The following is a 54,468-nucleotide window of genomic DNA, read 5'->3' on the forward strand; positions in this document are numbered from 1 at the left end:
CCGTCGGGAACAGCGCCTGGCCGTCGCGGCGCTCAAGGGGTTGCCGGCCGGCGCGCACCAGCAGCACGGCGCCCGCACCGGCACGCAGCGCCGCCAGCGCGCGCCTGGCGTTATGCCTTACCGGCCAGCACGGGTGTGCTTGCCAGTGGAGCACCTGCATCTCGCCCGCAGCCGAGCCGGCGGCGGGGTGTCGGGTGAGGCCGCCCTGCGGCATGGTGGTGGTATCCACATCATTCCTCCTCGATCAAATCATCATGGCCGCGGCCTCGCCCAGCACCAGCAGGCTGGCCAGCATCGCCGCCATCCCGGCTGCCATGCCGCCGGCCACCATGCGCCGCCAGCGGGCGCTGCGTTGGAGCAGCCGCTTCGCGAACCGGCGCCTGCCCTTCCTTTCCATGCCGTGCCGCGCCTGCGCGGCCGCATCCGGGTTGTCCCCTTCCGCTCGATTCCACTTCATGTCCATTCCTCCAGCTTCGATTGATTCACGCGGCCAGTCGGCGGTCGCTGCCGTCGCCCTGCCGGTCCGGTCCGACCAGGAGGTCGCATGCGCCCTCGTCCATCAGCTTTTGCATCACGTTGGTGCTCGACAGCCGCGCGCCGGGATGGCAGGCGCCCCGTCCCAGCACCAGCAGGTCGGCCTGCTGGCGCCGCACGCAGTCGCGAATGACCTCGTACGCGCGGCCGGCGTGCACTTCGCGCCGCCCTGGGGGCACATCGTGCAGGAACAGCTCGACGAATTCGTCGAGCTTCCTGCGCGCGGCTTCCCAGCCCTGCTCCCGGTAGGAGCGGATGACGCGCGGCGGCAGCTCCAGCTCGCGCATCATGGCGGTTTCGGGCTGCTGGAAAGCGTGCACGAACACGAAACGGGCGCTCGGCGCCAGCAGCGCCGCCGTGCGCGCCGCCGCCAGCGAAGCGCGCGAAAAGTCGGTCGCCACCACCACGTTGCGGTAATCGTGGCGCGGCTCGCCGTGCACCAGCAGCACGGCGCCGCGGCACAGGCGCACGACGTCGGCGTCACGCGAGGGACGCGCCCACAGCGGCAGGCGCGGCCTCCCGCTGCCCGCCATCAGCGTCAGGTCGGCCTGGATGCTGTCGGCCGTGACCGCGATCACGTCGGCCGGATGGCCGCGCCGGACCATCCACACCTTGTCCAGCGCGTCCGGCGGCGGGAAGCTGCCGAGCGCCCTGGCTTCGCCATCGACCAGCGCCCTGAGCCTGCCGCCATCCACCTGGACGTGGCTGTAGGCGGTGGTGGGACGCAGGCCGTTGCCGGCGCGCTTGACGGCCAGCACGTCGAAGGCCTCGACGCCCAGCGCGGGCGCCAGCAGCGAGGCGCGCATTTCCACGCGGCCGGGATGGGCCTGGTGTATCGCGAGCAAGATCCGGTCGATTCTACGCACGGTGTACTCCATGAATGCTGTCCTCTGGCGTGCCATGTGCCGGCGCGCTGGCCGGCTGCTCATGCCCGTAGCGCTCGGCCTGTGCGAGTCCGGCGGCCGCGCGCCCGCGCGTGTGGGCCAGCTCGGCAAGCGCTTCATCCAGCCGCCGCTGCAAGGCCGCGATACGCTGGCCCGCGGCCGCGATGCGCTCTTCGATGCCGGGCTTGCGCCCCGGCGCTGGCTTGTGCTGGATATCGGTCATGGCTTCTCCTTCAAGCGTTGGTGAGAGAGGATGGATGGTCCGTCGCGCCGGGCGCGGGCCGGACTCAGACCGGCAGGGCCGCGGGCGGCTGGACCTCGACGATTTCCAGGCGCAGGGTGCGCCCGAGGGCCAGGTCGACGTCCACGGTGCAGCCCTCGGCGTGGCCGAGCAGGCCCAGCGCAAGCGGGGCCAGCACCGAAACACGCGGCGTCATGGCTTGCGCATCCTGCGGACAGGCGATGACGACGGTATCCAGGTCGGCGCCGCCCCGGGTGCGTTGGTGGATCGCGGTGCCGCAGGCGGCGACGCGGTAGCGCACGCTCGCGCCGAGCGAGACGCGGCGCGCGCCGTCGTCGCTATCGCCGCTGGGAAGCGTGCGCGATACCGCGGTCAGGTGCGCGAGGCGGCGCACGGCGGCCTCGACCCGGCAAGGGTCGGCCGATCGTGCCCGCACGAAGCGTGTCAGGACAGCCAGGTCGTGCTGGCTGAGGTAAGTAGTGGTGCACATGGCTTGCCTTTCCCAGCCCGTTCAGGCTGGCCAATAAGAACGAATGGCGTGCCGCGGCAAATGCATCCGCATATGCGCAGCGCTTCAGACGATGCTTTGGAGGGGGCTCGGGAGAATCGGGAAGCTGGGCTTCGCCGGCTCTCGCCGAGCTCAGGAGAGGCAGGCGAGATCGCGCGTCGACAATTGTGCGAGACGAGCGTGGAAGACGCTCAGTCCGAGCGACAGGGGAAGGTGGGAGAAAACCTGCGAGACGCCGGCAGCGCACACGGCAACAGCGCGCGGGGTCCGCACGCTGGAGGAACAACCAATGCCGTAGGAAGAAATGCAGCGCATGCCGAGGTCGGATTTCATCAATTGGATACCGGACCAGTATATACCACCTGTTTTTTTCGTCAACCGAGCTGGACCGGGCGCGAACGGCGCGCCCCGCCAGGTACGGGGCGGCTCAGGCAGGGAACTCTTCCTCGCGGTACTCCACGCCCTGCCCTTGCGCCTGCGCAGCCCCGGCGGCGCGCCCGGCTTCTTCCTTGCGCAGCTCGACGCGCCGGATCTTGCCCGAGATCGTCTTGGGCAGCTCGCGGAACTCGATGCGCCGGATGCGCTTGTACGGCGCCAGCCGCTCGCGCGCGAACGCGAACAGCGCAGCCGCCAGCTCGCGGGAAGGCAGGACGCCCTGGCGCAGGGTGACGAAGGCCTTCGGCACCGACAGCCGCAGCGGGTCCGGGCTCGGCACGATCGCCGCCTCCAGCACGGCTTCGTGCTCGATCAGGACGCTCTCGAGCTCGAAGGGGCTGATGCGGTAGTCCGAGGACTTGAACACGTCGTCGTTGCGCCCGACGTAGAAATAATAGCCGTCCCCGTCGACCGTGGCGGTGTCGCCCGTATGGTAGTGGCCGGCGCGCATGACGTGGGCGGTCTTTTCGTCGTCGCCCTCGTAGCACATCATCAGGCCCAGCGGCGCCGGGTCGAGCGACAGCGCGATCTCGCCTTCCTCGGCGGGCTGCTCGTCGATGTCGAGCAGCGCCACCCGGTAGCCCGGCAGCGGCCGGCCCATCGAACCGGGCTTGATCGGCTGGCCCGGCGGATTGCCGATCTGGCAGGTGCTTTCCGACTGGCCGAAGCCGTCGCGGATGCGGATGCCCCAGGCCTGCTCCACCTGCTCGATCACCTCCGGGTTGAGCGGCTCGCCGGCGCCCACCAGCTCGCGCAGCGGCGGGCGCCAGGCGCTCAGGTTTTCCTTGATCATCATGCGCCACACCGTCGGCGGCGCGCACAGCGAGGTCACGCCGCAGCGCTGGATCGTGTCGAGCGCGGCCTTGGCGGAGAAGCGCTCGTAGTTGTAGACGAAGATGGCGGCGCCCGCGTTCCAGGGAGCGAAGAAACAGCTCCAGGCGTGCTTGGCCCAGCCCGGCGAGGAGATGTTCCAGTGGACGTCGCCCGGCTGCAGGCCGATCCAGTACATGGTCGACAGGTGGCCGACCGGGTAGCTCTGGTGGCTGTGCAGCACCAGCTTGGGCTTGGCCGTGGTGCCGGAGGTGAAGTACAGCAGCAGCGGGTCGGTGGCGCGGGTCTCGCCTTTTGGGGTGAAAACGGACAGGACGTCGCGGCTGTCGGCGAAATCGCGCCAGCCCTCCGGCTTCTCGCCGGCTGCGGCGCCCACGGCGATGCGGGTGAAGCTGCCCGCCATGCCCTCGAACTTGTGCGCCTCGGACGCCTGGGCGATGACGTGCCTGACACGGCCGCGCTCGAGGCGGTCCTGCAGGTCGGCGCCCGAGACCAGCATGGTGGTCGGCACCAGCACGGCGCCGAGCTTGATCCCGGCCAGCATGATTTCCCACAGCTCGACCCGGTTGGGCAGCATCAGGAGCACGCGGTCGCCGCGCTTGACCCCGCATAACTGCAGGTACTCGGCCACCTGGCACGAACGCGAGGCCATGTCCGCGAACGAGATCTTCTGCTCGAGGCCGTCTTCTTCGACTACCCACAGCGCGGTAGCGTGGTTGTCCCTGGCCATCTGGTCGAAGTAGTCCAGGCCCCAGTTGAAGGCGTCGAGCCGGGGCTGCCGGTACTCGCGGTAGGCGGTGTCGTAGTCGAGGCGATGCTGTAGCAGGAAGTCGCGCGCTTGCAGAAAGCGCTGGGTCGGCGTCATGGTGTCTCCTGGTCGCTGGGTGGCATGGCCGCGTTGGCCATCCCTGGCCATTCTGCCATGTATTCAGGCGCTGTTGTAGGGGGGTGATCCAGTCCAGTGGACTGGATCACGGTCCAATGGACCAGATCACCCACAGCCGGTCACTCCACGAACATCAGTCTCGCCTGAGGGCGGTGACGCGCATCTCGTCACGCGGCTCCATCATGTCGATGACGCGGCAATCGCCGCACATGCGCAGGCGGTCGAGGTGGCCGCTGAAAGCGGGATGCGAGGCCAGGCGACCGAGCATGTTTTCGACCATCTGCAGGGTGCCGAAGGGCTGGTCGCAGCGGATGCAGTGGAAGGGCTGGGACTCGTTGAGCACCACGGCCTGGGCCCGCGTTTCCATGAAGGACAGGCGCGGTGCAAGCGTGATGGCGTTTTCCGGACAGGTAGCGGCGCACAGGCCGCACTGGACGCAGTTCTTCTCGATGAAGCGCAGCAGCGGTGCGCCCTGCCCGTCCTGCAGCGCCCCGGCCGGGCAGGCGCCGACGCAGGACATGCACAGGCTGCACGCCTTGCGGTCGACCTCGATCGCACCGAAAGGTGCGCCGGCCGGCAGCGCGACCTGCTCGGGCTGCAGCGGCGCATGGCGGTGCAGGTGCTCGAGGGCGTAGTCGAGCGTGTTGCGCTTGTCGTTCGCCAGGTGGAACACGGCCGGCTCGCCGGGTGTGCGGCCGCGCGGGGCGTGGCGCAGCGCCACCGCCAGTTCGTCCGGCGCATCGACGCGCAGCAGCTGGAAATGCGGGCCTTCGTAGCCGAGGCCGCCGAGTACCGCCTGGGCGATCTCCATCTGCTGGTCCAGCAGTGCGACGTACTGGGGCGCCTCGCGTCCCGTCAGCAGCACCGAGATGCCGGCCGCGCCATAGGCCACGGCGGCGAACCAGACGTCGATGCCGGTCGAGGCGGTATGTTGCAGCGCCAGCGGAATCACGCGCCCGGGCAGCGACTCGCCGAGCTGGGCCAGCAGCGCGGCGCCGTGTTCGGGGTCGTGCAGCACGAAGACCGGATCCTGCCCGCCGCCCTCGCGGTAGGAACGCAGCGCCGCCTGCATGCGCTTGCCGGTCAGCGCCGCCGGCGGGAAGGCATAGCTGATGGCGCCGGTCGGGCAGGCCGTGGAGCAGGCGCCACAGCCGGCGCACAGGTAGGGATTGACCTTGATCCGGTCGCCATCGTCCTGGATCGCCTGCGCCGAGCAGATCTCGATGCAGGCGCTGCAGCCCTTCTGGCCGTTGCGGCCATGGGCGCAAGTGCGTTCCTTGTACGCGAAATACTTGGGCTTCTCGAAGTCGCCGACCATCTCGAGCATGGTCTCGACGGCGTCCAGGCGGGCGGCCTCGTCGTAGCCGGGCGCGTAATAGCCGTGCGGGCGCTGGTGGCTGGGGATCAGGCGGCTCGGGCTGAGGTCGAGCACCAGGTCGAAACGGCCCTGCTGGACCGGCTGGCCGGGCGCCTGCCAGCGCGCCTCGAAAGCGCCCAGCCAGCCAGCCACCGCGACGGTGCGCGCCACCTGGACCGGATAGGGGCGCACCGGCATGGTTTGCTGGCTGTCGAGCAGCAGCACGGTGACCGGCAGCGCGCCGGCGAGCCGGTCGGCCCAGGGCAGGGCCTGCTCGGCCGAGCCGACCACCAGGGTGCGGCCGCTGGACTGGTAGCTGACGGTGATCGCCGGCTCGAACACGGGAATGGCGTCGGCGGCCAGGATGGCCGCGCCCCGGGCCTGCACATTGCGGCCTTCCTGGACCGGGTCGAGCGGCGGATTGTCGGTAAAGCGGATGTTCATGCGTTCCCTTGTCGTGTGGACGGCGGCGCCTGCTCGTGTTCCGTCACTGGCTGCTGTTCCTGTGCCTGCGCTGCCGCCGCCTCGGCCTGCTGCTGCCGGTCGTCGAACAGGCGCGTGACCAGGCCCTGCGCATGCTTGAGCGAGGCCAGCATGGCCGGGGTGAGCGGCGCCGCCTTGTTGTAGTCATTCATGTAGATATCGAGCCCGTCGATCGCGTTGAAATGTGGATCGGCGAACAGTTTTTTGAGCGCCAGGCGCCGCACCGATTGATCGACGCCCTTGGCCACGAAGGCGGAAAAGTCGGCGTCCGGGGTGAGCCGCGCCGCGTCTTCGAGGGTCGGCAAGGGTGCGCGCGGCGCCGCTTGCGCTTCCTGCATGGCGTCCGCAGGAGGCTCGCTCGCGGGTACAGGGGGCGCCGGGGCGCGCGGGCCTTCAGCCGGCGCGGCATCTCCGCCGGATGACTTCAGCCGCGCCCAGCGCCGGAAGAAACCTTCTTCGGACATCCTGGCCCCGCTCATCCGTGCTGGCGGCCGCGGCGCCCGCGCGGCTTGGGCTGGTAGTGCTCGCGCAGGTAGCCGGCCACCCAAGCATAGATCTCGGCCGACATGGCGACGCCGTCGGCCTGTTCGCCCGAGTCGAACATGCGCGTGCCCTCGACGTAGCTGACCGAGGCGCGCACCGGGATGGCCTTGCCCTCGTCCATGCGCCACAGCACGAACACCTTCGATTCCGGCGCCATGCAGTTCTCGTAATAGCCTTCGTTCTCGTCGGTGTACAGCTCGAGTTCGAGGCCGGAGACGAGGTAGTAGTCGCGCTCCGGACTCTCGCTCAGCACCTGCAGGCGCGGCAGATTGCCGCGGTCCGGCACCACGCCGACCGCCTCCCAGGCCTCGTCGGCCCAGCGGTGCTGCAGCGCGCGGCGCTGCATGATCACCGCGATTGGCATGCTTCCCATCTTCATTGCTTGTTCGCCGTCTTGGGACTGTGTTCCTTCTCCACGGCCGGGGCCGCGCCCTTGGGCACGGACCGGGTCTGCCTGGCCTTGACGTCCTCGCTCGGCGCCGCAGTGCCCAGCTTTTCGCTCTTGATCGGAACGTTGGCCGCGTTCAGGGCCTGGGGACTGTAGGGCGCCGCGCCGGTGGCGGGCGCGGCCGCGGCGGTGCCGGGCGCCGCATTCGCGGGCGCCGCCGCCGGCATGCCGGCGCTGGGCGGCGTGACGCCCGGCGGCACCATGCCTGCCGCAGCGGCGGCACGGGCCGCGCCGGGCGGGGCGGCGCCAGGCGGCACCGGATTGGCGACCTGGCCGGGCGCCATGGTGCCGGGTCCGGCCACGCCCGGGGCCAATCCCGGCGCGGTCCCCTGCCCCACCCCTGCGGGTGCGGCGGCAACCGTGGTCGGCGGCGTGATCTTCCAGCCCTTTGACGGTGCCTGCGTACGCCAGCGCGTGCTGACTGCGTCCATCGAGGCCGCCAGCAGCTCCTTGTCCTTGGCCGCCTTGGCGTCGGCGGCGGCCTTCTTGGCGGCGGCCTCCTGCTGCTGGGCCGGGGTCGGCGGCTTCAAGGCCGCCCAGCTGGAAGCGCTGCAGGCCAGCAGGCCGGCCAGCACCCAGCGCAGTCCGCGATGTGTATTCATGTTCATTGCTTGGCTCCCAGTGTTCCCGGCGCGGCGGGGCCTTGCGGGGCCGCATTGGTGGCGGCCGGCGCCTCCACCGTGCCCGGCGCCGGCGCCGCCGGTTTGCCGTGGTCGCCAGGCTGCGTTTGCGTTCCCTGCTGCGCACCGGATGACGGCGCTACACCGGAGGACGGCCCGCCGCCGGTTTCGGTCGTGGAGCCGCCGAGTTGCGCGCCGCCGGTATTGCCGCCTGAACCGCCGGCAGTGCCCGGTTGCCCGCCGGCATAGGTGGCGTCGGTGACCGGCTTGGCCGTGCTGGCGATGATGGCGCCCGCGGTGCGCCCGCCGGCCGTGACCTGGCCCGGGTACTTGGTCTGTTCGATGCCGCCCACGCTCGGGTTGCGGCCGCGGTCGCAGCCGCTGGCCAGCACCGCAAGCAGGGCCAGCGCGCCGTGGGTGATGATGGTGGATGCTTTCATGGTGGTCCTCCGTGCCTCAGGCGGCCGGGCCCGGACGGGGGCTCGGGCGGCCCGGTCTGGCCTCCGGATGCGGGCGGTGCGCCGGGTCGCTCGCCGTGCCGTTGCGGACCTGCTCCAGCCACAGCGAATGGTGGGCGGCGGCCCAGTTCTCGTCGACGTGTCCTTCGCGCATGGCCTGGTAGGCGCCCGGCGTTCCCCAGGTGCCGATGTAGATGTGGCCCATGGCGGCGGCGATGTACAGGGCCGAGCCGACGACGTGCAGGGTGTTGGCAACCTGCAGCACATAGCGGGTCTGGCCGAAGGTGACGAAGTCCAGGATCAGGCCGGTGATCGACATGAGGATGCCCAGCAGGGTCACGCCGAGCCAGAACCAGGCCTTCTCGCCAGCGTTGAAGAAGCCGGCCGGCGGATGCTTGTGCGATACCAGCCCGCCGCCCTGCTTCACCCACTGCCAGTCGTTCCGGTTGAAGAAGTTACGGCGCAGGAAGGTGATGAACATCAGCACCGAGCAGACAATGAACAGCGGCCCGACGAAGTTGTGCAGGTACTTGGAGATGATGGCGAACCAGGAGAACAGGTCGTGCCCCATCCACGGCAGCATGATCTTCTTGCCGTACATGATGATGATGCCCGTGACCGCCAGCGCGATGAAGCTGTAGGCCGTGGCCCAGTGCACCTGGCGCTCCCATTTGGTGAAGCGCTTGATCTGGCGCCCGGACGGCGGCACTTCCTTGGCGGCGCCGACCGCCTTGTAGAACACGAAGATCAGGAGCGGCACCGCCAGCAGGATGAAGCCGGCGATGCTGGCGAGCGGGCCGTTGCGCAGGTGGCGCCAGGTGTTGCCGCCGCGCTGGACGATGACGTTGGCCTCGGTGGCGCCGTACTGGCCCAGGAAGTGGCGGTCCATGTGGACCCGGCCCGAGGCCGCATTGGTCAGGCCCGGCTCCTTCACCACCGAATCGCCTTCGATCTGAAGCATGGTCTGCTCCTCGGCGTAGGCGGGCTTGGCGTCCTTGTTGGGTACGCCGGCCCAGGCGGCCGTCGACAGCAGCGCCAGCACCAGGCCAGTAATCAGCAACTGCGTCAGCAACAGCGACGCGCGCGAGGAAATGGCGTGCATGGTCGGCTCCTCAGGGGTTGGCCCGGTTGTATTCGTTCTGCTTCATGGCACGGTTCTGGACCGTCGCCGACCAGGCCAGCCGGTCATTGTGGAAGCGTTGCTGGAAATGGCGCTGGTCTTCCTTGCCGGCATATTCGCCGTGCAGCCAGCCGGGGAACTGCTCGACCTCGAGGCAGCCGGACAGCAGCAGCGGCAGCGCCAGGACACAGTAGCGGAATTTGTTCATGTTCATTGCACGATCCTCCCCGGGTCGTTCTGCACGTCGCCGACCTGCTGGTTCACCCGCGGCAGGTCGCCCTTGGCCTTGATCTCGCCGCCGCGCTTGGGCCGGCCGTAGGCGATCTTCCAGCCCCACAGCTCGGGGCCGTAACCGCGCGTCTCGACGCGCTGGCGGTAGATGTCGGCGATCTGGTTCGCTTCGCCGCCCAGCAGCGCCTTGGTGCCGCACTGCTCGGCGCAGGCCGGCAGCTTGCCTTCGGCGATGCGGTTGCGGCCGTACTTCTTGAACTCGGCTTCGGAGGTATCCGGTTCCGGGCCGCCGGCGCAGAAGGTGCACTTGTCCATCTTGCCGCGGTGGTTGAACATGCCGGTCTCCGGGAACTGCGGCGCGCCGAACGGACAGGCGTAGTAGCAGTAGCCGCAGCCGATGCACTGGTCCTTGCTGTGCAGGACGATGCCGTCCTCGGTGTGGTAGATGCAGTTGGTCGGGCACACCGCCAGGCAGGGTGCGTCGGTGCAGTGCATGCATGCCACCGACACCGAGCGCTCGCCCGGGATGCCGTCGTTGATGGTCACCACCCGGCGCCGGTTGATGCCCCAGGCCAGTTCGTGTTCGTTCTTGCATGCGGTCACGCAGCCGTTGCAGTCGATGCAGCGCTCTGTGTCGCAGATAAATTTCATTCTCGCGGCCATGCCGTTCTCCTCCGCTCTGCTCAGTTGAAAGCGCTGCGCCTCAGGCCTTGACGACCCGGCACTGCGATACCTTGGTTTCCTGCATCATCGTCACGGCGTCGTAGCCGTAGGTCCAGCCCGTGTTGCAGGCCTCGCCGCGCACCGTCGGCGCCCCGCCTTCCGGGTAATGGCGTTCGAGGTCCTCGCCCATCCACCAGCCGCCGAAGTGGAAGGGCATCCAGACCAGGCCGATCGGCACCCGCTCGGTGACCATCGCCATCATCTTCAGGCGTGCCCCGGTCGGGGTCTCGACCCAGACATAGTCGCCGACCTTGGCGGCGATCTGGGCCGCGTCGCGCGGGTTGATCTCGACGAACATGTTCTGCTGCAGCTCGGCCAGCCAGGGATTCGAGCGGGTTTCCTCGCCGCCGCCCTCGTACTCGACCAGGCGGCCGGAGGTCATGATCAGCGGGAAGTCCTTCGAGTAGTCGACCTCCTGCACCGACTTGAACAGCGTCGGCAGGCGCCAGAAGTTGGCCTTGTCGTCGTAGGTCGGGTACTTGGCGACCAGGTCGCGCCGCGGCGAAGCGAGCGGCTCGCGGTGGGTCGGCACCGGATCCGGGAAGTTCCACACGTTACAGCGCGCCCGGGCATTGCCGAAGGGCGCGCAGCCGTGGGCGATGACGACGCGGATGATGCCGCCCGAGTTGTCGGTCTTCCAGTTCTTGCCTTCGGCCATCGCCTGTTCCTGTGGGGTGAGTTCGGCCCACCAGCCGAGCTTCTTCAGGAACACGTGGTCGAATTCGGGGTAGCCGACGTCGAGCTGGCTGTCCTTGTTGGTCGAACCGTCGGCGGCCAGCAGCGACTCGCCGTTGTGCTCGACGCCCCAGTTGGCGCGGAATGGCAGGCCGCCCTCGGCCACCGACTTGTTCAGGTCGTACAGGATGGGCGTGCCGGGGTGCTTGAGTTCCGGCGTGCCCCAGCACGGCCACGGCAGGCCGTAGTAGTCGCCCTTGCAGGGACCGTCGTCGGCGCGCAGGGTGGTCGGGTTGAAGGTGTGCTTGTTCTCCATGTGGAGTTTCAGGCGCTCCGGCGAGCAGCCGGTGTAGCCGATGGTCCAGCAGGAGCGGTTGATCTCGCGCAGGATGTCCTCGACCACCGGCTCGTTGAGCACCACCTTGATGTTCTTGCACAGTTCGTTGTGGAAGCCGAACTTCTTGGCGAACAGGTACATGATCTCGTGGTCGCTCTTGCACTCGAACAGCGGCATGATGACGCGCTCGCGCCACTGGATGCTGCGGTTGGAAGCGGTGCACGAGCCCGAGGTCTCGAACTGCGAGGCGGCCGGCAGCAGGTAGACGCCGTCGGTGCGGCCGTGCATCGAGGCCGTCATGCTCGGGTAGGGATCGATCACGACCAGCATGTCGAGCTTCTGCATCGCCGCCTTCATGTCGGGCAGGCGGGTCTGGCTGTTCGGCGCGTGGCCCCAGTAGAACACCGCGCGCAGCTTGCTCGGCTGGTCGATGTACTGTTCTTCTTCGTTGACCGCGTCGAACCAGCGCGACACCGTGATGCCCGGCTTTTCCATCAGCTCCTTGGAGCCGAAGCGCGACTTGATCCATTCGTAGTCGACGCCCCAGACGTTGGCGAAGTGCTTCCAGGCGCCCTCGGCGATCCCATAGTAGCCCGGCAGCGAGTCGCCGTTGGGGCCGACGTCGGTGGCGCCCTGCACGTTGTCGTGGCCGCGGTAGATGTTGGCGCCGCCGCCCGGGACGCCGATGTTACCCAGCGCCAACTGCAAAATGGACAGTGCGCGCACGTTGGCGGTGCCGACCGTGTGCTGGGTGATGCCCATGCACCAGACCACCGACGAAGGCTTGTTCTTGGCCAGCATCTCGGCGGCCATCTTGACCGAGGCTTCCGGCACGCCGGTAATGTCCGAGACTTTATCCGGAGTCCATTTCGCCACTTCCTTGCGCACATCCTCCATGCCGTAGGTGCGGGCCGCGATGTATTCCTTGTCTTCCCAGCCGTTCTGGAAGATGTGCCACAGGATGCCCCACACCAGCGGAATGTCGGTGCCCGGACGCACCCGCACGTAGTGGTGGGCGAAGCGCGCCGTGCGGGTGAAGCGCGGGTCGATTACGATCATCTTCGCGCCCAGCTCCTTGGCGTGCAGGAAGTGCAGCATCGAGATCGGGTGGGCCTCGGCCGGGTTGGAGCCGATGAACATCACCGCCTTGCTGTGGTGCAAGTCGTTGAAGGAATTGGTCATCGCCCCGTAGCCGAAGGTCTGGGCCACGCCCGCGACCGTGGTCGAGTGGCAGATGCGCGCCTGGTGGTCGCAGTTGTTCGAACCCCAGAACGAGACCCACTTGCGCAGCAGGTAGGCCTGTTCGTTGTTGTGCTTGGAGCTGCCGATCACCATCAGCGCGTCCGGCCCGGATTTCTGGCGCAGCTCGATCAGCTTGTCGCCGATCTCGTTGATGGCCTGGTCCCAGGACATGCGCACGTATTTGCCGTTCACCAGCTTCATCGGGTAGCGCAGGCGGTGCTCGCCAAAGGCGTGCTCGCGCACCGAGGCGCCCTTGGCGCAGTGCGCCCCCATGTTGATGGGCGAATCGAAGGCGGCTTCCTGGCGCACCCAGACGCCGTTGGCCACCACCGCGTCCACCGAACAGCCCACCGAGCAGTGGCTGCAGATGGTGCGCTTGATCTCGGTGGGCACCGGGGCGTCGGGGGCCTGGTCGGCGTGCGCCGGTTCGATCACGTTCAGCGGCAGCTGTCGGGCCAGGGCGCCGGCTCCGGCGGCGACACCGGCGCCGACCAGGAAGCGGCGCCGTTTGAGTCCGCTGTCGCGGACGGACTTCACGAGGGACATGCTGGTTCTCCCGTTGTGCTCACCAGTAGGCGGCGGTCTCGTAGTAACGGCGGATGTGCTCGGTTTCGTGGTAGCCGCGCTTGACCTGCGGCTTCGCAGCAGGCTGGGGCACCGGTGTATCGGCGGCCTCGGCCGTGCCGGCCACGACGGCCAGCGCCCCCAGCGGCGCGGCCTTCAGGAAGCCGCGGCGGCTGGGGTCCGGCACATCGTGCCCGGCGCCTGCGGCCGGCTTGCCGTCCGGTCCGTGTTCAAGTAGCTGCGGATGCTGTTCCATGCTGTGCCTCGTCTCGGTTAAACGGGTGATTCGGTGAGCGCTTCCCCGACCACGAAGGCTTCCGCTTCGATGGCGAGGAAGGCGCCGGCCAGGCGCGCGACCAGCCGGTAGTAATTGGCCCCTTCGGCGGACGCGATGTCGGCCAGGCAGCGCTCGTACCAGGGCGCAATGTGGACCTCGAAGAAGGCCTGCTGCCGCGCGAGCGGCTGGCGCGCAATGCCGGGGGCGCCGGTGATCAGGACGCGCATCGTCTCGCACAGGGCGCCCAGATGGTCTTCGAATTCGCCGACGCCGCGCACCCGGCCGATGCCGAAGCGCGCCAGGTCGGCGCGCAGCTCGGCCAGCGGGGTGTCGTTCATGAAGCCGGCCAGGTAGCGCGAGCCGTAGGGATTGACGGGCGGCGTGCCGACGCTGATGAAGAGCGCGTCGAACTCCTCGGCCACCGCATCCGGGTCCATGACGCCCGAGGCCAGGCTCAGCGCTTCCCAGGCCTGCTCCAGGGCCGGATCGCCTCCTTCGGAAAGGATGGGGTCGGCATGTGCCAGCGCGTCCAGCAGCGCACCGTCCGGCGCCGCCAGCAGCAGGCGCGACAGCAGCGCGTACAGATCGGCGCGCGCCTGGTCCTCGCCCGACAGCGGTAGCGGTACGGCGACAGTGATGGCGGGGCCGGCGGGACGGTTGATCGACGGCGCGTCAGGGTGGGACACGTGCTGCTCTCCTGTTGGCAAAGGGTCACCAGCAGTGTAGTCCTCCAGCGCGGCAGGCCGCGCACGGTTGATGACACGGTGTTATCAAACCACCGTCAACGCATGCCCAGGGCATGCATGAGGGTGCGGATCACGTAGGCCACCGCCGACAAGGTAAACACGCCGCCGAGCCAGAGCGCCGCCAGCCAGGCCAGGCGCCGCAGCCATTCGCGCCGGGTCACCATCAGTGATACCCCGCGTCGGCCTTGACCTTGCCCCGGAACACCCAGTACGACCAGGCCGTGTACATCAGGATGATGGGCAGGATGAACAGGGTGCCGACCAGCGCGAAGCCCTGGCTGCTGGGCGGCGAGGCCGCTTCCCAGATCGAGATCGCGGGCGGCACGATATGGGGCCAGATGCTGATCGCCATGCCGCTGTAGCCGAGGAAGATCAGGGCCAGGGACGCCACGAAAGGCACACGGTGCGGGTCGCGCTTGAGCGAGCGCAGCAGCAGCACGATGAACACCGCCACCAGCACCGGCACCGGTGCCAGGAACACGATGTTCGGGAAGCTGAACCAGCGCGCCGCCACCGCCGGGTCGCGCCAGGGCGTCCAGATGCTGACGATGACGATGGCCGCGAGCAGCATCAGGGCCAGGGGACGCGCCACCTGGACCATGCGCGCCTGCAGCTCGCCCTCGGTCTTCATCACCAGCCAGGTGGCGCCCAGCAGGGTATAGGCGATCATCACCCCGAACCCGGCCAGCAGCGGGAACGGTGCGATCCAGTCGAGCGGCCCGCCGGCATAGCTGCGCCCCGACACCGCGATGCCGTCGAGAAACGCGCCCAGCGACACGCCCTGGAAGAAGCTGGCCACCACCGAGCCGCCGATGAAGGCCTTGTCCCACAGGTGGCGCTCGTGATCCTTGGCCTTGAAGCGGAATTCGAAGGCCACGCCGCGGAACACCAGGCCGACCAGCATGAAGATCAGCGGCAGGTACAGCCCCGACAGGATGATCGAATAGGCCACCGGGAAGGCCGCCAGCAGCCCCTCGCCGCCCAGCACCAACCAGGTTTCGTTGCCGTCCCAGACCGGCGCTACCGTGTTCATCATGGTGTCGCGGTCGCGCTTTTTCGGGCTGAAGGGAAACAGCAGGCCAATGCCCAGGTCGAAGCCGTCCAGCAGCACGTACATGAAGACGGCGAAGAAGATGATGATCGCCCAGATGACGGTGGTGTCAATGCCCATGACCGGGTTCCTCCTTGTCGCGGCCAAGGCGGTCCGGGCTGGCCTCGCCCTCGTCGTCGTCGTTCTGCACGTCGGCGGCCGACAGCGGCCGGCTGGGCGTGCGTTCCTCGCCCGGGCCGCCCCGGGCCGGGGTATGCAGCTCGAAGCGCTGCGGCCCCTTGCGCATCATGCGCAGCAGGTAGACGGTGCCGGTGCCGAACACGAAGATATAGGCCACCACGAACAGGGCCAGGGTCAGGCCGAGCTCGGCGGCGCCATGCTTCGATACCGCGTCGGCGGTGCGCAGCACCCCATACACGACCCAGGGCTGGCGCCCCACCTCGGTCGTGGTCCAGCCGGCCAGGATGGCGACCAGGCCCGCCGGCCCCATCCAGACGGCGAAGCGCAGGAAGGGGCGGTTGCGCCACAAGCGCGCCTCCCCTTCCCGCTTGCGCCGCAGCCACAGGCTCCAGGCGCCGAGCGCGATCATGAGCAGGCCCAGGCCCACCATCAGGCGGAAGCTCCAGAACACGATCAGCGAGTTGGGCCGGTCTTCGCGCGGGAAATCCTTGAGTCCGGGGAACTGGCCGTTCCAGGAATGGGTGAGGATCAGGCTGCCCAGGTGCGGAATGCCGACTGCGTACTTGGTGCGTTCCTCTTCCATGTCGGGCACGCCGAACAGCAGCAGCGGGATCGCCTTGTCGCCTTCGTTCTGCCAGTGCCCTTCCATGGCCGCCAGCTTGGCGGGCTGGTGCTTCAGGGTGTTCAGGCCGTGGAAGTCGCCCACCACCGCCTGGATCGGCGCCACCAGCAGGATCATCCACATCGCCATCGACAGCATCTTGCGCACCGCCGGGTTGTCGCGGCCCTTGAGCAGCTGCCAGGCTCCGGTGGCGCCGACGATCAGGGCCGTGGTGAGATAGGCGGCGATCACCATGTGCAGCAGCCGGTAAGGGAAGGACGGGTTGAAGACGATCGCCAGCCAATCGGCCGGGACCATGCGGCCGCCCTCGATGGCATAGCCCTGCGGGGTCTGCATCCAGCTGTTGGCGGCCAGGATCCAGGTGGCCGAGATCAGGGTGCCGACCGCGACCGCGCAGGTGGCCCCGAAGTGCAGGCCCGGGCCGACGCGGGTCCAGCCGAACAGCATCACGCCCAGGAAGCCGGCTTCGAGGAAGAAGGCGGTCAGCACCTCGTAGGACAGGATCGGCCCCATGATGCTGCCGGCGAACTCGGACAGGTAGCTCCAGTTGGTGCCGATCTGGTAGGCCATCACGATGCCCGACACCACCCCCATGCCGAAGCAGACGGCGAAGATCTTGAGCCAGTAGTGGTAGAGGTCGACGTAGACCTGGCGCTTCGTGCGCAGCCAGCACAGCTCGAGCACGGCAAGGTAGCTGGCCATGCCAATCGTGATCGCCGGGAACAGGATGTGGAAGGACATCGTGAACGCAAATTGCACGCGCGCCAGATCCAAAGCGGACAAACCGAACATGCGGGCCCCTTTTGCTCGTCATACTCCGTTGTGGTGTCCAGAATCTAGCATGCGGACAGGGTGCGCACGCTTGGCGATGTCGATTTGCTACGCCAGAACCTCGCTTCGGCGTCGAAACCTTTCCCTCCCACAGAAAACTCGGGGTCACTGATCCATATTAATGACCCGTCAGATCGATCCTGCCGACCCAATCCACTCGTCTATATTGGCTGACGATTCGAGCCCGGCGGCAGCCTGAATCCTGTGTATCCAGCATGCATGCGGACTCGCGATCCGGCGACCCGGCCTCCGCCCTCGCCACGCGGTGGAACGGGCCATCCATCGATCGTCGATGTGAAAGGAGATGGTCATGACTCAACATCAGAACCACGCGGCGGCAACGCGGATCGCGGCGCGCGCCGGGGAAGCGGAGGTGCTGGTCGCTTCCTCGGCCATGCCGGCCAGCTTCCGCGAACTGCGCCAGGAGGCCGATACGGCCGCGGTCCGGCAACTGTTCGGGACCGCGCCGGCCCGGGCCGGCCAGCCCGAGCCCGAACTGAGCGGCGCCGGTTTCACCTATCGTCACGACTGGGGCGCGCGGCGCGGCCAGTGGGTGCTGCGCCTGAACTGGGATGTCATCCAGCCCCCCTCCCGGGTCCTGGTGGCGATCGGCGAAGGCGTGCCGGGCGGCCCGTCCGCCGGCAAGTTCATCGGCGCGGCCCGCACCACCCTGCACAACGTCGCCTCACGCTGGAACGGCGTCGACATCTGGATCGACATCGCGTGGAGCAGCGACATCTCGCTCTACGTCGATTACCTGATCATCAACCCTTGAAGCGCACCAGGAGATTCCCATGGCACCAAACGATCGTCTCGACCAGGACGCAGCACTGCTCCTCGACCCCGGAACGCAGGAGCGCGCGGATTCCTCGGACACCAAAGGCCCCTGGGCCGTCGCCGAAGCGAGCGTCGGCACGGAAGGCGTACAGCCCGCGCTGCAGGGGACCGGCTTTACCTACCGCCACGACTGGGGCATGCGCCGCGGCGAATGGCTGCTGCGGCTCAACTGGGACCTGATCCAGCCCGGCTCGCAGGTCTTCGTGGCCATCGGCGAAGGCGTGCCGGGCGGACCGCCCGCCGGCAAGTTCATCGGCGCAGCCCGCTATACCCTGCACAACGTCGCCCCGCGCTTCAACGGCGTCGACATCTGGGTCAACATCGAGTGGAGCGCCGACATCTCGCTGTCTGTCGACTACCTGGTCGTCAACCCGCCCTCGGCGCCGCCGGGCCTGCGCACGGTCTCGGTCACGGTGCACCGCCACAGCAGCGTGGCCCTGAGCGAAGCCGAGGCCGACCGGATCCTGGCCGACATGGGCACGATCCTCCAGAACGACGACACCGGGCCGGACGTCGCGACCCCGGTCCGTTTCGTGCGCAACGGCGCGGTCCGGCTGCTGCCGGCGAACATCCCCGGCACCATCCAGACGTCAAACGACCTGAATGCCCTCCTGACCGCAGGCAGCGGGGTCAAGATCGTGCAGGCCATCCGCTGGTGCGGCGGCCCCGGCGACGGCATCATCGGCTGCGCCCCGGTCGGCAGCGCCTCGGTCAACGTGGCCGCGGTGCGCTTCACCGCCAACCAGGAAGGCCTGATCTGGGTGCACGAGTACGGCCACAACTGCGGCCTCAGCCACCGCACCGACGACCCGCGCGCGGTCATGTACCCGTCCGTCGGCGCCGACCACAACGTGGTCAACGCGGCCGAGTCCTCGGCCTTCCTTTCGGGCCCGCTCAGCATCAGCGGCAAGGTGATGGCCGCCGGCGGCTGCTCCTGCGGCGCAGGCGGCCTGGCGCTGCCTGCCGACGTGCGCGACTTCGTCTCCCAGCACTGGATCGAGGGCGTGCCATGGGAGCTGGCCTCGCAGTACGGCGAGAAGGACGCCCGCCTGCTGCTGGACTGGCTGGTGAACGAGCCGGAGCAGCATGAGGAGTTCCTGACCCAGATCGTGGCCACCCTCGGCTACATCGGCAGCGAGATCGCGGTCCAGCCGATGATCGACTTCGTCCAGCAGCCGCGCGCCGGCCGTGCCGTGTTCAATGCCAAGAATACGGCCCTGCTGCGCCTCGGCGACCTGGCCAACCGGTCCGGCAGCCGCGCGGCGCTCGATTTCCTGGCGCGGGTCGCCGGCGACATGGACCTGGCGCGCACGCTGGCAGCGCCCCAGGCCAGCGCCGAGCTGCAGGCGGCCAAGGCGGCGCAGGACGTGGTGGCGCCTGGCCTCGACACCCTGGCCGCCGAGCTGGCGGTGTCGGCCACCTTCGGGCTGGCGCTGGCGGGCACGGCGCAATCGCAGCAGGCCGTGGAAGCGCTCAAGGGGAACGCCGACGCCTTCGCGACCGTGAACCAGGCGGCGCAGGAAGCAGCCGAGATCGCCGCGACCGTGCGCGCCAAGGGCCGCCAGGAGTACTACAGGATGAAGGCGGAACACCGGCATCACCTGTAATCGAGCTTGTTATTTGGAAATGAAACCCGCGGACGCGGCCTTTGTCTATAATGGCCGCGTCAGCATTTTCGTTTCCATGCCATGAACCAACCCATCTCGCTCCCGGGCGAAGCGAAGGTCATCCAGGCCCTCAAGGCCAGCTGCAGCGCGTGCAGCATGCACCAGCTGTGCCTGCCGATGGGCCTCGAGGATGCCGACATCAATCGCCTCGACCAGATCATCGGCCGCCGCCGCCGCCTCGCGCGCGACGAGCGCCTGTACGCCATGGGCGAGCCCTTCCGCAACCTGTACGCGGTGCGCTTCGGCCATTTCAAGACCTATCAGGTGAACGCCGCCGGCGAAGCCCAGATCACCGGCTTCCAGATGGCCGGCGAACTGCTGGGCATGGACGCCATCAGCGGCACCCACCATTGCGACGCCGTGGCCCTCGAGGACAGCGAGGTGTGCGAGATCCCGTTCTCGCGCCTGGAAGAGCTGTTCGGCCACGTGCCGGCCCTGTTGCGACACTTCCACCGCATCATGAGCCAGGAAATCACGCGCGAACAGAACGTTATGCTGCTGCTCGGCAATATGCGGGCGGAGCAGCGTTTTGCCGTCTTCCTGGTCAACCTGTCGGCACGCTACGCGGCGCGCGGCTATTCGCCGCACAGCTTCCAGCTGCGCATGTCGCGCGAAGACATCGGCAACTACCTCGGGCTCACCATCGAAAGCATCAGCCGCCTGCTGTCGCGCTTCAAGAAGCAGGGTTGGCTGCAGGTCGACAAGCGCGAAGTCACCCTGCTCGACCCGGCCAAGCTCAAGGCGCTGGCGGCCGGCACCGACGTCTGCAGCCCGATGGGCTAGGATCAGCCAGGATGGCTGCGCCGCTGCTCGACCTGCACCTGCGCAGCTATGGCGCCGCGCGCAGCTCGGACCGCCACGAGTTCGGCCAGCTGGTGCTGCCCGTGAGCGGCGAAGTCGCCGTGGAAATCGAAGGCCGCCAGGCCCGGCTCGATCCGCTGCGCGTGGCGGTGGTGGCGCCCGGCGCCTGGCACTCGCAGTGCAGCCCGGTGGCCAACCGGTCGCTGATCGTCGACCTGGGACCGGATACCTTCGCGCAAGGACCCTGGCAGCGCCTGCTCGAGCAGCCCTTCGGCGCCATCGGTCCCGCGGCCCGCAAGCTGGTCGAATTCATGGGCATCATGGCCGCCACCCGGCCGCCCGCGCCTTCCGTGCTGGCCGGCTGGACCCCGCTGCTGCTCGACACCCTGGTGCTGGGCGCGCCCGCGCCTGGCTCGCGTCTGGCGGCCCTGCTGGCCCGCATCGAGGCCGAACCTGGCCTGCCGTGGACCACCGAGGCCATGGCGCGCGCCGCCAGCCTGAGCGTCAGCCGCCTGCATGCGCTGTTTCGCGAAGAGCGCGACAGCACGCCCCACGACTGGCTGCTGGACTGCCGCCTGCGCCATGCCTGCGAATGGCTGCGTGCGACGGCGCGCCCGGTGGCCGAAATCGCGCTGGCCGCCGGCTTTTCCGAGCAGAGCGCGCTGACCCGGGCCATGCGCAGGACGATGGACACGACGCCGGCGGCCTACCGGCGCGCGTATCGCGAGAATCTGTCAAACCAGCAGTAGCCAGGGTCAAGAGCGCCGCGGGCATCCGGCCGACAATCTCCCTTCCCAAGGAGATCGACCATGCTTTCGCAGATTCACACCACGTCCCACACCACCCGGCTCGGCATCGGCGCCGGCATCACCGCGGGCGCCTTCTGGGGCCTGGTATTCCTCGCCCCCGAACTGGTGCCGGGCTTCTCGGCCCTGCAGTTGTCGGCCGGCCGCTACCTGGCCTACGGCATCGTCGCCGCCATCCTGGTCGCGCGCGCCTGGCCGCGGCTCAGGCAGCGCCTGAGCCGGGCCGACTGGCGCGGCCTGGCCTGGCTCAGCCTGGCGGGCAACATCGTGTACTACCTGTTCCTGGCCCAGGCCGTCCAATTGGGTGGAGTGGCCATGACCTCGATCGTGATCGGGCTGCTGCCGATCACCGTGACCCTGGCTGGCCTGCGCGAGCACGGCGCGGTGCCCTTGCGGCGCCTGCTGCCCTCCCTGCTGCTGGGCGCGGCCGGCCTGGCCTGCATCAGCTGGGATTCCTTGTCTTCCCTGGAGGGCGGTTCGGGCATCGGCCTCTTGTCGGCGATCGGCGCGCTGCTGTCCTGGACCTTCTATGCGGTCGCCAACCGGCGCTGGCTGGCGCGGCTCGATGGCATTTCGGCCAACGAATGGAGCCTGCTGGTGGGAGTGATGACGGGCGCCCAGGCCCTGCTGCTGGCAGTGCCGGCCTTTCCGGGCGGCGGCGCCACGCACACGGTCACCGAATGGCTGCAGTTCCTCGGGGTGGTGACGGCGGTCGGGATTTTCTGTTCGGTGCTCGGCAACGCCCTGTGGAACTACGCCAGCCGCGCCCTGCCGATGGCGTTGATGGGCCAGATGATCGTGTTCGAGACCGTGTTCGCCTCGCTCTACGGCTTCCTGTGGGAGGCGCGCTGGCCCAGCGGCCTGGAGGCGGCGGCGCTGGTATTGCTGATGGCTGGCGTGGTGTCCTGTGCTGCCGCCCACCGCGATTAAATGTCGACGACGAGGTCGGGCCGGAAGGCTTCCTGCTCGCCCTTGCTGAGGTAGCCGAGCGAATTGGCCACCACGCGGCAGGACCAGGGCCGGCCGGCATCGACGCCGCTGACCACGTAGTCGTTGGCGCAGTGCAGGTGGCCGTGGATCCAGATATCGGCCTGCGGGAACAAGCCGTCGAGCGCATTGCAGAAGCCCGCGGTCCCGGGCGTGAGGCCATAGCGCGGGTCGGCGCTTTGCAGGCTGGGCGCGAAATGGGTCACTACCACCGTGCGCCCCTCGAAGGGCGCCGCCAGCGCCCCGCGCAGCCAGTCCTGGCAGTCCAGCGCCATTTCGCGGATGCCCTCGGCCAGCACCTTCTCGCCGTTCTTCAGGGTGGTGTTCTTCGAGAGGTACCAGTTGGCGGCGCGGAAGGCCTTCTCGCGCTTTTGCAGCTGCTTGCTCAGCTCCTGCTCGCGCAGCGCCAGCGCGTCGAAGTCGCTCCACAGGGTGGTGCCGATGAAGCGGATATTCCCGATGACGAGCGTCTGGCGGTCCAGCCATTCGATACCGAGGCGCGCGCAGCTGTCGCGCAGGCGCGCGTAGGCTTCGTCGTAATCGAGGCCATCGAATTCGTGGTTGCCGGGGATGTACAGGACGCGCGCGCCATTGGCGCCGGGGCGCAGGGGCGAGAAACGTTCGAGCCCGAAATCCTCGTCGGTCAGGCGCGATCCGGCCTGGTAGGAGCCGATGTCGCCCGCCAGGACGACGACGTCGGTGTCGCCGCGGATCTGCGGATTGAAACCGGCGTAGCGTTCGAGGTGCAGGTCGGAGAAGATCTGGATGCGCATGGTCGGCGCAGTATAGCGGTTTCCACCGCCGGCTGCGCCACCGTGTCAGAAGCTGACGCGCACGTAGGGCGCGCTTTGCTTCGCCTCGCCGTGGTAGACGGCTTCGATGTTGTTGCCGTCCGGGTCCAGCACGAAGGCGCCGTAGTAGCCCGGGTGGTAGGCGCGTTCGCCGGGGCGGCCGTTGTCCCTGCCGCCGGCGGCCAGGGCCGCGAAATAGAAGGCATTGACCATCTTGCGGTCGCGTGCCTGGAAGGCCAGGTGGTGGCGGCCGGTGAGCACGCCCTGCGCGGCCGCGCTGTCGCGGCTGGAGATGAAGAGTTCGTCAGCCCAGAAGTAATCGTCACCCGCGCCGCCCAGCGGAATGCCCAGCACCTCGAACACGGCGCCGTAGAACCTGCGCGATGCGGGCAGGTCCCTGACCACGAGCTGGATGTGGTCGATGAGTCGGCCGCGGTAGATTTCTTGTGTTTCCATGCGGTGCTCCTGAAGAAGAAGGTCATGAAAGACAGCGTGTGCGCGAGCAGTGTAGGAGCAAAACCGGGCCGTGGCAACGCTTCTCTAGCGGCTATTCCAGACCGGGGGCAATTGGCCCTTGGCCGTGGCGCGCAACATCTGCAGGCTGTCCTTGTCGATGCGCGCTGCTGGAACATGTTCCAGCACCTTTGCGGCGAAGTCGGGCAGGCCTGTCATCAGCCCGGATATGCGCACGACTTCGCCGGACTGGAGCTCGATCCGGAACCAGTTCCAGGCTCGGGAGAAGCGGACCTTGCCGACCTCGTTCCAGCCGAAGGCCAGGCGCCGGCCAGTGGGGCGGCCAAAGTCCATCCCCGCTTCCGATACGGTATGGCGCGCGAAACGATAGTCGGCCACCAGGTAGGCTGCCAGCAGCGTCATGCCGCTCATGAAGACGTGGAACCAGACGTTGACGGTGTCGTCCGGCCATATAGTGGCGGCCACCATGGCGCCGGCGAAGAACAGCGTACCGATCACGCCGATGACGAGTAAACCCGCATGATGCTGCACGCGGCGGCCGGCCGCGGCTGGAGCGGCGCGGTGACGGCTGCGTGCCAGCCAGCGCATGGTCAGCGTCATCGCCACCACCCAGAAAAGTGCTTGTGCAACTGCGCGCAGCCAGTCGGGCATCACGGTGCTCCTTCCTTCGGTGCGGCGATCGCGCCGCGGTACAGGGCATCGGTGATGCGCTCCTGGAAGCGCGCCTCGGACGAGAAGCGTCCGGGGTGGCGGTCGGGGTCGTCGCCCACGCCGCTGCCGACGTAGATCATGCCGTTCTTCGTGGTCGGATCGAACACGAACAAGGCGTTCAGGCCCCAGGACCAGCCCAGGTGGCCGACCCCGGTGAAGCCGCCGCCTTCCACCAGGCGGTCGCCGCTGGCCCGGCCGTCCTCCACGATGCTGGTGTCCGTAAAGTGCTGGTTGCCCAGGCCCCAGGCGTGGTACAGGCCGCGGAAATTGTCGCTGTCGCCATTGCCGCTGCCCGGCCGCAGGGTCCATTGGCGCGACAACATGAGCGCCACCGTTTCCGGCTTCAGTATCTGCCGGCCCTGATGGCAGCCCTCGTTCATCAGCATCAGCATGAGCTGCGCCAACTCGCCGGCCGAGATGCGCAGGCTGCCCTGCGGGCCGAACAGGGTGCCGTTGGTGCCCACGAAGTAGCGCTCGAGCCCCGGCGGCGCGAGCGGTGGGTCGAGGTGGAAATCGTCGGACTGCGCGATCCACGGGCCTTGCGGATCCCAGCGTTCGTCGCCGTCCTTCTCGCGGCGGCGGTACAGGGTGGCGGCGTCCTCGATCCGGGCGGGGGCGAAGTCGGCCAGGTAGAAGCCGGCCTTCAGGCCCATCGGATCGAACACCAGGCGCCGCATCAGGCGGTCGAAGCGTTCGCCGCCGGCGCGCTCCATGATGGTGGCGATGATGCCGGAATTGAAGTTGACGTAGTCGAAGTAGCGCCCCGGCGCATGGGTGCTGGACCACATGGCGCCCTTGCCGTGCAGGCGTCCGCCCGGCTGCAAGACCTCCTTCAGGTCGACCGCGGGGTCGAACTTGAAGCCGCCCTCGTCGCGCAGCGAGGAGGTGTGCGTGAGCAGCATGCGCAGGGTGATCGCCTGGTCCGGGAAGTGCGGGTTGCGCAACCGGTAGCCGAGCCAGGCGCTGACGTCCTGGTCCAGCGCCAGCCTGCCCTGCTCCACCAGCTTCATGGCGCCCAGCGTGGTCACCAGCTTGGACACCGAGGCGATGCGAAACATCGTGTCGGCGTCCATCGGCTGCGCAGACAGGGTGGCGCTGGCCAGGCGCTTGTAGCCGAACTGGCGGCTGTAGACGATCTCGCCGCCGCGGACCGCCACCACCGCCAGGCCGGGCAGCGGAATGGCGGGGTCGTCGACGATGGCCTGCAGTTGCCGCGTCAGGGCCTCGGCCCGGGGCGCGGACAGGGGCGCGGACAGGGGCGCGGCTGCGCTCGCACAGGACAGCGCCGACAGCGCAAGCATGGCCAGCGTCGATTTCACGGCCCGGTCACGCCTTCTTCTGCTTGGCGATCCAGCCGTCCACCAGCTCGCCCAGCACGTCGAGCGGCACCGAGCCCGCGCCCAGCACCAGGTCGTGGAAGCCCGGGAGCGAGAACTTGTCGCCCAGTTCCTTCCTGGCCTTCTCGCGCAGCTCGATGATGCGCAGCATGCCGATCATGTAGGCATTCGCCTGGCCCGGCCAGACGACGTAGCGCTCGACTTCCTGGGCGCCGATGCCGTAGTCGATGGCTTGCTGGCGTGTCCAGCCCTTCGAGTGCAGGCCGGTGTCGACCACCAGGCGGCGGGCGCGGAACAGTTCCGAACCGAGCGCCCCCAACAGGCCGGGCACGTCGCCTTCGTACCAGCCCTGCTCCACCGCCAGGCGTTCGGTGTACAGCGCCCAGCCCTCGGCGTGGGCGCTGCCGCCGCTGAAGATGCGCTGGCTGCGGAATTTCGGGATGCCGGTCAGTTCCTGCTGGATCGCCAGCTGGAAGTGGTGGCCCGGCACCGCCTCGTGGTAGGCCAGGCTGCGCATGCGGATCATGTCGAAGCTGGGCCCACGCAGCGGCACCCAGAAGATGCCCGGGCGGGTGCCGTCCGGCGCCGGCAGCGTGTAATGGGCGGCGGCCGAGGGTTCGGTCAGCGGCGGCACGCGGCGCACCTCGACCGGCGCGCGCGGCTTCAGGTTGAACAGCGTGCTGCTCCTGCGCTCGGCATCCTTCACCATCTCGCCATAGCTGGCGATGATCGCCGGGCGCGGGTCGCCTTCGCCCTTCGGCTGGAAGCGCGCATCGAGCTGCTTCATACGGGTTTCGATGTTGCCCTCGGTCAGGCCGAGCGAGCGCAAGTGGCGGTCCATCTCGCCTTCGATGCGCGCCACCTCGCGCAGGCCGATCTCGTGGATCTCGTTCGGCGACAGCTTGGTGCTGGTGAAGTTCTCGACCGCGCGCGCATAGGCCGCGGCGCCGTTCGGCAGGCGCGAGATGCCGGCCACGTCACCGGTACGCGGGTGGATTTCAAGCATGAATTCCTGCACCCGCTTGTAGGCCGGGCGGATGCGCTCGTCCACGATGCGGGCGGCGCGCGCCAGTGCCGCGTTGCGCACGTCCGGGTTCAGGCCTTCGATCTTCTCGGTGCGCTGGGCCAGCGAGGTCACCAGGACGTTCTCGTTCGCCGCCGGCTTGAGGAAGCTGTCGACCTGGAATTGCGCGCGCTCGAGGATGAAGCGCGGCGGGATCAGGGACTTGGCGGCGGCCTCGCGGGCGCGCGCCAGCGCTTCGTCCATGCGGGTGCCGACCTGCTCCAGGCGCGCCAGGTAGCTGTCGAGGTCCTGCGGGTTGCGCAACGGGTGGGTGGTGTTCATGAAGTTGACCAGGCCGACCTGCACACCGCTGAACTGCGAGAACACGAAGGCATGGTCCTCATACGGCTCGTTGGCGATCACGTTCTGCAGCGACCAGCGCATCACCGCGCTTGATATCCGCTGGTTCTCGTCGAGCGGGCCTGCCATCCACTTGTCCAAGCGCGCCAGGCCGGTCCTGGCCAGCGCCTGCATCTTCTGGCGATGGGCTTTCGTCATCGGCGTCAGCTCGCGGTCCAGCTTCGCCTGCTCGGCGCCGCTGAAGTACTGGGTGGACGTGGCCATCTGCGGGTTCAGGCGCACCCAGTCTTCGGCAAACTTGTCGGCCCAGGTATCGAAGGCCTTGTTCGGCTTGGCGCTGGCAGCCTTGGCCGCGGGCGCGGCCAGTGCGGCGCTCGGCATGGTCGCAACAGCGATGGCGGCGGGGATGAACAGGGCGGCGATGGCGGCGCGCAGGCTGCGATGGCGGAGGGATGGCATCTTGGTCTCGTATCCTTGGTCGTTGTGGTGTCGGTCGACGGCGCCGGGCGCCGTGCTTGCCGCGGAGGAATCTAACATGGAAGAGCTCAAAGAAACAACGTGCCCGTGGTATGTACAGACGAGCCGTCCATACGCTGCTAGACTGGGCCGGAGCCATCCACGACGACCCGACATGCCCATGCTCCGACGCCCGATTGCTTCCCTTGCCTTCCTTGCCCTCCTGCTGGCGGGGATCGATGGCCGCGCCGCCGAACCCGCCTACCCGACCACCATGGCCGAATTGCCGGACGCGGTGCGCGAGCTGCTGGTCCGCCGCGAGGATGGAATGGCCGATGTCGGCGGGCCGTTCAGCGAGGCTTGCGTGCGCAAGCCCGGTACCTTCCACGCGCGCCTGGTCTGGGCCGAAGTGCGGGCGGATACGGTGCTGGTGCGCTACGAGCGTGGCGGACTTGCCGGCCCGCGTCCCTACCAGGTGGAGTTCACCAGGATCGGGGACAGCTGGAGCGAAGTGGTCCAGCATACCCGCCTTACCTGGTCGGGCCGGCCACGCGCGTTCGGCCCCGCACATTAAGTTCGATTATTGAACTATTATTGCCCTTGCCTTCGGGCATCCGCTCACTGCCATCGCGACGGTGAAATAATAATTCATAATCGAGACAAAAATGAAATCTTCTTTCATGGCGCCGGCACTGCTGTGCGCTTCCCTGCTGGCCGCCGCGCCAGCCCAGGCCGAACAATTCAAGGTCCTCGTGTTCACCAAGACCGCAGGCTGGCACCATGACGCCGTGCACGCAGGCGTGAGCGCCGTCGAGGAACTGGGCAAGCTGCACGACTTCAAGGTCTTCTGGACCGCCGACGCGGGACGCGTGATGAACGACGCCGAACTGTCCAAGTACCAGGCCGTCGTTTTCCTCTTGACCACCGGCGACGTGCTCGACGACAAGCAGCAGGCCGCCTTCGAGCGCTACATCCGCAAGGGCGGCGGCTTCGTGGGCGTGCACAGCGCCTCGGACACCGAATACGGCTGGCCGTGGTACACCAGGATGGTCGGCCACATGTTCCACGTGCACCCGGCGGTGCAGACCGCGGTGCTGCAGGTCCGCGACCGCAACTTCCCGGGCATGGAGCGCTTCGCGCCGCGCACCCTGTTCACCGAGGAATGGTATGAGTTCGGTCCGCCGACTTCCGGCAAGCTGAATTACCTCTTGAGCGTCGACGAGTCCACCTACAAACCCGAGACCAGCAAGGGCAAGGGCATGGGCGCCTTCCACCCGATCAGCTGGTACCAGGCCTACGATGGCGGACGCGCCTTCTACACGGCGCTGGGCCACATGCAGGCCACCTACCGCGACCCGGTGTTCCTGCACCACCTGTACGGCGGCATCTACTGGGCGGCGACGGGACGCGGTTTCAAGGCCGAGTAGGATGTGGTTGCAGCGCAAGCGGCTGCGGGTGGCGTGATGCCTTGCTGCCGCACGTCAAAGGCGCTGCTGTGCTGAGCAACTATGCTGTTTCCACATGGAAATCAAATGGAGGCAGGCATGGACAAAACGGCAGACAGCATCCCCATCAGCGATAACCAGGCGATCGCGTTATGGAACCCGACCGCCGCCGCACTGTGGAGCCTGGTCTTCACACCGGCCTTCGGCGCCTGGCTCCACATGCGCAACTGGGAGCGGCTCGGACAGCCGGACAAGGCCAGGCACGCACGCTACTGGTTCGCCGGCATGCTCCTGATTGCCATCGCCAGTTACGCCGCCGGCGCTGCGGGCGCCCTGCTTGGCCGCGACGATCTCACCGCGCCCTGGTGGGCCTCGCTGGCCTTGTTCGGCGCCTGGGGTGTGGGGTCGGCCTACCAGCAGATCAAGCATGTCGACGACCACCACGGCGAAAGCTATGCGCGCCGCTCCTGGGCTGCGCCTATCCTGGTCGGCGTGGCCGCGATCTGCGCCATTCCGTTTGCGGCCGGCGTTGTGACCGCCTTCCGGGTCGCGACCGCGTAATCCGCCGCGGGCACGAGCGCCATGGACACGACGCTGCAGACATCCACCGCCGCCCGTCCTGCGCCGGCAGGACGTGACCTGGCATTGTGGAACCCGGCGGCGGCCGCGCTCTGGAGCGTCGTCCTGTCGCCGGCCTTCGGCGCCTGGCTCCACATGCGCAACTGGGAGCGCCTCGGGGAGGACGACAAGGCCAGGGACGCGGCCAGCTGGTTCGCCATGGCCTGCGGCCTGCACGCCGTGAACCTGCTCATCGTGCTGGCCGGCGCGGTGCTCGGACGCGAGACCGGCCTGCCCCACCCGGTCGGCCTGGCCTTCCTGGCCGTCTGGTACATCCGCTCCGGCCATGCCCAGGTCCGCCATGTCGCCGACCTGCACGGTCCGGCATATGCGCGCCGGTTCTGGCTTGGGACGCTCCTTGTGGGTGTGGCGGCGATCGCCGCCCTGGTCTGCCTGACGGCGATCCTGATCCTGGCGGTATCGCCCTGGCGCCGATAGTAGCGCTGGTCGGCGAGCTTATTGCCCCGCGGCGGCCAGCGCGCCGCCTTCCTTGAGCCGGCGCCGCAGCAGGTCCTCGGCTACGTCAAGCGCCTTGTCCGGCGCCGCGGAGATATCCGGAATCACGCCCGCGCCTTCCCAGTTGGACCCGGTGATCGGGTTGATGGCGCGCCTGTTGGGAATGAAGGCAAAGAAATGCTCGCCGATGCGGAAGGCGCGCGACGGGTGGGCGCCGCCCCAGGTCGGCGCGCCGATCACCGTGGCGCGCTTGAGTGCCTGCATCGTGTAGACGAACTCTTCGCCTGCCGACTTGGTGTCGGGGCTGACCAGGATCAGGACCGGCTTCTTGCTGCCGTAGCGCTTGCCATCGAGCTTGTCGACGGTCCAGTGCTGCTTGCTGATGCCGGTGCTGCGATCCCAGATGTCGTTGAGGCGGGTACGCTGGTCCACGAAATAACTGATGAGTAAGGCCACGCCTTCCGGATTGCCGCCACGGTGCGCGCGCAGGTCCATGATCAGGCCGTCGGTCCCGGCAAGTTCATCCATGGCAGCGGCGAACCTGGCGCCCGAGATGAAGGGAGGAGCGAAACCGGAAATCTTCAGGTAGCCGATGTTGCCGTCCAGGCGCTCGACCTTGTCGACCGGGTTCGCCATGACGTAGGTGATCTGGCGCATCACGAAGTTGTTGCGCCGCTCCCAGTCCGCCTGCGTCTCCGGCCGCGGCCCGCCCTTGCTGTCAGGAGGGAGCGGGTCGGCGCTGAACCCGACCATCATGTGCCGGTCAGGGGCGATGCTCTGGACGTCGTCGGTGAGCTGCTGCGCCAGCTGTTCGGCGTCCGTCACCCGATCGTAGATGCCCTCCTGCTGGCGCCGGCGCAGGAAGGCTTCGACCTGATTCACCTTGTCGGGCAAGACATAATGCCTGTTGTATTGCGTGATCAGCCCATCGATAGCCTCGCGGCTTGTGCCGCGATCGATCGCTACCTTAGGCTGCGGCACGTACATCTGCCACAAGTGCGCCCAGATAGGCATGGTGGCAGCGATACCGGCAACGGCCAGCACCAGCAAAGGCGCTGTGACGATCCATTTCTTCTTCATTGTCTTCCTTATCGTGGCATGCAATGTTCATGCCTGGTGGGTATGACGGAAACAATTACTTCATTCTTGAAGCAGAGAAACGGATCGAGCATAGCACGACAATTACTATTTAATAGCACTTTCTCCTGCCACTTGCGCGTCCGCCGTGATCGCCAGCATCGGCTCGCGCTGCCAGCTCCAGCTGCGCGCCAGGCGCCAGTCGCGCGCCCCGCCCTCCACCACGACCTGCCAGTGGGTGGCCTCGAGTCCGGGCGCCTGCGCCACGAAGCGGCCGTGGGCGTCCGGCAGGGCTTCGAGGACGCGGTCGCGTTCCGGCTGGGTCGGATGCGCGAGGCGGATGTGGAAGGGTGCGCGCACCGGCTCGCCATGACTGAGCAGGGTGCCGGTCACGCGCCCGGCCGCGGCATCGTAGCCAGCTTCGAAGCGCAGACCGAGGCGGCTGGCGGCGCGGTCGCGCCCCAGTTCCTGGTTGATGGCCTTGCCCTGCTTGTAGTAGTCGCCGACCACCATCGCGTCCGGGCGGCTCAGCGCCAGCGAGAGCATGACGAAGCCGCCGACCAGCACCAGCACCGGGCCGATCATCAGGAACCAGGGCCAGCGGTGCCGGTACCAGGGGGCGGCCGGCTGGAGGCTCATATTCGCTTGCATGTTGTTTGCTCCTTTTTACTTGGGCAGGATGAATGCCGCTTCTTCCCTCACCTGCAGCGCGGCGCCGTCTGTTGATGCCAGCGTGAAGGCGATCCGGTTCGACCCGGGCCGGCCATCTCCGCCGGCGATGCGCACCCGCACCGGCACGGCGCGCGTGGTGGCTGCATCGATCTCGACCACGTCCTCGTCCACGACTTTCGCCGAGGCGATGCCGTCGACCGTGATGCGCAGGCGCTGCGGCTCCTCCAGCGTGTTCATCACCTGCAGCCGGTAGACGTTCTCGATCATCCCGTCCTCGACTTCGCGGCCCATCGAGCCGCGGTCGCGGATCACGTCCAGCTTGAGCGGGTTGCGCAGCGCCAGCGAGGCGACCATGGCACTGCCGAGGATCGCCAGCACCGCGGCATAGATCATCACGCGCGGACGCAGTACGCGCCGCCGTACCTGGTGCGGGGAGAGTTTCGCCGCCAGCGCATTCTCGGTCGCATAGCGGATCAGGCCGCGCGGGCGCTCCACCTTGTCCATCACGCCGTTGCAGGCGTCCACGCAGGCGGCGCAGCCGATGCATTCGTACTGCAGGCCCTTGCGGATGTCGATCCCGGTCGGGCATACCTGCACGCACATGCTGCAGTCGATGCAGTCGCCGCCATTCGGGGTCCCGGTGCGCGCATGGACTGCACCACGCGGCTCGCCGCGGGCGGCGTCGTAGGTGACGATCAGCGTGTCCTTGTCAAACATCGCGCTCTGGAAGCGCGCATACGGGCACATGTACTTGCACACCTGCTCGCGCAGCCAGCCCGCGTTGCCGTAGGTGGCGAGCGCGTAGAACAGCACCCAGAAGCGCTCCCAGGGTCCAAGGCCGAAGCTGGCGATGTCGAAGCTCAGCTCGCGCACCGGCGTGAAGTAGCCGACAAAGGTAAAGCCGGTCCACAGCGCCACCAGGCCCCAGGCCGCATGCTTGCCGCCCTTGCGCGCGATTTTTTCCAGCGTCCAGGGCTGGCGGTCGAGGCGGATGCGGCTGCTACGCGGACCTTCGAACTTGCGCTCGATCCACAGGAAGATCTCGGTGTAGACCGTCTGCGGGCAGGCGAACCCGCACCACACCCGGCCCGCCACCGCCGTCACCAGGAACAGCCCGTAGGCGCACAGGATCAGCAGCGCGGCCAGGTAGATGAAGTCCTGCGGCCACAGCACCAGTCCGAAGAGATAGAACTTGCGGCTGGCCAGGTCGAACAGCACTGCCTGGCGGCCATGCATCTCGAACCACGGCAGGCCGTAGAACAGCAGCTGGGTGAGCCAGACGCAGGCCCAGCGCAGCGAGGCATAGCGGCCCTTGATCTCGCGCGGGTAGATCTCTTCGCGCGCCGCGTACAGGCGGACCACCGCCTCTTGAGGGGCATTCATCTTGCTTGCGCCGTCACGATGGGTTTCAGTTCGGCCTGATTCGACAGGCTCCACACATAGGCCGCCAGCACGTGCACCTTCTCTTCGCCGAGGAATTCGCCGAAGGCCGGCATGGTGTTGGTGCGGCCCTTGCGGATGGTCTCCATCACGGTTTCCGGGCTGCCGCCATACAGCCAGGTCTTGTCCGCCAGGTTGGGCGCCCCCATGGCCGGATTGCCCTCGCCTTTCACGCCGTGGCAGGCCACGCAGGCGGCAAACTTCGGCTTGCCGAAGGCGACCTTGATCGGGTCCGCCGGCAGGCCGGACAGGTCGCGCACATAGTGGGCCACGCTTTCGATGTCCTTGTCCGAACCGAGCGCCGCGCCCATCGGCGGCATGACGCCGACCCGGCCCTGCATGATGCTCTGCTTGATCGTCGAGGGCTCGCCGCCGTGCAGCCAGTCGCGGTCGGCCAGGTTGGGGAAGCCCTTGCTGCCGCGCGCATCAGACCCGTGGCACTGCGCGCAATAGGTCAGGAACAGGCGTTCGCCGATGGCATGGGCCTGCGGGTCGGCGGCGACCAGCTTCAGGTCCTGGTTGGCGTACTTGGCGAACAGCGGACCGAAGTCGGCCTTGGCCTGCTTCAGCTCGGCCTTGTACTCGCCGGTGGTCGTCCAGCCCAGCTTGCCGGCATAGCTGCCCAGGCCCGGATACAAGGCCAGGTAGGCAAAGCCGAACACGATGGTGAGCCAGAACAGCACGATCCACCAGCGCGGCATCGGCGTGTTCAGTTCGGTCAGGTCCTCGTCCCAGACGTGGCCGGTGGTTTTCTCGGGCGTGCCGTCGGCGCCCAGCTTGACGCGGTAGCTCGACTGCGACCACAGCAGGATGCCGCAGCCGAGGATCGACAGCACCGTGATGACGGCGATGTACCAGTGCCAGAACTCGTTGAAGAAATCAGCCACGCTCGTTCTCCCCTGCTTCATCGGCAAACGGCAGTTGCGCCGCCTTGTCGAAGTCGCTGCTCCGGCGCAGCACGTAGGTCCAGCCGACGATGCCCAGGAAGGTCACGAAGCTCACGACCGTCATCACGCTGCTGGCGTTATCAAAGATGTGTTGGAGTGCCATTTTCAATTCCTCGTCTTGATCTGGGTGCCCAGGCCCTGCAGGTAGGCGATCAGCGCGTCCTGCTCGGTCTTGCCGCTCACCTCGCCTGGCGCGGCCGCGATCTCGGCTTCGCTGTAAGGCACGCCGAGGCGGCGCATCGCGCGCATCTTCGGGATGATCTCGCTCGGGTCCAGCTTGGCCTTGGCCAGCCACGGATAGCCCGGCATGTTCGATTCCGGCACCACGTCGCGCGGGTTGTCGAGGTGGGTGCGGTGCCATTCGTCGCTGTAGCGGCCGCCCACGCGGGCCAGGTCGGGGCCGGTGCGCTTCGAGCCCCACTGGAACGGGTGGTCGTAGACGAATTCGCCGGCCACCGAATAGTGGCCGTAGCGCTCGGTCTCGGCGCGGAACGGCCGGATCATCTGCGAGTGGCAGTTGTAGCAGCCTTCGCGGATGTAGACGTCGCGCCCCGCCAGGCGCAGCGGCGAGTAGGGTTTCAGGCCGGCCACCGGCTCGGTGGTGGACTTCTGGAAGAACAGCGGCACGATCTCGACCAGCCCGCCGAAGGAGATCACGAGCAGCACCAGGCCGATCAGGAGCCAGGGGTTTTTCTCGATCCATTCATGGGTAAACTTCTTTTTCATTATGTGCTCCGGTTCAGGCGTGCGCTGCTTCAGGCTGCGCGTGGTGCGGGTGCGGCTTGGTCGGCCCAAGCGGGATCTTCGCGTCCACGCTCTTCGTTCCGCTCAGCGTCTTCCAGGTGTTGAAGGCCATGATCGCCATGCCAGACAGGTACAGGAAGCCGCCGGTGAAGCGGATCACGTAGTAGGGATAGGTGGCCTTGACGCTCTCGGCGAAGGTATAGGTCAGGGTGCCGTCCGGATTCACCGCGCGCCACATCAGGCCCTGCATCACGCCGGCGATCCACATCGAGGCGATGTAGAGGACGATGCCGATGGTGGCGACCCAGAAGTGCGTGTCGACCAGCGACATGCTCCACATCTGCTTCTTGCCTGCCAGGCGCGGGATCAGGTAGTAGATCGAGCCCATGGTGATGAAGCCGACCCAGCCCAGGGCGCCGGCATGCACGTGGGCGACGGTCCAGTCGGTGTAGTGAGACAGCGAGTTGATGGTCTTGATCGACATCATCGGGCCCTCGAAGGTGGCCATGCCGTAGAAGGACAGCGAGACGATCAGGAACTTCAGGATCGGGTCCGAGCGCAGCTTGTGCCAGGCGCCCGACAGGGTCATGATCCCGTTGATCATGCCGCCCCACGAAGGCGCCAGCAGGATCAGCGAGAACACCATGCCGATCGACTGGGTCCAGTCGGGCAGCGCGGTGTAGTGCAGGTGGTGTGGGCCGGCCCACATGTAGGTGAAGATCAGGGCCCAGAAGTGCACGATCGACAGGCGGTACGAGTACACCGGGCGCTCGGCCTGCTTCGGGATGAAGTAATAGACCATGCCGAGGTAGCCGGCGGTCAGGATGAAGCCCACCGCGTTGTGGCCGTACCACCACTGGATCATCGCGTCCTGCACGCCGGCATACGCGGAATACGACTTCATCGCCGACACCGGCATCACCGCGCCGTTCACCACGTGGAGGATGGCGACCGCCAGGATGTAGGCGCCGAAGAACCAGTTGGCCACGTAGATGTGCTGGACGCGGCGCTTGATGATGGTGCCGAAGAAGACCACGGCATAGGCCACCCAGACCACGGTGATCAGGATCGCGATCGGCCATTCGAGCTCGGCGTATTCCTTGCCGCGGGTGAAGCCCATCGGCAGTGAGATCGCGGCCGACACCAGCACCGCCTGCCAGCCCCAGAAGGTGAAGCTGGCCAGCTTGTCCGAGAACAGCCGCACCTGGCAGGTGCGCTGCACCACGTAGTAGGAAGTGGCGAACAGGCCGCAGATGCCGAAGGCGAAGATGACCGCATTGGTGTGCAGCGGGCGCAGGCGTCCGTAGCTCAGCCAGGCGATGTCGAAATTCAGCGCGGGCCAGGCCAGCTGCGCCGCGATGAAGACGCCGGCGGCCATGCCGATCACGCCCCACACGACGGTCGCGATGGCAAACTGGCGCACGATCTTGTAGTTATAGTTTAGACTGGTGTCCAAGATGCTCTCCTGATAATACCTTGATGGATGACAATCAGGAGTGTCGTTTTTCGCAGTGCAAAAATCCTTGATGTGAATCAAATTGTTCAGCATCAGATGAGCTATGCAACAGCATCTTGCGGCCGAGTGCGCGAGGCGTGTTGACTGAAAAATCAAGGCTGCGATTTGGGATCAATCAAGGATCTCGACGGACACTCGGAAAGGAAGGAAACCCGCCATGCCGCCGCTATCGCAATCCGTATCGGAAGAACTCAGCAAGCGCCTGCACCAGGCGCGCCAGGACCTGCTCGACACCGTGCGTTCGCGCACCGGCCAGCAAGATGACGAAGCACCATCGATCGGCCCCCTCGCCCACCAGGGCCAGAGCGACGATGCGCCGCAATCGGAAATGATCAGCCACAACGAGCAGCACCTGGCCGACCACGAATCCAGCCTGCTGCACGAGATCGACGTCGCCATCGGCAAGCTCGAATCGGGCGGCGCCGGCATCTGCGAATCCTGCGGGCGCGACATCCCGGACGCGCGCCTGCTGGCCACGCCCACGGTGCGGCTGTGCATCGCGTGCCAGGAACAGCTCGAGAAAGACCAGCATACCGGGCGCGGACCGTCGATGTAGGCCGGTGCTCAGGCCGGCCGGTCGTCGTCCACCAGGATCCGCATCCCCGGCCCTTCGAGGTCCTCGAACTGCCCGCTGTCCGCGGCCCCGAAAAAGATCCATACCGCCAGCGCGACCAGGATCACGCTCAGGGGTATCAACAAATACAGTGCTTCCATATCAGTCCTTGCGCAGCCGCAGCGCGTTCAGCACCACGATCGCCGAGCTGGCCGCCATGCCGATGCCGGACAGCCAGGGGTTGAGCAAGCCGGTCGCCGCCGCCGGGATCGCGGCCAGGTTGTAGACCGAGGCCCAGATCAGGTTCTGGCGGATCACCGCCAGGGTGCGGCGCGCGGTAACGGCGGCGTCGGCCAGCGGCAGCAGGCTGTCGCCCAGCAGCACGCCGTCGGCATGCACCTGGGCCAGTTCGGCGCCGCGTCCCATGGCGAAGGAAACGTCGGCGCCGCGCAGCACGGCCGCATCGTTGCTGCCGTCGCCCACCATCGCCACCACCGCGCCATCGGCCTGCAGCTCGCGCACGAAGGCGAGCTTCTCGGCCGGCAGGCGGCCGCCGAAGGCGCTGGCGATGCCGAGCTGGCGCGCCACCGCAGCCGTTGCGGCCTGGTCGTCGCCGCTGAGCAGGATCACGGTCTTGCCGCCGCGCTGGAAGCGCCGCACCACCTCCCGGGCCTCCTCGCGCAGTGCGTCGGACAGGTCGAAGCGCGCCAGCCACTGGCCTTCGCAGGCCAGCCAGGCGGTGCTGGTGCCGGCCGGCGCCGCCGAACCCACCACGCCACCGGCCAGCTCCTGGACGTAGTCCGCGGTGCCGATGCGGTAGACGACGCCGTCGATGCTGCCTTCGATGCCGCGCCCGATGTCGGCGCGCAAGCCGCGCGCGCTCAAGCCGTGGCCCGGCATCGCGGCGCGGATCGCCATGCCGATCGGATGGGAGTTATCGGCCTGCAGCGCGGCGCCGATGCGCAAGCACAGGTCGCTGTCGAGCGCACCGACCGGCTGCACCTGGCGTAGCACCGGGCGGCCCAGGGTCAGGGTGCCGGTCTTGTCGAACACGACGTGGGTGGCGCGCTCGAAGGTTTCCAGCGTATGCGGGGCGACGGCCAGCACGCCGCGGCGCAGCAGCCGGTCGGTGGCCGCCGCCAGCGCGGTCGGGGTGGCCAGCGACAGCGCGCATGGGCAGGACACCACCAGTACCGCCACCGCCGCATGCCAGGCACGTTCGGGGTCGACCGTGCTCCAGATCAGGTAGACCGCCGCGCTCAAGACCAGCAGGGCCAGCACGAACCAGGCGGCGACGCGGTCGGCCCACAGCGCGATCGCCGGCTTGCCCTGGCCGGCCCGTTCGACCAGCCTGACCAGCATCGCCACCGTGCTGTCGCGCGCCGACGCGGTGATGCGCACCACGATGGCCTGGCCGGCATTGACGGCGCCGCCCGGCAGCACCTCGCCCGGCCCCATGCGGCGGGTCCGGCTTTCGCCGGTCAGCAGCGAGAAATCCAGCTCGGTCGTGCCCTCATCGATGACTCCGTCCGCCGGCACCGCCCGTCCCGGCGGCACCAGCACCAGTTCGCCCACCGCCAGGCTTGACGCCGGCACCAGCTCGGTATCGCGCGCGGCCGGATCGCCGAGCAGGCGCAGGCCCGAGGCCGGCACCCCGCCGCGCAGGGTGTCGAGCGCCTGGGTGGCGCGCCGGCGCGCGCCCAGCTCGAGGTAGCGGCTGCCCAGCAGCAGGAACACGAACATCGTGATCGAGTCGAAGTAGACCTCGCCCTTGCCCGAGACGAGCGTGGCGCAGCTGCCGGCGAAGGCGGCCGCGATGCCCAGCGCCACCGGCACGTCCATGCCGGGCACGCCGCGCTTGACGTCGCGCCAGGCGCCCGCGAAGAAAGGCAGGGCCGAATAGAACACGGCCGGCAGGGTCAGCGCGAACGAGGCCCAAGCCATCAGCGCGCGCATGTCGGCGTCCATGCTGCCGTCTTCGGCCAGGTAGACCGGCACCGCATACATCATCACCTGCATCATCGACAGGCCGGCCACGAACAGCTGGCGGAACAGGGTGCGGCGTGCGCGCTCGATCCGTTCGGCATGGCGCTGGACATCGTAGGGCGCGGCGAAGTAGCCGATGGCGCGCAAGGCGCGCACGATCGCGCTGGGGCGGCACAGGGCCGGGTCCCAGCGCACGAACACGCGCCCGGTGGCAACGTTCAGCGCCACTTCCTGCACGCCGGCCAGTTGCCCCAAGCGGCGCTCGACCAGCCAGACGCAGGCGCCGCAGCGCACCCCTTCGATCGAGAAGCTGCCCTCGCCCTGCATGCCTTGCTGGTCGAACAGCGCCAGCTCGGGTTCGTCCGCCCTGGCGGCATTCGATGCCGCGTATTCGGTACGCACGCTGTAATAGTCGGCGAAGCCGCCGGCGACGATCGCCTCGGCCGCGGCGGCGCAGCCGGGACAGCACATGCTGCGCGGCGCGCCGTCGACCCGGGCCTGCCAACGGCTGCCTTCCGGGACCGGGGAGCCGCAGTGAAAGCAGCCCGCGGCGGCGGCGCCGAGGCCGGCGCTGCGCAGGGCATCGTTGGCGGCGGCTGCCTCGGCGCCCTCCACCGCCCCTACCGGCGGCGCGACCTGTGCCAGCACCGCGCTCATGCTTCAGCTCCCGACGCCACGCACAGGACGTCGATCCAGTGGGCCCACATCCCGTGGGCCGCGGCGCCGGGCGCGGACATGCCGCCGGCGGCGCGCCACAGCCCGAGCAGGCCGAAGCCGAGGATCAGCAGGCCGCAGGCCAGGCGCACCTGGCGCAGCTGGAACAGGGTGCGCAGGCGCACCCCGGCCATGCCGATCGCCGCCAGCATCGGCAGCGTGCCCAGCCCGAAGGCCAGCATCACGCTGGCGCCACCCAGCGCGGAGCCGCTCAGCATGGCCGTCACCAGCATGCTGTAGACCATCCCGCAAGGCAGCCAGCCCCACAGCGCGCCGGCCGCGAACATGCGTCCCGGCGTGGCGCCCGGACCGAGCTGGCGCAGCAGCGGGGAAATGCGGCGCCACAGCGCCTGCCCGCTTCGCTCCAGCAGCGCCAGGCCGCGCCAGGCATCCATCAGGTAAAGTCCCAGCGCCACCAGCATCAGGTTGGCCAGCACGTAGGCCCCGAGCTGCAGCGCCGGCAGCCCGGCAAGCCTGGCCGCGCCGCCCGCCAGGCCGCCGGCCAGGGCGCCGGCAGTGGCATAGCTGGCGATACGGCCGGCGTTGTAGGCGCCCACGTGCGCAGCCACCGGCGCCAGGCGCTGGACGGCCACGGTGCGCACCGGGACCGGGAATGCAGGCCGCGGCGCGACCGACAGTGCGCCCACGATGCCGCCGCACATGCCGGCGCAGTGGACACTGCCGGCCAGGCCGACCAGGAATACCGGGAACAGGCTGACGTTCATATGGTCTGCGAGTGGCGTGGACCCTCGCTGCGGGCGGCGAGGTAGCGGTCGAACACCATGCACACGTTGCGGATCAGGAGGCGTCCCTTCATGGTCACGGTCAGCCATTCCGGACCGACGCTCACCAGGCCGTCCTCTTCCATCTGGCGCAGGCGCGCCAGCTCGGGCGCGAAGTAGTCGCGGAACACGATCGGGAAGGCCTGCTCCAGCGCCGGGATCGACACCTCGAACTGGCACATCAGCTTCTGGATCAGGCTGCGGCGCAGCGCGTCGTCCATGCCGAGCCGAATGCCGCGCGCCACCGGCAGCTCGTTCTGGTCGAGCAGGTCGTAGTACTCCTCGAGCGTCTTGACGTTCTGGCTGTAGGTGGCCCCCACCGCGCCGATGGCCGAGACGCCGCAGGCCACCAGGTCGGTGTCGGCATGGGTCGAGTAACCCTGGAAGTTGCGGTGCAGGCGGCCCTGGCGCTGGGCCACGGCAAGGTCGTCGTCCGGCTTGGCGAAATGGTCCATGCCGATGTAGACGTAGCCGGCCGCGCCCAGGCGTTCGATGCACAGCTGGAGCATCGCGAGCTTGGTGTCGCTGGACGGCATGTCGGCTTCCACGATGCGGCGCTGCGGCTTGAACAGGTGCGGCATGTGGGCGTAGTGGTAGACGGCGATGCGGTCCGGGCTTGCCGCCACCACCTTGTCGAGGGTCTGGCGCATCGTCTCCAGGGTCTGCTTCGGCAGGCCGTAGATCAGGTCGATGCTCACCGAGCGGAAGCCGGCGGCGCGCGCGGCATCGATCACCGCACGCGTTTCATGCTCGGGCTGAACGCGGTTGACGGCGCGCTGCACCTCGGGGTCGAAGTCCTGCACGCCCAGGCTGATGCGGTTGAAGCCCTGCCGCCGCAAGGTATGCACCCGCTCGCTTGAAACGGTGCGCGGATCGACCTCGATCGAGTATTCGCCTACCTCGTCCGGCGCGAAGCGGAAGTTGCGGCGCAGGTGGGCCATCAAGTCGTCCATCTGGGCGTCGGAAAGATAGGTCGGGGTGCCGCCGCCGAAATGCAGCTGCTCGACCTCGTTCATGCCGGCGAACAGCGCGCCCTGCATGGCGATCTCGCGCTTCAGGTAGGAGAGATAGGTCGCGGCCTTGTCGCGCTTTTTGGTGACGATCTTGTTGCAGGCGCAGTAGTAGCAGACCGTGTCGCAGAACGGAATGTGCAGGTAGAGCGACAGCGGGCGGGCGCCGCCGCGGGTGCGCAGGCCGGCCACGGCATGCAGGTAGTCGCGGTAACCGAATTCCTCGCCGAAGCGGTCGGCGGTCGGATACGAGGTATAGCGCGGGCCGTTCTTGCCGAGGCGCTTGAGCAGGTCCAGGTCGACGTCGACGCTGGAAGTTGCGGCGGCCTGGGTTGCCGGGTGGGCAAGGATGGGAACCACGGGCTTGCCCACGGCCGGTAACACTGTTGCATGCATGTCAATCAACTCCTGCTGCTGCCGGTTTGCGGAACTGCAAAACGGCTCGAATAACAGGCAGTTTATTGATCAGCGTCTTGGAAATCCTTGACTTGCATCAAATACGGACGAGTCTGCGAACATTCCTGAACCTGGACCGTGGGGTGGGCGGCATTGACGGCGCGGCTTCTCTGCCTGCCGGATGCCGCCGCCCGCCCTACCGTACCATGGCCGGTCCAGTGGGCGCTCAGCGCCGCGCCGGCGCCTGCTCGTCGAGCTTGAACACCGACAATGCCTGCACCAGGTGGAAGGCCTCGTCGGCCACGTTGGCCGAGGCATTCGCCGATTCTTCCACCAGGGCGGCATTTTCGCGGGTGATCTGGTCGAGCTGGGCCATGGCCGCGTTCACCTGGGCGATGCCGGCGCCCTGCTCGCGGCTGGCGCCGGTGATGCCGTTCATGATCGCGGCCGCTTCGGCTACCTTGGCCACCACTTCGCGCATGGTCTGGCCGGCGTCGCCCACCAGCACATTGCCTTCGCCGACCTGCTGCACCGAGGTTTCGATGAGGGTCTTGATTTCCTTGGCCGCCGCGGCCGAGCGCTGCGCCAGGCTGCGCACCTCGCCGGCGACGACGGCAAAGCCGCGCCCCTGCTCGCCGGCACGGGCCGCCTCGACCGCTGCGTTCAGCGCCAGGATATTGGTCTGGAAGGCAATGCCGTCGATCAGGCCGATGATGTCCACGATGCGGGTGGCCGAGGCGCTGATGTGGCCCATGGTGTCGCCCACCCGGCCCACGGCCTCGCCGCCGCGTCCGGCGACGTTCGAGGCGGCCACGACCAGCCCGTCGGCGCGCACCGCGCTGTCGGTGTTGTGGCCGGCCGCCGCGGCGATCTGCGCCAGGCTGCTCGCGGTCTGCTCGAGGCTGGCCGCCTGGGCTTCGGTACGGCTGGCCAGGTCGCCGTTGCCGGCCGCGATCTCGCGGGTCGCATGCTCGATCGAGCCCACATTGCGGCGCACGTCGCCGACGATCGCCTTCAGGTTGACGTTCAGCTGGCGCAGCGCCAGCTGCAGGCGGCCGATCTCGTCGTTGCGGCCCGGCTCGCAAGGGTGCGACAGGTCGCCGCCGGCCAGTGCATACACGGCGGCGGTGGCCTCGCGCAGGGGACGGGCGATGGTGCGCTGCAGTTCGGCCCAGGCCGCCAGCGTCGCCGCCACGCCTGCGCCCGCCAGCAATTTCCACAGCAAGCCGTCCGCTGCCAGCCCAAGGGCGGCCATCAGCACCGCCTGGCCGCCCATCATGATGCCGAGGCGGCGCGACAGCGGCAGCGAACGCAGCGCACCGAGGCGGGCGCGCCAACCAAGGCGGCGTGCGGCGCCACGGTGGATCGTCAGCCCCTTCGCCTCGCCGGCGCGGAATTTCCGATAGAGCTCGCCGGCCGCCACCACCTGCTCGCGGCTCGGTGCGGTACGCACCGACATGTAGCCGGTGACGCGGCCTCCCTCCTTGACCGGCACCACGTTGGCAACCACCCAGTAGAAGTCGCCGTTCTTGCGACGATTCTTGACCAGGCCGGTCCAGGGCTCGCCCGCCTGCAGCGTGCGCCACAGGTCGGCAAATGCTTCCGGCGGCATGTCCGGATGGCGGACGATGTTGTGCGCCTTTCCGAGCAATTCGTGCTCGTCGAAGCCGCTGACTTCGACAAAGCTGGGGTTGACGTAGGTGATGCGGCCCTTGGTGTCCGTCTTGGAAACGATGGACTGGCCTTCCTGTAACAGGTATTCGATGCCGGTGACCGGCAGGTTGGTACGCACGTGCTTCTCCTTGTTGCCGTAAGGCAAAACTCCAAGCGCACGATTCTAACAAGTGAAACACCGAATTTTTTGACTTGGATCAAATTTAACTGTGACCACGTGGCGTAGAGCCCGCAAAAAACCTTGATTTACGTCAAAGGTTGCCATTGGTGTAAGCTTTAGATATGGACAACATGACACACTCGCTCGTCGGCCTGGCCCTGGGAGAACTGGTCGAGCGCGCCCTGCCCCCGGCAAGCGATCCGGCCCGGGGCCGTACCCGCCGCCGCGCCCTCCTGCTCACCGGCCTGCTGGCCAGTAATTTCCCCGACCTCGACCTGGTGCTCACGCCGCTGCTGCCGGCGCCGCTGGGCTACCTGATCCACCACCGCGGCCACACGCATACCCTGCTGTACGCGCTGCCGCAGGTGCTCCTACTGCTGGCCCTGACTTGGTTGCTGTGGCCGGCAGCGCGCCGGCTGCTGCAGGAAGATCGCCGCACCCGCCGCGCCGTCGTCGGCACCGCCCTGCTGGGCATGGTGCTGCACCTGTCCTTCGACGGCCTGAACGTGTACGGGGTCCACCCCTTCCACCCTTTCGATTCGCGCTGGCTGTACGGCGACCTCGTCTTCATCGTCGAGCCGGTGTTCTGGACCGCGCTCGGCTTTGCACTAGCCCTGCTGTCGCGGCGCACCGGCTTGCGCTGGCTGGGACTGGGTTTCTTTGCAGGCATGCCGGTGCTGTTTACCTGGATGGGCTTCCTGCAATGGGGTTCGCTCGCCGCGCTGGGCCTGGTGGCGCTGCTGGTCGCCGGCGCCAGGCTCAAGCTGGGAGCGCGTGCCGGACTGGTGGCGGCCTCCCTCGCCTGCGTGGGCTTCGTCGGCATCCAGGCCGTGGGCGCGCAGCTTGCGCGCGGCGAGATCCGCAGCGCGCTCGACACGGTGGCGCCGGGCAGCCGCGTGCTCGACATCGCACTGTCGTCCTTCCCGGCCAATCCCTTGTGCTGGTCCTTCGCCACCGTGTCCGACAAGCCGGCCGCCGGCAGCTATGGGGTACGGGTCGGCGTGCTCAGCCTGGCGCCCGGCCTGAGCCCGGTCTGGGCATGCCCGGAACGCTTCGGCGGCGTGCCCGATAGTGCAAGCGAAGCCGCCGGCAGGCCGGTGCTGCGCGACGCAGGGGGTCGGGGAGCCGAAGCGGCCGCCCGGGCTGTGCCTGCGGCGACAGCGGCACTGGCCTGGAAATTCAGCGAGACCGGCAGCCTGCAGGACTTCCGCGCGCTGCAGCGGACCAATTGCCACTTCGATGCCTGGCTGCGCTTCGCCCGCGTGCCCTCGCTGGCCGGGGGCAATGCCACCGATATTCGCTTCGGCGCTCCCGACCAGCCCAACTTCTCGACCCTGCCGTATGCCGCCCGCGCGGCCGAACCCTGCCCGTCGCCGCTGGCGGCATGGGGCTATCCGCGCGGGGACCTGCTCGGCTGGAAAGGGCAGGGAGCGCGCTAAGGTGCACGCCGCAGCGGCGCTCGCAACGGCCCGCCGGCCCGCACCCTCCCCTGCCGTCCGGCCCGGGCGATGACCTGCCCGAAGAAGTCCACCAGGCCGGGCGCATGCAGGTCGAAGCAGAAGCCGTCGCGCACCTGCCACACGCGCTCGCGCAGTGCGGCCATGGCGGCGCGGTCGTGCAGCTGGCGCGCCAGGTCCTCGATGCTGTCGAAAAACACCCCGATGCCGAGGCGCCGGGCCAGCGCCTGGGCTGCCACGATGGCGCCGCCGTTGTCGACCTGGATCATCGGCAGCCCGGCCGCCGCCAGGGTCGCGACCCGCGCCGGAATGTTCAGGTCGTCCCAGTCGGCGCGCCGGATGTCGCCGCCGTTCTGGCTGCGAAACACGTGCAGCCAGCCGGCGTCGTATTGCGAGAATTCGCGCACCCATCCGTCCGGGTCGACATTCCGGTGCAGGTGCAGGTGTTCCGGCGCCAGCGCCTGTGCTGTCCTTATCCACTCGCGCCACTGGCCCTGCGTAAAGTCTCCATAGAAATGCAGGTGGATGCCGTGGCGCGCCAGCTCGGCCACCGTGGGCGGATGCAGCCCAATCGGCCGCCCTGGCACCACGGTGTGCACCTGGCCGCCCGCGCCCGCTGCGGACAGCAGGGGCGAGCGCTCCTGCAGGAACCAGGCGCGGCGCGGCAGGTCGCCGTCGAGCACATGTTCAAGACGAGGCGCAGGGCGCCCGGTGGGCAGCCTGGGCAGAGCGGTGGCGAACCAGTCGCGCATTTCAGGGCTGCTGTAGATGCAGCCGTCGGCCAGCCGCACCAGGTCGGCCAGCAGCGGCCAGGTTCCCTTCTCGATGCAGATGAAGGGGCCTTCCTTGAAATGCCAGACAAAAGGAATGTCCGGCGTGTGCATCAGCACTTCGTGGGCAAAGGGCACGGCCTGCCAGTTGAGCTGGGCGTAGACGAGGTCGGGTTCGATGCGCGCCAGCGCCTCGCGCCAGCCGTGGCGCGGCAGCTCCTCGACCTGGCCGAAAGGCAGCGGCCCGACCGTATTGAACCAGCTCGGTGTCGGCGTCCACAATCCGTACAGCCGGTGTCCCAGGGCTTCCAGCGCCAGCACGCGGTCGGCGTTGTAGGCCAGCTCGCCGGCCAGCACGATCTTCAAGCCCTTGCGGGCGTCCTGCGGCCGGGCGGCGCGCACCTGCGCATACAGCCGCTCCTCGTCGATGGGGTTGCCGGTGCTGGTATGGAAGCGCAGAGGTCCGGCTACCCGGTAGTGCTGGCGGAAGGGGTTGATGCCCCCGAGCGGCTCGCGCATGCGCTTGTGGCGCTGGCCCGGATGGTCGACCCACTCGCAGCTGATCTCCCCCGTCGGCACGAAGGCGCCCTGGGCGCGCAGTCCGGTCCAGAACAGGCGGTCGAGGTCGTCGCTCTCGAGCTCGGCGCGCTCGCGCCAGCGCAGTGCGGTGCGGCGGTGCAGGCATTGCACGGGTTGCAGGCATTCCCCCGGGACGATGCCGTCGGCGCTGCGGTTGTAGTGGTGGCGCACGCCGGCATAGGCCAGCACCGCGCCGGGCGCGCGCTCGAGGCAGGCCACCAGTTGCGCCAGGTGCCCGGCATACCAGACGTCGTCGCTCGGCAGGTAGGCCAGCAGTTCGCCGCGCGCGGCGTCGAGGCCGGCGTTGATGGCGCGGCCCAGTCCGCCATTGCTGTCGAAGCGCAGGTAGCGCACCCTGGCGTCGGCCAGCCAGGGCGCCAGGGCGCTGGCGGTGTCGTCGCAGGAGCCGTCGTCGACGATGACGAGCTCCCAGTCGGGATAGGTCTGCGCCCACAGGCTGTCGAGGGCGCGGCCGATGAAGGCCGCCTGCTCGAAGGTGGGCATGAGTACGCTGACGCGTGGGGAAGCGGGGACGGACGGCTGGCTGCTCATGGCGATGGCTGGTTGTGGGAGCCTCCCCAGATTAGAAGGCGGCGCCCCGCTGCGTTTGCGGCATGTCAGCAGTGCGCGGCGGCCTCCCGGGACCCGAGCGCGAGCGCCGCTGCAAGGCTATACTCGCGGCATGAATCCCGACCAGCCACTTCCCGATACCGCGTGCTACTGCTCGGCGCTGCGCCAGGCCTCGCGCTACGTCACCTCGTTCTATGACCAGATGCTGTCCGGATCGGGCCTGCGCGTGACCCAGTTCGCGATCCTGTCCCGGCTCAGGCCGCACCCGGCCAGCATGACCCAGCTGGCACAGAGCATGGTGATGGACCGCACCACGCTGGCGCGCAACCTGCAGCCCCTGGTGCGCGAACAGCTGGTGCAGGTACGTCCCGGCGAGCAGGACCGGCGCGAGCGCGTCATCGAGCTGACCGCGCTCGGGCGCGACAAGGTCGAGGCCATCCTTCCCGCCTGGCGCCGCGCCCAGGCCCGCTTCGACGCGCAGTTCGGCGCGGAGCGCGGCGTCCAGCTGCTGGCGACCATGCGCGCCGTGGTCGACAGCGGCCTGCACGAATCCGGCGAATCGACGCCGGCCGACCCGGACTGAACGGCATGGCGGGCGCGGCACTTGCCATTTTTTCAGTAAAATCGTCAGTTTTCCCAGCGTTCGAACCGCCGTGCCCCCTACCGAACCCATGCTAGCCTTCCTGTCGAACGGCGGCGCCCTAGGTGCCCGGATCCACGCGCACGACTGGAACGCGCACCCGCTCGGACCGATCACCGCCTGGCCGGCGGCCCTGCGCACGACGCTCGGCATCATGCTGGGCTCGGCCTTCCCGACCTTCCTGGCCTGGGGCCCACGGCTGGAACTGTTCTATAACGATGCCTACCTGCCCCTGCTCGGCAACAAGTCCGCCGATGCGCTCGGCCGGCCGCTGCCCGAGGTCTGGGACGAGGTGTGGGACACGGTCGGCCCGTATGCCACTCGCGTGCTGGCAGGCGAGTCCTTCTTCTTCGAGAACTATGCCACCACGGTGGAGCGCCATGGCTACCGCGAACAGGCCTGGTTCACCTTTTCCTACAGCCCGGTGCGCGACGACCAGGGCGTCGTGTGCGGCTTGCTGTGCACGGTCATCGAAGTCAGCGACAAGGTGCGCGCGCTGGCCCGGCACAAGGAAGCGGAAGAGCACCTCGCCCTGTCGCTCGAAGCCTCGGGCAACATCGGCACCTGGTCCTACGACCTCGACACCGCCGCCACCCATGTGGACGAACGCTTCGCGCGCCTGTTCCAGGTCGACGCCGCGCTCGCCCGCGAGGGCACGGAGCTGGTGCGCTTCACCGACATGATCCACCCCGAGGACCGCCCGGCCGTGCTGGCCGCGATCGACCGCGCCATCCTCACCGAGACCCTGTACGACATCGAATACCGGATCCCGCAGCGCTCCGGGCAGGACGTGTGGGTCAACGCGCGCGGCAAGGTGTTCGCCAATCCGGACACCGGGAGCCGCCGCTTCGCCGGCATCGCCGTCGACATCACCGAGCGCAAGCACGCCGAGGGGGCGCGCATCGAGAGCGAGCGCGCGGCGCTGGCCGCGTCACGGCGCGCCGACGAAAGCGCGCGCCGGCTCGACGTGCTGCTCGACGCCGCGCCGGTCGGCATCGTCTACGCCGACGCCGCGGGCCAGCTGCTGGTGGCGAATGCCACCAACCGCCAGATCTGGGGGGCGCATCCGATGCCGGGCGAGGTCGGCGAGTACGCCGAATGGAAAGGCTGGTGGCCGGACGGTTCGCCGCAGGCCGGACAGCGCGTGCAGGCGCACGAATGGCCGATCGCGCGCGCGCTGCGGGGCGAGGTCCAGGCCGCCGGGGTCTTCGAGATCGAACCCTTCGGCGAGCCCGGCGCGCGCCGCACGATCCTGGTACGGGCCGCGGCGATCCACGACCGCGAGGGCGCGATGGTGGGCGCGGTGGCCGCCAACATGGACATCACCGCCCAGGTCGAGGCGGAACGGGCGATGATGGAAAGCGAGGCCAAGTTCCGCCTGATCGCCGACGCCATCCCGCAACTGGCCTGGTCGGCCGACGCCGGCGGCACCAACGATTACCTGAACGCGCGCTGGAGCGCGTTCACCGGCCTGCCGGTCGAGCGCATCGGCGGCAACGGCTGGGGCGAGGTGGTCCACCCGGACGACCTGGCGGCCCTGCTCGCGGCCTGGCGCAACAGCCTGGCCCTGGGGACGCCCTACGAGATCGAGCACCGCCTGCTCCACCATTCCGGCGAGTACCGCTGGATGCTCAACCGCGCCCTGCCCCTGCTCGACCAGAACGGCAAGGCCACGCGCTGGATGGGCACCCTGACCGACATCCACGACAAGAAGACCGGCGAGGAAGAGCTGCGCGCCCAGGCGCGCCGCAAGGACGAGTTCCTGGCCATGCTCGCGCACGAGCTGCGCAACCCGCTGGCGCCGATCAGCAACGCCGCCCAGCTGCTCTCGATGACCACGCTCGACCCGCAGCGGGTGCGCCAGTCGAGCGAAGTGATCATCCGCCAGGTGCGCCACATGACCTCGCTGGTGGACGACCTGCTCGACGTCTCGCGCGTGACGCGCGGCCTGGTGGAGCTGGAGCGCGAACGGGTCGACGTCAAGGCGGTCGTCGCCAGCGCGGTCGAGCAGGCCAGGCCGCTGATGGAAGCGCGCGGCCATGCCTTCGACCAGCACATGACGTCGCGGCGCTGCTGGGTGTTCGGCGACCGCATCCGGCTGGTGCAGGTGATCGTCAACCTGCTGGGCAACGCCGCCAAGTACACCGCCCAGGGCGGCACCATCGCGCTGTCGGTCGAGACCGATGCGGCGAGCGTGACGATCGCGGTGCGCGACAACGGCATCGGCATCGACCGCGCCATCCTGCCGCACGTGTTCGACCTGTTCACCCAGGCCGAGCGCACCCCCGACCGTTCCCAGGGCGGGCTCGGGCTCGGCCTGGCGCTGGTGCGCAGCCTGGTGCAGCTGCACGGCGGCCAGGTCGCCGCCCACAGCGACGGCCTGGGCAAGGGCAGCAGCTTCACGGTGACGCTGCCGGTGTTCGACGGCGAGCCTGGTGCGGCGCCGGGCGAAGGGCAAGCGGCGGCGCCGGCACGCTCGGGCGGCGGCCGGCGCGTCCTGGTGGTCGACGACAACGTCGATGCGGCCCTGTCGCTGGCCGACGTCCTGCGCTCGCTCGGTCACCTGGTGGACACCGCCCACGATTCGCAGGACGCGCTGGCGCAGGCGGAGCGGGAATGGCCGGATGTCTTCATCCTCGACATCGGCCTGCCCGACATCGACGGCTACGCGCTGGCGCGCCGCCTGCGCGACAGCGAGCGTGGACGGGCCGCGACCCTGCTCGCCCTGACCGGCTACGGCCAGGCCCACGACCGGGTGCTGGCCAAGACGGCCGGTTTCGACCATCACTTCGTCAAGCCGGTGGACCTGGCGCCGCTGGCGCAGATCATCGAACGCGCGCCGCGCTCGGGATTAAGGCAGGCTTAACCGGGCGCGCCCCATGCAATACGCATTGCCCGGGGAACGCGCAAGCAACTATGCTGGCGCTGTCGCCGGCTGGCCCGGCCATTCACGAAGGACACCCATGCCGCCCCGCCGCGCCACCGCCGCCCTGTTCCTGTCCGCCCTGTTCGCCTCGCTGCCGCTGCACGCGGCCACGGCCCTGTCCTGCACGCCGCTGGAAGCCATACCGGCGGCGGTCGCGGACGCGCCCTTCCTGGTGCTCGGCGACGTGCACGGCACCCGCGAGGTGCCGGCCTTCGTCGCCGCCTACCTGTGCGCTGGCGCGAAACGGCAGCGCAGCACCACGCTGGCCATCGAACTGCCGTCGAGCGCACAGGACGCGCTCGACGCCTTCCTGGCCAGCCAGGGCACGCCGCAGGACGTCGAACGGCTGCTGGGGGGCGGCCTGTGGCGCAGTCCGCGCCAGGATGGCAGGACCAGCATCGACATGCTGCGCCTGATCCAGCAGGTGCGCACGCTGCGTGCGCAAGGCGCCGACATCCACATTACCGCGATCGATACCGTGACCGCGACGCCGCAACGCAGCGCCGCGATGGCCGAGCGCCTGCGCGCCGAACTGCGCCAGGGGACGGGCCGCCAGCTGGTGGCACTGGTCGGCGCCCCGCATGCGATCCGCAGCAAGGGCAATCGCTTCAATCCTCATTACGAATCCGCGATCTACCTGCTGGCCGACCAGAGGCCGCTCTCGCTCACGGTGGGTACGGCGGGCGGCACCGCCTGGGTGTGCCGGGGCGCCACGCCCGACACCTGCGGCGCCACCGCCTGGGACATCAACCGCGTCGACCCGGCCCCAGCCGGCCCGTTCTCGCTGGTGCCGCCGTCGCCGCAGTTCGACGGCGTGTTCTACGTGGGGGCGACGAGCGCATCGCCGCCGGCCGTTCAGTGAGGGAAAGGGCTTGCCGTGTCGAAGCGCTTGCCGTCGGGCGTCCGCGGCAGGCCCGTATCCTGAATGCGCCTGACCGACGCCAGCGCGGCGGCCGCGCCTGAAGCGGTGAGCGCGTCCGTCACCAGCTTGCGTTCAGCCGGCGGCAGCGCGGCCACGCTCGCGGCATACTGCGGCGCTTGCGTTTGCCCGCTCTCCTTGAATGCCCTGGCAAGGGCGCGGTAATAGGCTGCCGGACGGCCTTCCGCCACCAGGATGACGTCGGCCTGCGCAGCGGCGCCCGGCTGGAGCGTGCGGCGCGCCGACCGGTTCTGGTACTTCAGCTTGTCGAAGCTGGCATAGCGGGCGCTTCCCGGCACTTCCAGGCGATAGTGGCCGGCTGCGTCGGTCAGGGCAGCCTTGAGCAGCTTCCCGTCCTTGTCCTCGATGTTGACCGTGACGGCGGGAATGCCCGTTCCGCGCGCGCCGCCATCGACGACCCGGCCGCGGATGATCTCGGCCGCAAGCGACTGGCCGGCAAAAGCGATCGCGACAAGGGCGATCAAGGACGATCGTTTCATGCTGTGCATTCCATCCTCCCGAGGCAAACTGCGTGGCCGCCGATGCTGACCGAGAGTAAAGCATACTCTGCCGGCCGCGCCTAGCCCTGGGTCGACTCAGCCATAACACGCGGAAACGAATATTTCGCCCGTTACGGTTTGGAACAATTTCGAATCGTGCATACCTGCGGTCGGGATTACGATTTATTCATGAACTTCAGCTTTTCTACCCCAACCAGCGGCGCGTGCCTGGTGAAGCTCTGGGCCAGCGGACGCTACGGCTTTTCGCTGCCGAAGAAGGTCGAGATCACCGGCCAGGACGGCGTGACCTCGACCTATCTGTACCACAGCCGAAAAGTCGGGCTGACGTCCGAACTCACCAACCGCACGCTTGTCAGAATCGCGATTGCCCAGTTCCTGCAAGGCGCCGCGGGCGAGGTCCACCAGATCGACGATACGGTGGCGCCCTTTCCCGGCACCCTGACGCAGATCCGGCCCTTCGCCCCGCCGCCACCGCCGCCGCGCGTGCGGCCATCGCGGGTGATGCCGCGAGCGGGCTCCGTCGCCAAGGAGGCGGCATGATTTCAACACGGAAGACGAGGTAGACGCATGCGTATCAGCTTCACTCCCGGCCAGGTCGCCATGCTCATCGGCAGGGCCGAACGCCAGCTCGAACAGATCGTCGCCGACTCGATCCGCGAGGTCGGCAGCGGACGCAACATCGCGCGCGGCGCGCAGCACATCCTGCACGAGACGGTGGTCACCCTGATCCGCCTGTACCGCGAACAGGTGCCTGGCGGCGCGCCGGTCGCCACCCGCATCGCACGTGCCTACGCCAAGGGAGCCGACGCCCACACCGGGGTGCCGACCCTGGCCTGCGTGCGGACCATGCTCTCGATCATGCGCGACGCCGGCGCACTGCTGGCGGACCCATCGCAGCCGCAGCTGGATGCGCCGAAGCTGGACACGCCGCAGCCTAGGCCGCCGGCCGTAAGGCTCGGACCGGCCTAGGCTGCCTGCCCGGCCGTGCCGGCCTGGCGCGCACGGGTACTGCCGCCCACCCCTACCGCGGTGGCGATCGCCAGCGCCTGGAACAGCGCCACGCCCGCGAACACCCAGCCCGGCCGGCCCGCATCCATCACCAGCCCGAACAGCAGCGGGCCGATCGCCAGGCCGCTGTCCAGGCCCGAATACACGACGCCGTACACCCGCCCGGTCGCGCCCTGCGGTGCGGCGGCGCGGATCATCAGGTCGCGCGAAGGTCCGGCCACGCCCGAGCACAGGCCGATCAGGCCCATCAGCGGCAAGGCCATCCAGGACGGGCCGGCGCCCGCCGCCAGCACCAGGGCCAGCAGCGCCGCCGCCGCGAAGGCGGCCGCCACGGTGCGGTCGTGCTGCTTCGAATGCGCCCCCAGGAAGCCGCCCGCCACCATGCCCAGCGCCGAGGCCAGCATGTAGGCGGTGTAGGAACTGGTGGCGAGCGCATGCGAGATGCCGTACAGCGATTCCAGGCTGATCGTCGCGAAGCTCTGGATGCCGCCCAGCGCCACCGCCGTCAGCAGGAAGAAGCCAAAGCACAGCCAGACGGCGCGCAGCTTGAGGAAACCCAGCGTGCCGCCCTGGGCAGTCCCGGCCGTACGCTTGATCGGATCCGGGTACAGGACAGCGCGATTCAGCACCAGCAAGGCCAGCACGGCCATCGGCAGCAGCGCCGCCCACAGCAGCGCGGCGCGCCAGCCCTGGGTGGCCGCGATCGAGGTCAGGAAGATCGGCGCCGCGGCCCAGCCGATGTTGCCGCTGATGCCGTGCACCGAGAAGCCGTGCGCCAGGCGGTCGCGCGAGACGCGCTGGTTCAGCAGCGTGTAGTCGGCCGGGTGGAAGATCGCATTGCCGATGCCGGCCAGCAGCGCGCCCGCCACCAGGCCGGCATAGCTGTCCACGCGCGAGAGCACCAGCGCCGACACGCCCAGCATCGACATGCCGAAGAACAGCACGGCGCGCGCGCCGACGCGGTCGACCACGAAGCCGGCCAGGGCCTGCCCCACGCCCGAGACCACGAAGAACACCGTCATCAGGAGACCCAGCTCGGTGTAGCTGAGGCCGAAGGCGGGCTTGAGCCAGGGGATCAGGGCCGCCAGGATCAGGTGGTAGAAGTGCGAGGTGCCGTGCGCCAGGCCGACCAGGCCGATCACGCGGGCATCCTGCCTCAAGGTGTTTTCGTTGTTCATCGCATCCCTCTTGTCGAAAAGCCAGTGTAAGCACATTTCCGGCGTCCGATTTAAGATAGCCTGTCAAGATTTGTCGAGAACCTGCCATGCCGCTTACGAGAACCTCGCTTCCCCCGACCCCGGGACCGGGCCCGACCGGCGAGCGTCCGGTCAGCCTGGTGGCCCGCGACCTGCCCGCCGACGTCTCGGTGGGGGCCCACAGCCACGAGTGGGGACAACTGACCTATGCGCACAACGGCCTGATGCGCGTGAGCGCGGAAGGCAGTAGCTGGATCGTGCCGCCGCAGCGCGCGATCTGGATCGCACCGCACGTCGTCCACGAAGTCGCGATGATGGAAGCGGCCTGCCTCAGTCCCTTGCGCATCCACGCCTCGCGCGACCCGTTCCGCGGCGAGACCTGCCGCGTGGTGGAAGTGAGCAGCCTGCTGCGCGAGCTGATCGCCGCCCTCGAGACGGGCGACCAGCCGCGCGACCCGGGGCGCGCCGCCCTGATCGGCGAACTGATCCTGGACGAACTGGCGCGCGCGCCCTCGCGCCCGATCCGCGTGCCGCTGCCGCGCGACAAGCGCTTGCATGGCCTGTGCGAAGCCCTGCTCGCGGCGCCCGGAGACACCCAGACCCTGGCCGGCTGGGCGCACGCGGCGGGCGCCTCG

At 68.5% G+C, this 54,468-nt stretch carries 58 protein-coding genes (2 of these 58 cut by a window edge); 17 read left to right on the forward strand and 41 right to left on the reverse strand.

Features of this window, described 5'->3' with window-relative positions; genetic code table 11:
- The 21 genes from YWC_RS0100255 to YWC_RS0100350 all read right to left on the reverse strand — a co-directional run.
- Nucleotides 1–229, reverse strand: partial view of a hypothetical protein gene (locus YWC_RS0100255; protein WP_027863582.1) — the 5' end (the start) only. It extends 422 nt beyond the left edge of the window; only the first 229 of its 651 coding nucleotides appear in the window; its start codon is at nucleotides 227–229; the stop codon falls past the left edge of the window.
- A gap of 15 nt (nucleotides 230–244) precedes the next feature.
- A complete protein-coding gene (locus YWC_RS0100260) occupies nucleotides 245–457 on the reverse strand; it encodes a hypothetical protein (protein ID WP_156923413.1) in 213 nt (70 codons plus the stop codon).
- 25 nt (nucleotides 458–482) lie between these two features.
- The gene (locus YWC_RS0100265) at nucleotides 483–1,400 is read right to left on the reverse strand and encodes a universal stress protein (RefSeq protein WP_169728067.1); all 918 of its coding nucleotides are present in this window, start codon (nucleotides 1,398–1,400) and stop codon (nucleotides 483–485) included.
- Nucleotides 1,393–1,641 (reverse strand): hypothetical protein, encoded by a 249-nt coding sequence (locus YWC_RS33270; RefSeq protein WP_169728068.1) that lies wholly within the window; start codon nucleotides 1,639–1,641, stop codon nucleotides 1,393–1,395. The genes YWC_RS0100265 and YWC_RS33270 overlap by 8 nt, the downstream gene beginning before the upstream one ends.
- Nucleotides 1,642–1,705: 64 nt before the next feature.
- Nucleotides 1,706–2,149 (reverse strand): GreA/GreB family elongation factor, encoded by a 444-nt coding sequence (locus tag YWC_RS27710; protein ID WP_036212449.1) that lies wholly within the window; start codon nucleotides 2,147–2,149, stop codon nucleotides 1,706–1,708.
- Between the two features lie 150 nt (nucleotides 2,150–2,299).
- Nucleotides 2,300–2,500 (reverse strand): hypothetical protein, encoded by a 201-nt coding sequence (locus YWC_RS33490; RefSeq protein WP_156923414.1) that lies wholly within the window; start codon nucleotides 2,498–2,500, stop codon nucleotides 2,300–2,302.
- 94 nt (nucleotides 2,501–2,594) lie between these two features.
- Nucleotides 2,595–4,298, reverse strand: coding sequence for an AMP-binding protein (locus YWC_RS0100280; RefSeq protein ID WP_027863586.1), 1,704 nt, complete (start codon nucleotides 4,296–4,298; stop codon nucleotides 2,595–2,597).
- A gap of 154 nt (nucleotides 4,299–4,452) precedes the next feature.
- Nucleotides 4,453–6,120 (reverse strand): 4Fe-4S binding protein, encoded by a 1,668-nt coding sequence (locus tag YWC_RS0100285; RefSeq protein WP_027863587.1) that lies wholly within the window; start codon nucleotides 6,118–6,120, stop codon nucleotides 4,453–4,455.
- Nucleotides 6,117–6,623: a DUF3306 domain-containing protein gene (locus tag YWC_RS27715; protein ID WP_169728069.1), complete on the reverse strand. Its 507-nt coding sequence runs from the start codon at nucleotides 6,621–6,623 to the stop codon at nucleotides 6,117–6,119. The genes YWC_RS0100285 and YWC_RS27715 overlap by 4 nt, the downstream gene beginning before the upstream one ends.
- Before the next feature lie 11 nt (nucleotides 6,624–6,634).
- Nucleotides 6,635–7,075, reverse strand: coding sequence for a DUF3305 domain-containing protein (locus YWC_RS0100295; RefSeq protein ID WP_036212451.1), 441 nt, complete (start codon nucleotides 7,073–7,075; stop codon nucleotides 6,635–6,637).
- A gap of 2 nt (nucleotides 7,076–7,077) precedes the next feature.
- The gene (locus YWC_RS0100300; protein ID WP_036212453.1) at nucleotides 7,078–7,752 is read right to left on the reverse strand and encodes a hypothetical protein; all 675 of its coding nucleotides are present in this window, start codon (nucleotides 7,750–7,752) and stop codon (nucleotides 7,078–7,080) included.
- 2 nt (nucleotides 7,753–7,754) lie between these two features.
- Nucleotides 7,755–8,210 (reverse strand): hypothetical protein, encoded by a 456-nt coding sequence (locus YWC_RS0100305; protein ID WP_027863590.1) that lies wholly within the window; start codon nucleotides 8,208–8,210, stop codon nucleotides 7,755–7,757.
- A 16-nt stretch (nucleotides 8,211–8,226) separates the two neighbouring features.
- Entirely contained in the window at nucleotides 8,227–9,330 is a 1,104-nt protein-coding gene (locus tag YWC_RS27720) for a formate dehydrogenase subunit gamma (RefSeq protein ID WP_084416224.1), read from the reverse strand.
- 10 nt (nucleotides 9,331–9,340) lie between these two features.
- A complete protein-coding gene (locus YWC_RS0100315) occupies nucleotides 9,341–9,562 on the reverse strand; it encodes a hypothetical protein (RefSeq protein WP_229412972.1) in 222 nt (73 codons plus the stop codon).
- Nucleotides 9,559–10,242, reverse strand: a complete 684-nt coding sequence (gene fdh3B, locus YWC_RS0100320; protein ID WP_200879948.1) for a formate dehydrogenase FDH3 subunit beta — start codon at nucleotides 10,240–10,242, stop codon at nucleotides 9,559–9,561. Before fdh3B ends, YWC_RS0100315 begins: the two co-directional genes overlap by 4 nt.
- Before the next feature lie 40 nt (nucleotides 10,243–10,282).
- The gene (locus YWC_RS0100325) at nucleotides 10,283–13,102 is read right to left on the reverse strand and encodes a formate dehydrogenase subunit alpha (protein WP_027863593.1); all 2,820 of its coding nucleotides are present in this window, start codon (nucleotides 13,100–13,102) and stop codon (nucleotides 10,283–10,285) included.
- Nucleotides 13,103–13,121: 19 nt separating this feature from the next.
- The gene (locus tag YWC_RS0100330; protein ID WP_051306105.1) at nucleotides 13,122–13,376 is read right to left on the reverse strand and encodes a twin-arginine translocation signal domain-containing protein; all 255 of its coding nucleotides are present in this window, start codon (nucleotides 13,374–13,376) and stop codon (nucleotides 13,122–13,124) included.
- Between the two features lie 17 nt (nucleotides 13,377–13,393).
- The gene (locus YWC_RS0100335; RefSeq protein WP_229412973.1) at nucleotides 13,394–14,083 is read right to left on the reverse strand and encodes a TorD/DmsD family molecular chaperone; all 690 of its coding nucleotides are present in this window, start codon (nucleotides 14,081–14,083) and stop codon (nucleotides 13,394–13,396) included.
- A 95-nt stretch (nucleotides 14,084–14,178) separates the two neighbouring features.
- Nucleotides 14,179–14,307, reverse strand: a complete 129-nt coding sequence (locus YWC_RS31880) for a DUF2474 domain-containing protein (protein WP_081925822.1) — start codon at nucleotides 14,305–14,307, stop codon at nucleotides 14,179–14,181.
- Nucleotides 14,307–15,314: a cytochrome d ubiquinol oxidase subunit II gene (cydB, locus tag YWC_RS0100345; protein WP_027863596.1), complete on the reverse strand. Its 1,008-nt coding sequence runs from the start codon at nucleotides 15,312–15,314 to the stop codon at nucleotides 14,307–14,309. Before cydB ends, YWC_RS31880 begins: the two co-directional genes overlap by 1 nt.
- Nucleotides 15,304–16,788, reverse strand: coding sequence for a cytochrome ubiquinol oxidase subunit I (locus YWC_RS0100350; protein WP_027863597.1), 1,485 nt, complete (start codon nucleotides 16,786–16,788; stop codon nucleotides 15,304–15,306). Before YWC_RS0100350 ends, cydB begins: the two co-directional genes overlap by 11 nt.
- 349 nt (nucleotides 16,789–17,137) lie before the next feature.
- Between YWC_RS0100350 and YWC_RS0100355 the strand changes: the two genes are divergently transcribed.
- From YWC_RS0100355 to YWC_RS0100375, 5 genes are all read left to right on the forward strand, one after another.
- Nucleotides 17,138–17,602, forward strand: coding sequence for a hypothetical protein (locus tag YWC_RS0100355; protein WP_027863598.1), 465 nt, complete (start codon nucleotides 17,138–17,140; stop codon nucleotides 17,600–17,602).
- A 19-nt stretch (nucleotides 17,603–17,621) separates the two neighbouring features.
- Nucleotides 17,622–19,271, forward strand: a complete 1,650-nt coding sequence (locus YWC_RS0100360) for a hypothetical protein (RefSeq protein WP_027863599.1) — start codon at nucleotides 17,622–17,624, stop codon at nucleotides 19,269–19,271.
- 81 nt (nucleotides 19,272–19,352) lie between these two features.
- Nucleotides 19,353–20,114: a fumarate/nitrate reduction transcriptional regulator Fnr gene (fnr, locus tag YWC_RS0100365; protein ID WP_027863600.1), complete on the forward strand. Its 762-nt coding sequence runs from the start codon at nucleotides 19,353–19,355 to the stop codon at nucleotides 20,112–20,114.
- An 11-nt stretch (nucleotides 20,115–20,125) separates the two neighbouring features.
- Nucleotides 20,126–20,881 (forward strand): helix-turn-helix transcriptional regulator, encoded by a 756-nt coding sequence (locus YWC_RS0100370; protein ID WP_027863601.1) that lies wholly within the window; start codon nucleotides 20,126–20,128, stop codon nucleotides 20,879–20,881.
- 60 nt (nucleotides 20,882–20,941) lie between these two features.
- A complete protein-coding gene (locus YWC_RS0100375; RefSeq protein WP_084416226.1) occupies nucleotides 20,942–21,868 on the forward strand; it encodes a DMT family transporter in 927 nt (308 codons plus the stop codon).
- On the opposite strand, the gene YWC_RS0100380 is transcribed toward YWC_RS0100375, so the two are convergent.
- From YWC_RS0100380 to YWC_RS0100400, 5 genes are all read right to left on the reverse strand, one after another.
- A complete protein-coding gene (locus YWC_RS0100380; protein WP_027863603.1) occupies nucleotides 21,865–22,698 on the reverse strand; it encodes a metallophosphoesterase in 834 nt (277 codons plus the stop codon). The genes YWC_RS0100375 and YWC_RS0100380 overlap by 4 nt on opposite strands.
- Before the next feature lie 45 nt (nucleotides 22,699–22,743).
- Entirely contained in the window at nucleotides 22,744–23,172 is a 429-nt protein-coding gene (locus YWC_RS0100385; protein ID WP_027863604.1) for a VOC family protein, read from the reverse strand.
- 84 nt (nucleotides 23,173–23,256) lie between these two features.
- Nucleotides 23,257–23,841: a hypothetical protein gene (locus YWC_RS31335; RefSeq protein WP_156923415.1), complete on the reverse strand. Its 585-nt coding sequence runs from the start codon at nucleotides 23,839–23,841 to the stop codon at nucleotides 23,257–23,259.
- Nucleotides 23,841–25,220, reverse strand: a complete 1,380-nt coding sequence (locus YWC_RS0100395) for a serine hydrolase domain-containing protein (protein WP_229412974.1) — start codon at nucleotides 25,218–25,220, stop codon at nucleotides 23,841–23,843. The genes YWC_RS31335 and YWC_RS0100395 overlap by 1 nt, the downstream gene beginning before the upstream one ends.
- A gap of 7 nt (nucleotides 25,221–25,227) precedes the next feature.
- Complete coding sequence (locus tag YWC_RS0100400; RefSeq protein WP_027863606.1) at nucleotides 25,228–27,060, reverse strand: DUF885 domain-containing protein; 1,833 nt, start codon at nucleotides 27,058–27,060, stop codon at nucleotides 25,228–25,230.
- A gap of 172 nt (nucleotides 27,061–27,232) precedes the next feature.
- On the opposite strand from YWC_RS0100400, the gene YWC_RS0100405 reads away from it, so the two are divergent.
- The 4 genes from YWC_RS0100405 to YWC_RS0100420 all read left to right on the forward strand — a co-directional run bounded on the left by YWC_RS0100405 (nucleotide 27,233) and on the right by YWC_RS0100420 (nucleotide 29,558).
- Nucleotides 27,233–27,631, forward strand: a complete 399-nt coding sequence (locus YWC_RS0100405) for a hypothetical protein (RefSeq protein ID WP_156923416.1) — start codon at nucleotides 27,233–27,235, stop codon at nucleotides 27,629–27,631.
- Between the two features lie 91 nt (nucleotides 27,632–27,722).
- Complete coding sequence (locus YWC_RS0100410) at nucleotides 27,723–28,484, forward strand: ThuA domain-containing protein (RefSeq protein WP_027863608.1); 762 nt, start codon at nucleotides 27,723–27,725, stop codon at nucleotides 28,482–28,484.
- A 117-nt stretch (nucleotides 28,485–28,601) separates the two neighbouring features.
- Nucleotides 28,602–29,063 (forward strand): hypothetical protein, encoded by a 462-nt coding sequence (locus tag YWC_RS0100415; RefSeq protein WP_156923417.1) that lies wholly within the window; start codon nucleotides 28,602–28,604, stop codon nucleotides 29,061–29,063.
- Between the two features lie 21 nt (nucleotides 29,064–29,084).
- Nucleotides 29,085–29,558 carry a hypothetical protein gene (locus YWC_RS0100420; RefSeq protein ID WP_027863610.1) on the forward strand — a complete coding sequence of 158 codons (474 nt, stop codon included), beginning with the start codon at nucleotides 29,085–29,087 and terminating at the stop codon, nucleotides 29,556–29,558.
- Nucleotides 29,559–29,576: 18 nt separating this feature from the next.
- Here the strand turns inward: YWC_RS0100420 and YWC_RS0100425 are convergent, their stop codons facing one another.
- From YWC_RS0100425 to ccoN, 7 genes are all read right to left on the reverse strand, one after another.
- Nucleotides 29,577–30,656 carry a S41 family peptidase gene (locus tag YWC_RS0100425; protein ID WP_051306107.1) on the reverse strand — a complete coding sequence of 360 codons (1,080 nt, stop codon included), beginning with the start codon at nucleotides 30,654–30,656 and terminating at the stop codon, nucleotides 29,577–29,579.
- Nucleotides 30,657–30,761: 105 nt separating this feature from the next.
- A complete protein-coding gene (locus YWC_RS0100430) occupies nucleotides 30,762–31,304 on the reverse strand; it encodes a FixH family protein (protein WP_027863612.1) in 543 nt (180 codons plus the stop codon).
- A 15-nt stretch (nucleotides 31,305–31,319) separates the two neighbouring features.
- Nucleotides 31,320–32,708: a cytochrome c oxidase accessory protein CcoG gene (gene ccoG / locus YWC_RS0100435; RefSeq protein WP_027863613.1), complete on the reverse strand. Its 1,389-nt coding sequence runs from the start codon at nucleotides 32,706–32,708 to the stop codon at nucleotides 31,320–31,322.
- Nucleotides 32,705–33,652: a cytochrome-c oxidase, cbb3-type subunit III gene (gene ccoP, locus YWC_RS0100440; protein ID WP_027863614.1), complete on the reverse strand. Its 948-nt coding sequence runs from the start codon at nucleotides 33,650–33,652 to the stop codon at nucleotides 32,705–32,707. The genes ccoG and ccoP overlap by 4 nt, the downstream gene beginning before the upstream one ends.
- Nucleotides 33,645–33,815, reverse strand: a complete 171-nt coding sequence (locus tag YWC_RS0100445; RefSeq protein ID WP_027863615.1) for a CcoQ/FixQ family Cbb3-type cytochrome c oxidase assembly chaperone — start codon at nucleotides 33,813–33,815, stop codon at nucleotides 33,645–33,647. The genes ccoP and YWC_RS0100445 overlap by 8 nt, the downstream gene beginning before the upstream one ends.
- A 2-nt stretch (nucleotides 33,816–33,817) precedes the next feature.
- Complete coding sequence (gene ccoO / locus YWC_RS0100450) at nucleotides 33,818–34,438, reverse strand: cytochrome-c oxidase, cbb3-type subunit II (RefSeq protein ID WP_027863616.1); 621 nt, start codon at nucleotides 34,436–34,438, stop codon at nucleotides 33,818–33,820.
- 13 nt (nucleotides 34,439–34,451) lie between these two features.
- Nucleotides 34,452–35,912: a cytochrome-c oxidase, cbb3-type subunit I gene (gene ccoN / locus YWC_RS27730; RefSeq protein ID WP_051306108.1), complete on the reverse strand. Its 1,461-nt coding sequence runs from the start codon at nucleotides 35,910–35,912 to the stop codon at nucleotides 34,452–34,454.
- Nucleotides 35,913–36,129: 217 nt separating this feature from the next.
- Between ccoN and YWC_RS0100460 the strand changes: the two genes are divergently transcribed.
- Nucleotides 36,130–36,528 carry a TraR/DksA family transcriptional regulator gene (locus tag YWC_RS0100460; RefSeq protein ID WP_027863617.1) on the forward strand — a complete coding sequence of 133 codons (399 nt, stop codon included), beginning with the start codon at nucleotides 36,130–36,132 and terminating at the stop codon, nucleotides 36,526–36,528.
- An 8-nt stretch (nucleotides 36,529–36,536) separates the two neighbouring features.
- Here YWC_RS0100460 and ccoS read toward each other — a convergent pair whose 3' ends face one another.
- The 5 genes from ccoS to YWC_RS0100485 all read right to left on the reverse strand — a co-directional run bounded on the left by ccoS (nucleotide 36,537) and on the right by YWC_RS0100485 (nucleotide 43,205).
- Nucleotides 36,537–36,686 (reverse strand): cbb3-type cytochrome oxidase assembly protein CcoS, encoded by a 150-nt coding sequence (gene ccoS / locus YWC_RS0100465; RefSeq protein ID WP_027863618.1) that lies wholly within the window; start codon nucleotides 36,684–36,686, stop codon nucleotides 36,537–36,539.
- A gap of 1 nt (nucleotide 36,687) precedes the next feature.
- Nucleotides 36,688–39,168, reverse strand: coding sequence for a heavy metal translocating P-type ATPase (locus YWC_RS0100470; RefSeq protein ID WP_084416227.1), 2,481 nt, complete (start codon nucleotides 39,166–39,168; stop codon nucleotides 36,688–36,690).
- The gene (locus tag YWC_RS0100475; protein ID WP_027863620.1) at nucleotides 39,165–39,950 is read right to left on the reverse strand and encodes a sulfite exporter TauE/SafE family protein; all 786 of its coding nucleotides are present in this window, start codon (nucleotides 39,948–39,950) and stop codon (nucleotides 39,165–39,167) included. The genes YWC_RS0100470 and YWC_RS0100475 overlap by 4 nt, the downstream gene beginning before the upstream one ends.
- Nucleotides 39,947–41,413, reverse strand: a complete 1,467-nt coding sequence (gene hemN / locus YWC_RS0100480) for an oxygen-independent coproporphyrinogen III oxidase (RefSeq protein WP_084416228.1) — start codon at nucleotides 41,411–41,413, stop codon at nucleotides 39,947–39,949. Before hemN ends, YWC_RS0100475 begins: the two co-directional genes overlap by 4 nt.
- Before the next feature lie 226 nt (nucleotides 41,414–41,639).
- Nucleotides 41,640–43,205 (reverse strand): methyl-accepting chemotaxis protein, encoded by a 1,566-nt coding sequence (locus tag YWC_RS0100485; protein WP_027863622.1) that lies wholly within the window; start codon nucleotides 43,203–43,205, stop codon nucleotides 41,640–41,642.
- A 173-nt stretch (nucleotides 43,206–43,378) separates the two neighbouring features.
- Here YWC_RS0100485 and YWC_RS0100490 point away from each other — a divergent pair, with 173 nt between their 5' ends.
- Nucleotides 43,379–44,686, forward strand: a complete 1,308-nt coding sequence (locus YWC_RS0100490) for a metal-dependent hydrolase (protein WP_229412975.1) — start codon at nucleotides 43,379–43,381, stop codon at nucleotides 44,684–44,686.
- Here YWC_RS0100490 and YWC_RS0100495 read toward each other — a convergent pair.
- On the reverse strand, nucleotides 44,683–46,605 hold the full coding sequence (locus YWC_RS0100495; RefSeq protein WP_036212459.1) for a glycosyltransferase: 1,923 nt from the start codon (nucleotides 46,603–46,605) through the stop codon (nucleotides 44,683–44,685). The two genes, YWC_RS0100490 and YWC_RS0100495, sit on opposite strands and share 4 nt — an antisense overlap.
- 130 nt (nucleotides 46,606–46,735) lie before the next feature.
- Between YWC_RS0100495 and YWC_RS0100500 the strand changes: the two genes are divergently transcribed.
- The 3 genes from YWC_RS0100500 to YWC_RS31345 all read left to right on the forward strand — a co-directional run bounded on the left by YWC_RS0100500 (nucleotide 46,736) and on the right by YWC_RS31345 (nucleotide 51,051).
- A complete protein-coding gene (locus YWC_RS0100500) occupies nucleotides 46,736–47,206 on the forward strand; it encodes a MarR family winged helix-turn-helix transcriptional regulator (RefSeq protein ID WP_027863625.1) in 471 nt (156 codons plus the stop codon).
- Between the two features lie 70 nt (nucleotides 47,207–47,276).
- Nucleotides 47,277–50,129 (forward strand): PAS domain S-box protein, encoded by a 2,853-nt coding sequence (locus tag YWC_RS31340; protein WP_156923418.1) that lies wholly within the window; start codon nucleotides 47,277–47,279, stop codon nucleotides 50,127–50,129.
- Nucleotides 50,130–50,226: 97 nt separating this feature from the next.
- Nucleotides 50,227–51,051 carry a TraB/GumN family protein gene (locus YWC_RS31345; protein WP_027863626.1) on the forward strand — a complete coding sequence of 275 codons (825 nt, stop codon included), beginning with the start codon at nucleotides 50,227–50,229 and terminating at the stop codon, nucleotides 51,049–51,051.
- Here YWC_RS31345 and YWC_RS0100515 read toward each other — a convergent pair.
- Nucleotides 51,045–51,608, reverse strand: coding sequence for a carboxypeptidase-like regulatory domain-containing protein (locus YWC_RS0100515; RefSeq protein ID WP_169728070.1), 564 nt, complete (start codon nucleotides 51,606–51,608; stop codon nucleotides 51,045–51,047). The genes YWC_RS31345 and YWC_RS0100515 overlap by 7 nt on opposite strands.
- Nucleotides 51,609–51,797: 189 nt before the next feature.
- Here YWC_RS0100515 and YWC_RS0100520 point away from each other — a divergent pair, with 189 nt between their 5' ends.
- Complete coding sequence (locus YWC_RS0100520) at nucleotides 51,798–52,169, forward strand: hypothetical protein (protein WP_027863628.1); 372 nt, start codon at nucleotides 51,798–51,800, stop codon at nucleotides 52,167–52,169.
- A 27-nt stretch (nucleotides 52,170–52,196) separates the two neighbouring features.
- Nucleotides 52,197–52,598 carry a hypothetical protein gene (locus tag YWC_RS0100525; protein ID WP_027863629.1) on the forward strand — a complete coding sequence of 134 codons (402 nt, stop codon included), beginning with the start codon at nucleotides 52,197–52,199 and terminating at the stop codon, nucleotides 52,596–52,598.
- Here the strand turns inward: YWC_RS0100525 and YWC_RS27745 are convergent.
- The gene (locus tag YWC_RS27745; RefSeq protein WP_036212462.1) at nucleotides 52,595–53,815 is read right to left on the reverse strand and encodes an MFS transporter; all 1,221 of its coding nucleotides are present in this window, start codon (nucleotides 53,813–53,815) and stop codon (nucleotides 52,595–52,597) included. The genes YWC_RS0100525 and YWC_RS27745 overlap by 4 nt on opposite strands.
- 86 nt (nucleotides 53,816–53,901) lie before the next feature.
- Between YWC_RS27745 and YWC_RS0100535 the strand changes: the two genes are divergently transcribed.
- Nucleotides 53,902–54,468, forward strand: partial view of an AraC family transcriptional regulator gene (locus YWC_RS0100535; RefSeq protein ID WP_027863630.1) — the 5' portion only. 228 nt of this gene lie beyond the right edge of the window; the window shows 567 of its 795 coding nt (coding positions 1–567); the start codon lies at nucleotides 53,902–53,904; the stop codon falls past the right edge of the window.

This window comes from Massilia alkalitolerans DSM 17462, from assembly GCF_000427785.1.
GTDB classification, from domain to species: Bacteria; Pseudomonadota; Gammaproteobacteria; order Burkholderiales; family Burkholderiaceae_D; genus Telluria; species Telluria alkalitolerans.

Bases quoted from the DNA above. Each gene is read 5' to 3' on its own strand.
- YWC_RS0100350 (WP_027863597.1), bottom strand. From the start codon at position 16,788: ATGTTCGGTTTGTCCGCTTTGGATCTGGCGCGCGTGCAATTTGCGTTC.
- YWC_RS0100400 (WP_027863606.1), bottom strand. From the start codon at position 27,060: ATGCCATCCCTCCGCCATCGCAGCCTGCGCGCCGCCATCGCCGCCCTG.
- YWC_RS0100460 (WP_027863617.1), top strand. From the start codon at position 36,130: ATGCCGCCGCTATCGCAATCCGTATCGGAAGAACTCAGCAAGCGCCTG.
- YWC_RS0100305 (WP_027863590.1), bottom strand. From the start codon at position 8,210: ATGAAAGCATCCACCATCATCACCCACGGCGCGCTGGCCCTGCTTGCG.
- YWC_RS27720 (WP_084416224.1), bottom strand. From the start codon at position 9,330: ATGCACGCCATTTCCTCGCGCGCGTCGCTGTTGCTGACGCAGTTGCTG.
- YWC_RS27715 (WP_169728069.1), bottom strand. From the start codon at position 6,623: ATGTCCGAAGAAGGTTTCTTCCGGCGCTGGGCGCGGCTGAAGTCATCC.
- ccoO (WP_027863616.1), bottom strand. From the start codon at position 34,438: ATGAAAAAGAAGTTTACCCATGAATGGATCGAGAAAAACCCCTGGCTC.
- YWC_RS0100285 (WP_027863587.1), bottom strand. From the start codon at position 6,120: ATGAACATCCGCTTTACCGACAATCCGCCGCTCGACCCGGTCCAGGAA.
- YWC_RS0100415 (WP_156923417.1), top strand. From the start codon at position 28,602: ATGGACAAAACGGCAGACAGCATCCCCATCAGCGATAACCAGGCGATC.
- YWC_RS0100380 (WP_027863603.1), bottom strand. From the start codon at position 22,698: ATGCGCATCCAGATCTTCTCCGACCTGCACCTCGAACGCTACGCCGGT.
- YWC_RS0100430 (WP_027863612.1), bottom strand. From the start codon at position 31,304: ATGCAAGCGAATATGAGCCTCCAGCCGGCCGCCCCCTGGTACCGGCAC.
- YWC_RS0100360 (WP_027863599.1), top strand. From the start codon at position 17,622: ATGGCACCAAACGATCGTCTCGACCAGGACGCAGCACTGCTCCTCGAC.
- YWC_RS0100325 (WP_027863593.1), bottom strand. From the start codon at position 13,102: ATGTCCCTCGTGAAGTCCGTCCGCGACAGCGGACTCAAACGGCGCCGC.
- YWC_RS0100355 (WP_027863598.1), top strand. From the start codon at position 17,138: ATGACTCAACATCAGAACCACGCGGCGGCAACGCGGATCGCGGCGCGC.
- YWC_RS0100410 (WP_027863608.1), top strand. From the start codon at position 27,723: ATGAAATCTTCTTTCATGGCGCCGGCACTGCTGTGCGCTTCCCTGCTG.
- YWC_RS27710 (WP_036212449.1), bottom strand. From the start codon at position 2,149: ATGTGCACCACTACTTACCTCAGCCAGCACGACCTGGCTGTCCTGACA.
- YWC_RS0100495 (WP_036212459.1), bottom strand. From the start codon at position 46,605: ATGAGCAGCCAGCCGTCCGTCCCCGCTTCCCCACGCGTCAGCGTACTC.
- YWC_RS0100260 (WP_156923413.1), bottom strand. From the start codon at position 457: ATGAAGTGGAATCGAGCGGAAGGGGACAACCCGGATGCGGCCGCGCAG.
- YWC_RS31335 (WP_156923415.1), bottom strand. From the start codon at position 23,841: ATGCCCGACTGGCTGCGCGCAGTTGCACAAGCACTTTTCTGGGTGGTG.
- YWC_RS33270 (WP_169728068.1), bottom strand. From the start codon at position 1,641: ATGACCGATATCCAGCACAAGCCAGCGCCGGGGCGCAAGCCCGGCATC.
- hemN (WP_084416228.1), bottom strand. From the start codon at position 41,413: ATGCATGCAACAGTGTTACCGGCCGTGGGCAAGCCCGTGGTTCCCATC.
- YWC_RS0100315 (WP_229412972.1), bottom strand. From the start codon at position 9,562: ATGAACATGAACAAATTCCGCTACTGTGTCCTGGCGCTGCCGCTGCTG.
- YWC_RS0100405 (WP_156923416.1), top strand. From the start codon at position 27,233: ATGCCCATGCTCCGACGCCCGATTGCTTCCCTTGCCTTCCTTGCCCTC.
- YWC_RS0100385 (WP_027863604.1), bottom strand. From the start codon at position 23,172: ATGGAAACACAAGAAATCTACCGCGGCCGACTCATCGACCACATCCAG.
- YWC_RS31345 (WP_027863626.1), top strand. From the start codon at position 50,227: ATGCCGCCCCGCCGCGCCACCGCCGCCCTGTTCCTGTCCGCCCTGTTC.
- fnr (WP_027863600.1), top strand. From the start codon at position 19,353: ATGAACCAACCCATCTCGCTCCCGGGCGAAGCGAAGGTCATCCAGGCC.
- YWC_RS0100370 (WP_027863601.1), top strand. From the start codon at position 20,126: ATGGCTGCGCCGCTGCTCGACCTGCACCTGCGCAGCTATGGCGCCGCG.
- YWC_RS0100330 (WP_051306105.1), bottom strand. From the start codon at position 13,376: ATGGAACAGCATCCGCAGCTACTTGAACACGGACCGGACGGCAAGCCG.
- fdh3B (WP_200879948.1), bottom strand. From the start codon at position 10,242: ATGGCCGCGAGAATGAAATTTATCTGCGACACAGAGCGCTGCATCGAC.
- YWC_RS0100525 (WP_027863629.1), top strand. From the start codon at position 52,197: ATGCGTATCAGCTTCACTCCCGGCCAGGTCGCCATGCTCATCGGCAGG.
- YWC_RS0100445 (WP_027863615.1), bottom strand. From the start codon at position 33,815: ATGGCACTCCAACACATCTTTGATAACGCCAGCAGCGTGATGACGGTC.
- ccoS (WP_027863618.1), bottom strand. From the start codon at position 36,686: ATGGAAGCACTGTATTTGTTGATACCCCTGAGCGTGATCCTGGTCGCG.
- YWC_RS33490 (WP_156923414.1), bottom strand. From the start codon at position 2,500: ATGAAATCCGACCTCGGCATGCGCTGCATTTCTTCCTACGGCATTGGT.
- YWC_RS27745 (WP_036212462.1), bottom strand. From the start codon at position 53,815: ATGAACAACGAAAACACCTTGAGGCAGGATGCCCGCGTGATCGGCCTG.
- YWC_RS0100280 (WP_027863586.1), bottom strand. From the start codon at position 4,298: ATGACGCCGACCCAGCGCTTTCTGCAAGCGCGCGACTTCCTGCTACAG.
- YWC_RS0100375 (WP_084416226.1), top strand. From the start codon at position 20,942: ATGCTTTCGCAGATTCACACCACGTCCCACACCACCCGGCTCGGCATC.
- YWC_RS0100470 (WP_084416227.1), bottom strand. From the start codon at position 39,168: ATGAGCGCGGTGCTGGCACAGGTCGCGCCGCCGGTAGGGGCGGTGGAG.
- YWC_RS0100295 (WP_036212451.1), bottom strand. From the start codon at position 7,075: ATGGGAAGCATGCCAATCGCGGTGATCATGCAGCGCCGCGCGCTGCAG.
- YWC_RS0100420 (WP_027863610.1), top strand. From the start codon at position 29,085: ATGGACACGACGCTGCAGACATCCACCGCCGCCCGTCCTGCGCCGGCA.
- cydB (WP_027863596.1), bottom strand. From the start codon at position 15,314: ATGGGCATTGACACCACCGTCATCTGGGCGATCATCATCTTCTTCGCC.
- YWC_RS0100475 (WP_027863620.1), bottom strand. From the start codon at position 39,950: ATGAACGTCAGCCTGTTCCCGGTATTCCTGGTCGGCCTGGCCGGCAGT.
- YWC_RS0100490 (WP_229412975.1), top strand. From the start codon at position 43,379: ATGACACACTCGCTCGTCGGCCTGGCCCTGGGAGAACTGGTCGAGCGC.
- ccoG (WP_027863613.1), bottom strand. From the start codon at position 32,708: ATGAATGCCCCTCAAGAGGCGGTGGTCCGCCTGTACGCGGCGCGCGAA.
- YWC_RS0100300 (WP_036212453.1), bottom strand. From the start codon at position 7,752: ATGAATACACATCGCGGACTGCGCTGGGTGCTGGCCGGCCTGCTGGCC.
- YWC_RS31880 (WP_081925822.1), bottom strand. From the start codon at position 14,307: ATGGTGACCCGGCGCGAATGGCTGCGGCGCCTGGCCTGGCTGGCGGCG.
- YWC_RS0100500 (WP_027863625.1), top strand. From the start codon at position 46,736: ATGAATCCCGACCAGCCACTTCCCGATACCGCGTGCTACTGCTCGGCG.
- YWC_RS0100425 (WP_051306107.1), bottom strand. From the start codon at position 30,656: ATGAAGAAGAAATGGATCGTCACAGCGCCTTTGCTGGTGCTGGCCGTT.
- YWC_RS0100520 (WP_027863628.1), top strand. From the start codon at position 51,798: ATGAACTTCAGCTTTTCTACCCCAACCAGCGGCGCGTGCCTGGTGAAG.
- YWC_RS0100515 (WP_169728070.1), bottom strand. From the start codon at position 51,608: ATGAAACGATCGTCCTTGATCGCCCTTGTCGCGATCGCTTTTGCCGGC.